The organism is Sinobaca sp. TMA16-18, from assembly GCF_059510535.1.
In genome coordinates, this window is sequence record NZ_JCAKFM010000003.1 from 343,096 (window position 1) to 400,766 (window position 57,671).

Sequence of the window (57,671 nt, forward strand, 5' to 3'; positions counted from 1 at the left end):
GCCTGCATTACATACCAGCTGCCAGCGGCTGCCGCCAGAATTAAAATCAGAAGAACAGATAAAAATACAATGGATCTTTTTTTCTTTAAAAACGGTCTTTTTCTTTTGGGGTGATTAGTTTCTTCCACGGGACTCCCCTTTCTTCATACTGAATATTCCGTCATACCTAAAAAAAGTACAAAGAAAAGCGCTCATGCCCTGTAAAAACAGGGGCAGCGCTTTTCTGTACTGCAGACCCGCCTGCTGCTATTCTTCCATATCCGCAAGCGTATTAATCATTTCTTCAACCATGTCCCACTCTTCATCTGTTTCTATTTCTTCTAGTGCGATATCGTCCTCATTGTCGCCTTCCTGATAGCGGAATGCCAGAATTTCAATCTCTTCATCTTCACTTTCCTGGTTTCCGGAAGCAGTGACCACTATATAAGAATGGCCCAGTTCTTCAATAGGAAAAGTAAAAAGAACGTCAAACAAATGTTCATTTCCTTCTTCGTCGGGTATTACAATGCGTTCTGTTTCTTCTTCAGACAAAAATAACGCCTCCATTTATTGTAAAGAATTTTGATTCCTGTCAAGGTATCCCTGTAATATTAACACAGCAGCCATTTTATCAACTACCTGTTTTCTCTTTTTCCGGCTGACATCAGCCTGAATAAGTGTTTTTTGGGCAGCCTGGGTTGTGAGTCTTTCATCATAGAGAACAACAGGAATATTAATATACGTTTCCAGTGCCGCTGCGAACTCCTGGCACTGTTCCCCTCTGGGTCCAATAGTGCCATTCATGTTTTTAGGCAGTCCTACTACGACAACAGCCACTTCATTTTCATCTACCATCTTTTTAATCGCCGGAAACGCTTCTTCTGTGGCGCTGCTTTTTAAGTGAATTGTGTCGTGCCCCTGGGCAGTCCAGCCCATCAGATCAGAAAGCGCAACGCCGATTCTTTTTAATCCAACATCAAGTCCGAGTATTCTATCCATTTCCGCCGCCTTTTTGTACGTATGACCGTACTAATTCTTCCAGCAGTTCATCTCTTTCCAGCCGCCTGATCAGTGCCCTTGCTTCGTTATGGCGGGGAATATAGGCAGGATCGCCGGAGAGAAGATAGCCTACTATTTGATTAATCGGATTGTAGCCTTTATCTTTCAACGCATCATATACTTTTAAAAGGACTTCTTCCGCTTGCAAATCGGTGGATAATTCATCCTGCACGTTAAATTTTACGGTTTTATCTTTCGGATCCACCATGCTGCCTCCTTCGATCTGCCTGTCTTTTCTAATGAAAGAAACTGTTCTGTTTGTATTTCCATAGAATATAGGCAGACATGCTATGATTATGCATTTAAAGAAATAGTTCACCTGTCTCTTCGTGTACCATTGTACAACATTTCAAAGCGTTTAGGAAATAGATTCCACCATACCCGGCACAGAATCCAGTGCTTCCTGAAGCTTGTCCGGGTTACGTCCACCGGCTTGTGCCATATCGGGACGTCCGCCGCCTCCGCCTCCGCAGATAGCTGCCGTCTGCTTCACAAGATCTCCAGCTTTGTATCCTTTTTTGATTAAATCTTCTGTAACCCCTGCTACAATCTGTACTTTACCGTTATTGACTGCTCCAAGCACCACAACACCGGATCCCAGCTGTTGTTTTAATTCATCTACTGTATTTCTCATAGCATCCATATCTTTCGCGGCGGCTGCTTCTGCAATTACAGAAACACCATTTACCTGCTTTACTTTATTCAATAGAGTGGACGCTTCTGCATTGCCGAGTTTGGACGACATGGAGTCATTTTCACGCTGCAGATCTTTTAATGACTGGTGCAGCGCATCAATTCTGCCGGGCACATCATCAATAGATTTAGCTTTTAACAGCTCGGCTGCTTGTTCAAGCGTTTCAATCTGGCTGTTCATATGTCCGTATGCGTACTGACCGGTCAGCGCTTCAATTCTTCTCACACCAGCGCCTGTCCCTGCTTCGGAGACAATCTTAAAAATACCGATTTCAGCCGTATTATTTACATGGCACCCGCCGCACAATTCAATGCTGTAGTCGGAAATCTGAACGACGCGTACATCTTCGCCGTATTTTTCCCCAAAGAGCGCCCGGGCGCCCATTGCTTTTGCTTCGTCTATCTTTTTGCTTTCAATGACTACAGGAATATCCGCCCAAATTTTTTCGTTTACTTTTCGTTCGATTTCTTTCAGCTCTTCTGCCTTTACTTGTCCAAAATGGGAAAAGTCAAAGCGCAGTCTGTTTCCAGTAACCAGTGATCCGGCCTGGTTCACATGTTCTCCCAGAACATCTTTTAATGCCTGGTGCATTAAGTGCGTAGCGGTATGGTTTTTTACAATATCTTTTCTTGTATACGAATCCACCTGAGCCTGGACCAGGTCTCCTTTTTTCAGCGTTCCTTCTTTAATCGTAACAGCATGCAGATGCTGGCCGTTCGGTGCTCTCTGCACATCCGTGACTTCCGCTTTGGCCTTCTCTGTCGTAATGACTCCAGTGTCGGCAGTCTGTCCGCCGCTTTCTGCATAAAAAGGCGTATGATCCAGCAGAATATGAGCTGTTTCTCCTGTCGAGACTTCCTCCACAGACTGTTTGTCATGAATGAGCGCACTGACCGTAGTCCGGGCTGCCAGCTGATTGTATCCTATGAATTCACTTTTTTCTTTCAAATCCGATAACAGCGAATCCTGCGTCTGCATAGAACCGGTCGATTTCCTTGCCGCCCGTGCCCGGGTGCGCTGTTCCTGCATAGCTGTTTGGAAACTGTCGCGGTTCATGGTGAATCCGGCTTCCGTCAAGTATTCTTCTGTAAGGTCTACAGGAAAACCATACGTGTCATACAGACGGAATACTTCTTCTCCCGGTATAATCGTCGTATCATTTGTTTCTGCTTTTTTCATAATATCGGACAGAATATGCAGGCCTTCACTGAGTGTTTCGTGAAACCGCTCTTCTTCATTTTTAATAACTTTTTGAACAAAAGCTTCTTTATCCTGTACTTCCGGGTAATACTCTCTCATTATACTTCCAACGACCGGCACCAGCTGAAACATAAACGGCTCATGAATGCCGATCAGCTTTGCGTAGCGAACTGCTCTTCTAAGCAGGCGTCGCAGCACATAGCCGCGTCCCTCATTGGATGGTAACGCCCCATCTCCGATAGCAAACCCAACGGTACGAATGTGATCGGCAATCACTTTATAGGATACATCCGACTCTTCTTTCTGGCCGTAGGGAACGTCGGCGAACCTTTCAATTTCCTTCATGATCGGCAGAAATAAATCCGTGTCAAAGTTGGTCCGTGCATCCTGGATAACGGAAACGATCCGCTCGAGTCCCATTCCTGTATCTATATTCTTTTTGGGCAGCGGCGTGTACGTGTCATCCGCATTATGGTTAAACTGGGAAAATACGAGATTCCATATTTCCAGGTACCTGTCGTTTTCCCCGCCGGGATAAAGCTCCGGATCTTTTTCGTTATTGCCGTATTCGGGACCGCGGTCATAAAAAATCTCCGTGTTCGGTCCGCTTGGGCCTTCGCCGATATCCCAGAAGTTTTCTTCCAGGCGGATAATTCTTTCTTCCGGCAGGCCGACTACATCTTTCCATAAATCATATGCTTCAAAGTCTTCCGGATGCACAGTAACAGATAAGCGTTCCTGTTCAAAACCGATCCACTTTTTTGACGTGAGGAATTCCCACGCGTATTCAATGGCTTCTTTTTTAAAATAGTCGCCTATTGAAAAATTTCCAAGCATTTCAAAAAACGTGTGGTGCCTGGCGGTTTTTCCGACATTTTCAATATCGTTGGTGCGGATGGACTTCTGAGCGTTTGCGATTCTTGGATTGTCCGGCACGATACGGCCGTCAAAATATTTTTTCAGCGTAGCTACGCCGCTGTTGATCCATAAAAGCGTTGGGTCTTCACTTGGAACAAGCGAAGCACTCGGTTCAATATCGTGTCCTTTTTCTTTAAAAAAATCTAAAAACATCTGTCTTACCTGTGCTGAAGTATGCTGTTGCATCTGTTGGTTCCCCCTTGGATTTAGCCAATCTAATCATAAAATTATGCAGACAAAAAAATCCCGCCCCTGGACGCAGGGACGAGATTACTCGCGGTACCACCCTGTTTACGAAGAATACACTTCGTCAACTTGAACGCTTGTAACGCAGCGAAGCGGCACGCATTACCGTGCACTCTGGACCAGCTTTCCGCCTTCCTGCGCCCTCTGTTTATCTCAGCATTCTAAACAGTCTCTGTACTGGGTGGAAAACGTACTTTTTCCTTCAACGTGTTATCTTTATTCTCTTTTCTTTTATATCGAATATTTCCCTTTCTGTCAAATATCTTTCCTATTTTTCTCTTCTTTATTCCTCTTTACATCTATGTCTTTCATGCTACGATAATGTAAACAATCCCCGTAAAAAGGAATGCATCTCTGCATACCTTTTACTCTTTTTGGCAGTATATATTTCTTTGTTCGAGATACTGCCGACACAGACCTGACTGCTTTTCCAAATGAAAGGAGAAGGCTATGCAGAAAACTTCGCGGAACTTCTTTTTGTTTTTATCAAAAAATAAAACACTAAATAAAAGTGCCAAACGCTGGGGCTTTAATCTGGGAGCGGCCAAAGTAGTTGCCGGAGAATCGATTGACAGTGCAATGAAAACAGTACAGTCCCTGAACAGCAAAGGCTTGCTTGCGACTGTTGATCACCTCGGGGAATTTGTATCCAAAGAGCAGGAGGCCAAAGAAGCTGCCGAGCATGCTCTGCGAACGCTTGAGGCAATTCACCGTTACAGAGCGGATTGCAACCTTTCACTGAAACTAACACAGATCGGTCTTGATATTGACCGGGAGCTCTGCCTTCGATTCATGAAAGACATAGTGGAAAAAGCCAGATCCCTGCAGCTTTTTGTGCGCATTGATATGGAAGATTATACTCATTATCAGCTCACCCTGGATATACTTAAAGAACTGAGGAAAGAATATGATAACGTTGGAACGGTCATTCAGGCATATTTATACCGCGCTTCAGATGACATTGCCGATTTAAAAGGCGTTCCGCTTCGGTTGGTAAAAGGCGCCTACAAGGAGAGCCCCGCAGTTGCCTGGCAGGATAAAAAACAGATTGACGCCAACTTCCTGAATATTATTAAACAGCATCTAACGAACGGCAGCTACACGGCTATTGCTACGCATGACCACCGGATTATCGAATCCGTTCAGGCCTTTACGGCCAAAGCCTGTATTCCCATCGACCAGTTTGAATTCCAAATGTTGTATGGCTTTCGTACCGATATGCAGGAGGCTCTTGCCCGGGACGGCTACAAATTCAGAACCTACGTACCGTTTGGAGATGACTGGTACGGCTACTTCATGCGCCGCCTTGCCGAAAGGCCGCAGAATGTCTCTTTTGCTTTCAAAGGAATGTTTTCCAAATAAATAAGCAGGCGCCCTCCTGGGTGTCTGCTTATTTATTGATCTTTTCATCTGTGGGTTCTTCGAGTTTTTCTTTCAGCCTCGTATAGCGTGTATCTTTATGCTCGGTCTGCACGGCAAGCTCCAACGCTTCATACTCTCCGCAGAGTATTAAGTAATCCTTCGCTCTCGTAATCGCCGTATAGACCAGGTTGCGCCTCAGCATTCTGCGGTACGCCATCAGCATAGGCACAACGACGATCGGAAACTCGCTTCCTTGAGACTTGTGAATCGATGAACAGTAGGCAAGCATAATTTGATTCAAGTCCTGACGCGAATAGGTGACTTCTTTATTATCGAACGTAATAATTACCTGCATTTGTTTGTCTGCTGTTTCTTTTGCTTCAAAAATAGCTTCAATTCTCCCGCGGTCCCCATTAAACACACCCTGTTCCGGGTTGTTAACGAGCTGAAGCACAATATCGTCTTTCTGATAGGTCACTTCTCCAAAACTCACTGTTTTTTTCTTTTGGGAAAGCGGGTTAAACAAGTGCTGAAGCTGTTTGTTTAATTCATGTACACCGGCCGGGCCCCGGTACATCGGAGCAAGCACCTGGATGTCCATTGGATCGTAGCCTTTTTTCACAGCGCCGTCGCACACTTTTACAATTAATTCAGCCGTCTGTGTTTTCGAACATGGGAAAAACCGCCTGTCCGGATATTTTCCTTTGATATCTTCCGGAAGGCCGCCGGCTTTAATTGCGTGGGCCAGGTCAATAATAGAAGACCCTTCTGCCTGCCTGTATACGACAGATAAGGAAACGACCGGCAGCTTGTTCGATTCAATCAGGTCAGTCAGCACCTGCCCCGGCCCGACAGATGGGAGCTGGTCTTCATCTCCGACGAGAATCACCTGCATATCGTCCGGCACGGCACGGAACAGCTGGTTGGCAAGCCACATGTCCACCATCGATACTTCGTCAATGATTAACAGCTTGCCGGGCAGGTATAAATCTTCCTCCCGCGCTTCAATGTCCATTCCTTCCTCGCCGTTAAAACCGAGAAGCTTATGGATAGTAGACGCGGCAAGACCTGTAGAATCCTTCATCCGTTTGGCTGCGCGCCCTGTAGGTGCAGCTAGTACGATAGGATAGGCTTCGTCTTTTTTGTACTCTTTCGGATCGAGCGGAAAGCCGTGCAGCGAAGCAAACACTTCCACAATAGCACGGATAACCGTCGTTTTTCCGGTACCCGGTCCGCCGGTCAGAATCATAATTTTAGAATGGATTGCCTGCTTTATCGCTTCCTTCTGCTGTTCAGCATATTCAATGTTGTACTTTTCCTCCGTCTCCCCAAGCGCTTCGAGAAATTCCGACTCGGGAAACGTTTCTTCAAGCTCTGCAGAATCCGCCATCCGCCGTACTTTTGCTGCAAAGCCTTTTTCTGCATAGTACAAAGAAGAGACATAGACAAATTGATCTTCCCGGCTTACTTTTTCTTCCTGTTCCAATACCTGCAGCCCTTCTGTCAACAGCTCGGCTTCCATCGGCTGCCTTTCTTTCAGAAGCTCTCCCGCTTCTTCAAGCAGGTCCAGCGCAGGCACATACACGTGGCCTTCCTGCATGGTTTTTTCATACAGTAAGTATAAAATGCCTGCTTTTACTCTTTCTAAGTCGTCATGCTTAATTCCCAGGCTTTTACCGAGACGGTCGGCTTTTACAAAACCAATGCCCTGAATGTCCCAGACAAGCTGATACGGGGAAGACTCAATAATATGGAGCGTCTGTTCTTTATAGGAATTGTAAATTTTCACGGCAAGCTCCATACCGAATCCAAGCCGGGTAAGACGGGTAATCGCTCTTTCCATCCCCTGATTTTCCAGCATCGCCTGATATACTTTGTTTCGCTTTTCTTCGTTCCAGCCGACAATTTCTTTTAAACGGTCCGGATCGTCCAGTACATGGGAAATAACGTTTTCTCCATACGCCTGAACTAATTTATCCGCCGTTTTCTCCCCAATTCCCGGAAAACGGTCACTCGATAAATAACCGATCAATGCTTCTTTTTCCGTCGGGACCAGCTTTTCATAGGATTGAACAACATACTGCCTGCCAAACCGGGGGTGTTCTTTATAGGCTCCTTCAAAACGATAGGTTTCTTCGCTGTCAATTTCCGGAAAATAACCGACAATGCTCATTTTCTTTTCATCGAGCTTTGGCTCTGACTTTTTTACTTTGATTACTAAAACAGTATATCCATTTTCTTCATTCCGGAAAATAATGTGAAGGACAGAGCCTGTAATATAAGAGGAGGCATAGGCTTCCGGATAATGATCATTCATCGCATATTCCCCCGTTACTCATTTAATAGCTTAGCTGCCTCTTTTTTTCCGTTATGGGCAAGCATATGATCCGGCTCTATCTCAATTGCCTGATCAAAATAAGGAAGCGCCTCCGCTGCCCCTTTTGTATGGAGATATCCTACTCCTAAATTAAAGTAAGCATCTGCATGCTCCGGATCCTGCTCTGTTACAATGTGAAACTCTGTGACTGCCTCTTCCACCATTCCATTCTGGGCCATACTCATCGCATAATAAAACCGGGCTTCCGTATCTTCACCATTCAGCTCTACCGCCCGTTTAAATGAGGCCATCGCATGAGGCACGCGGCCGGACTGGAAATACGCCATACCCAGCATATAATGAAGACTGCTGTCGTCCAGCCCGGCTTTATGGGCCTGCTGGTACATAGTAAGTGCTTCCGCAAACTTATCTTCATTAAACAAGACATTGCCTGCTCCGTAGTAAGCAGCGGCTGCACTGCTGTCCAGCTCTATTCCTTTTTCAAAAAAGCGCAGCGCCTTTTCTGCTTCTCCCAGTTCGGCAAGCAGGTTTCCAAAATTAATATACGCAACCGGGTTATCCGGCTCTTCTTCAATCGCCTGATTTAATAGTCTGGCTGCTTCTTCCATGTTTCCTTCTTGTAATTCCTGCAGGGCCTGTTGATTAGTATCCATGTAAAAAATCTCCTTTTGTGTTGGTTCGCATAATAGAGGGAAAAGAGGACAACGTTTTATACCTCAACGCTCTCCTCTTTTTTGACTGCATATTCAATTGTTGCTCCGCCAAGGCAGATATCACCGTCATAAAACACGACAGACTGGCCGGGAGTTACCGCGCGCTGCGGCTCATGAAACACGACCCGGGCTCCTCCGTCTGCGGATGGATAGACCGTTACTGCCTGATCCGGCTGACGGTACCTGAATTTTGCCGTACAGTCAAATGGCTCTGTGTACACCTTATTGATCCAGTTCAACCCGGATGCTTCCAGTTCGTCGCTGTAAAGACCATCATGATGATAGCCCTGTCCTACAATGAGGTTATTGCTTTCAAGATCTTTACGGATAACAAACCAAGGCTCACCGGCTCCGCCGATGCCAAGCCCCTGGCGCTGGCCGAGCGTATAATACATCAAGCCGTCGTGGGCGCCTTTCACTTCCCCGTCGACGGTAACCATTGAACCCGGCTGTGCGGGAAGAAAAGACTGAAGAAAGTCTTTGAAGTTTCTTTCGCCGATAAAGCAGATGCCTGTGCTGTCTTTCTTTTTAGCGGTAGCCAGCCCTTTTTCTTCAGCAATTTCGCGGACTTTCTGCTTGCTCATGCCTCCAAGCGGAAACATAACCTGCTCAATCTGTGACTGGCTCAGCTGATTTAAAAAATACGTCTGGTCTTTATTGTTGTCGACCCCGCGCTTCATGGTGACATTTCCGTTACTATCTGTTTCTACTTGAGCGTAATGTCCGGTAGCCAGGTAGTCAGCACCAAGCGACAGCGCGTGCTGCAAAAATGCCTGGAATTTAATTTCTTTATTGCACATTACATCAGGATTCGGCGTCCTTCCCGCCCGGTATTCATCTAAAAAATACGTAAAGACAAGGTCCCAGTATTTCTTTTCAAAATTAACCGCATAATAAGGAATGTCCAGTTGATTGCAGACTTTTACTACATCATCAAAATCCTCTGTTGCGGTACAGAATCCGCTGTCGTCGGTATCATCCCAGTTTTTCATAAAAATGCCGATTACTTCATAGCCCTCCTCTTTTAGAAGGGCGGCGGTGACTGAAGAATCAACGCCCCCGGACATACCCACGACTACTCTCGTATCTGCCCGGTCTTTTTGTGTTACTGCCATTTTTTTCTCCCTTCCGCTTCTATAAGCGCTTTGTTATTTTCCTAATGACCGCTGTTGTTTTATCGATATCTTCCATTGTATTGCTCGTTCCAAAGCTGAATCGTATCGAGGAATAGGCTCTTTCTTCCCCTGGATACATAGCTTCTATTACATGGGAGGGCTGCATCGAACCTGCCGTGCAGGCTGAGCCGCTGGAAGCGTATATGCCTTCCATATCCAGCTGCACTAAAAAGGATTCCATCTGCACGCCTGGAAGAAAAATATTCAGTATATGCGGCTGGGACCCGGTTACGTCCCCATTAACGGCAAAAGAAACCGCTTCTTCTTCAAGACGGCTTAAAAAGTGTTTTTTTAAAGCTGACAGGTCTGCGGCTGTTTGTTCACGACACGTCGCTTTCTCTTCTGCTGCTTTGGCAAATCCTGCAGCGGCCGGCACGTTTTCTGTTCCCGCTCGTTTTTTCCGTTCCTGTTCCCCGCCTGAATGGATCGGCTCCAGCTGGATGCCGCGTCGGACATATAAAAATCCTGTGCCTTTGGGTCCATTAATCTTATGCGCGGAAACTGAAAGCATATCCACACCCAGCGTTTCTACATCCAGATTGGACAGCCCAAATGACTGTACCGCATCAGTATGCATTGCCGCCTGCGTATTTTGCACTACTGCTGCTATCTCTTCAACAGGCTGTAATACACCCGTTTCATTATTACTGTGCATAATGCTCACTAAAATGGTGTCTTCCCGAAACGCTGCTTTAAACTGCTCCAAAGATACTGCACCTGTATGATCCACAGGTAGAAACGTAACCTCAAACCCTTCTTCCTGAAGCTTTTCAAGAGGATGCAGTATCGCATGGTGTTCAACAGCACTCGTAATAATATGCTGTCCTTTTCCCTTATTCGCACGGGCATATCCGGTAAGCGCCAGGTTGTTTGCTTCGGTTCCGCCGCTCGTGAAAATGATGCTTGCAGCGTCGGCATGAATCGTTTCCGCCAGTCTGCTTCTCGCATCATCGAGCAGCTTTCTTGCGTCTCTTCCTATTCGATGAATGCTTGAGGCGTTACCGTAGGAATCGTACATACTTTTCGTGATTGTTTCAATTACTTCCGGAAGCATGGGCGTCGTCGCCGCATGATCCAAATAAATGGCTGAGGCCACTTCCGCCCCCTCCTCGCATAGTTTAAATGTAGAACATATAATCCTGCATGTCGCCTTCTTCTTTATAATTCGCTAAATACTCAAGGGTTGTGTTATCGAGAACGTCTTTTACGGCGTCTCTTATTTTTATCCATAGTGCCCGCTTTACCGGCTCTTCGTCCTCGAGAACTTCCACCGGGCTTATTGGGCCTTCCAGTACGCGGATGATATCACCTGCTGTAATTTCGGAAGGTTCCTTCGTCAGCATATAGCCGCCGTAAGCTCCACGTACACTCTTTACGAGCATTGCGTTTCGGAGCGGGGCAATAAGCTGTTCTAAATAATGCTCAGAAAGTTCATGTTCACGCGCTATGGATTTTAATGACGTCGGTCCTTCACCGTGTTTTTTTGCCAATGCCATCATTATGGTAAGGCCGTAGCGTCCTTTTGTTGAAATTTTCATGTCTGCCACCTCTTTCAATCAAATAATGCACAAGCTTCGACGTTTGAGGCATAGCAAATCCTACTACCTGCCCGATGCCGAGGCAAAAAAGAATCGTGCCGACAAAAACAGGCCCGCCTAAAGCCCAGCCTGCGGCCAGCACTACTGTTTCCATCATAATTCTCACTCTCGAGATTTTCCATCCTGTTCGTTCATGCAATGCAATCATCAAACTGTCCCGGGGACCTGCGCCGACTTCCGGCGCGATATACAGGCCTATTCCATAGCCGATAATAATAATTCCGGCCAAAAGCATTGCTATTTGAACAATCAGGAGAGACGGTGTCCCGATAAGAAGAAGAAATATATCAATAAATACTCCAATTAAGAACATATTCACAATTCCGCCTGCCTGCGGTTTTTCTTTCTGCAGAAGGGAAGTCACAATAATCACAATAATGCCGATTATAATGCTCCACGTTCCTACCGTCAGGCCAAATTGATCCCGCAGGCCAATATGAAGAACATCCCACGGAGCACTTCCCAGATCAGCACGGATCATCAGCGCAATGCCAAATGACACAATGACCAATCCTATCATAAAAATGAGCCACCGTATGAAAAGATGCTCGCGTTTTGTATACAGTTTTACCATCAAAGACCTTCTTTCAACCGATTCACACTGAAGTCTACGCTATTATAGCATGAAAGCCCCCTTATTTGCATAAGAGTGCTCTATGTCCGTTTATTTACTTCTGCCCTTTGCCTCTCTATAATAAAGGCTGTATATATGATGCAGCATAAGGCGCCTTTTCAGGCATGCTGCAAGATGGAGGATTTTATGAAAAACAAACAGCAGCCGCTGGCTTACCGAATGAGGCCGAGAACAATAGAAGAAATTGCAGGGCAGCAGCACTTGCTCGAAGAAGGCAAACTGCTAAAACGGATGATAACCGCTAAAAGACTAACTTCCTTGATACTATACGGCCCTCCCGGCACTGGAAAAACGTCTATCGCTTCGGCTATTGCGGGAAGCACCGACACCCCGTTTAAAATGCTGAATGCGGTTGTCCACAATAAGAAAGATATGGAAATAGCCGTCGCAGAAGCAAAAATATCCAATCACTTGATCGTGATTATGGATGAAGTCCATCGTCTAGATAAAACAAAACAGGATTTTCTGCTTCCCCACCTCGAAAAAGGACTGATTACAATGATTGGTGCCACGACCGCCAATCCGTATCATTCCATTAACCCTGCCATTCGGAGCAGATGCCAGATTTTTGAACTGCACCGCCTGGAACACGAAGATATAAAAAAGCTTTTGTTTGCCGCCATGGACGATGAAGAAAGAGGGCTTGGTTCCTTTTCCGCCGTTCTGTCTGATGAAGCGGCGGAACATCTTGCTTACGCCTGCGGAGGTGATGCCCGTGCTGCTTTAAATGCACTTGAAATTGCCGTGTTGTCGAGTCCTTCTTCAGATCAGCCTGCGGTCATTACTAAAGAAACAGCAGAAGAATGTATACAGCATAATCGCTTTCAGCATGATAAAGACGGAGACGCCCATTATGACGTGCTTTCTGCTTTTCAAAAATCGATCCGGGGAAGCGATCCCGATGCCGCTCTTCATTATCTGGCGAGGCTTATTGAAGCAGGGGATTTAATAAGCATCAGCAGAAGACTTATCGTCACAGCCTACGAAGACATTGGGCTTGCCAACCCTCAGGCCGGTGTCCGAGCGGTCGCTGCGGTGGAAGCTGCAGAAAGACTGGGCTTTCCGGAAGCACGCATTCCCCTGGCAAACGTTGTCGTGGAGCTCTGCCTCTCTCCTAAATCCAACAGCGCCTATAAAGCGATCGATAAAGCCCGGGAGTCTCTTCTAAAACACGGGACCCCCGACATACCGAAGCACTTAAAAGACTCTCATTATAAGGGAGCTGCCAGTTTAAACAGAGGCGTGGCATACAAATACCCGCACAATGAACCCGGCGGCTGGCTGGCTCAGCAGTATCTTCCCGATGCTGTGAAAAAAGACGTATACTACGAAGCAAAAAAACATAATAAATTCGAACATGCTTTAGCTGAAGGACATAAAAAAATGACAAAACGTTGATGGTCCTGCAAATGCTGCTTCAATAAAACAGGTAAAAAAATGTATAGGCGGCGCTTTCCGCAGGCCATACCTCAGCTGCAGAGGAAAAGATCAACCTCTTTAGATTCACCCCTGGCTGTTCTGCTGGAGTTACCGCCTGATTCATTCTTTGTATTTCTAAGCAGCCTTTCTTAAAGAAACGGCGCTTTTTTAGATAAGCTAAATGAAGCTGCTTCTCGACAAGCTAAAAAAACCGGAAGGCTGGCCCTTCCGGTTTTTTGTGTTTTTTTATTCTATTGGAAATGATAGTTGAAACAGCGTGCCTTTACCTTCTGCAGAAAACACTTTAATATTTCCGTCCATTTCACTTACGATCTGGTAGCAGATCATCAGCCCAAGACCTGTTCCTTCCTCTTTTGTAGTAAAAAATGGCGTGCCTAATTTCGACAGGGTGCGGGAATCCATCCCCACTCCTGTATCTTCGATCTCCACCCCGATACATGGATGGTTGGATTTATTAAGAAACTCATATGTTCTTATACTGACTCTGCCGTTCTCTTTAACTGCTTCTATTGCATTTTGAAGTAAATTTAAATAAAGCTGTTTTAATTTTTTCTCATTGGCATTCATATCAGGGATATCTTGAAAAGCTGTGTGAATTTCTATGTTTTTTGACTGAGCCTGGTCTTTATGAAGGTACAAAATATCCTGCAGAATAGTGTTCATATTGATCTGCATGGTCCGTTCGTCATATTCCGGACTTGCAATCCCCAGCAGGTCACGGACAATTCCATTCACCCGGTCAATTTCGCTTAGGATAATCTGGTAATGCTGAACTTCCTCATCATTTTGTTCTGATTTTTCTTTAAACAACTGAATAAATCCTTTTATCGTCGTAAGCGGATTGCGGATTTCATGAGCAAATCCCGATGCAAGCTTCCCTACTGCCTGAAGCTTTTCGCTGCGGACCAGCTCTTTTTCAAGCACTCTGTTATCGGTCACATCATTAAAAACAATTAAAATATCTTCTACCTGTTCTGCATTTTCAAGCCTGGGCAGAAGCGTTACGCTCGTAATAAAATAATAAGTCTTACCATCAAAGGTGAGCTCTATTTCTTTTGTATGCTCTTCTTCAAGTTCCATGTTTATTTGATCAATAAACGCCCGGAACAGCCCGCTTTGCTTTTTTAATTCCTCGAGTGAGGAAGCAAGCACATTGTTTTTATTCAATTGAAAAAGCGAGCTTGCCGCATGGTTAAATGTAGTAACCGATCGGGCGCTTTTATTGATCGAAATAACACCATTATCGGTCGTCTCAAGAATTAAGGTTGATTTTTTATGGCTTTTTTCCCGTTCTTCCAGCCTTGCCGTCATAACATTAAACGTCTGAGTCAGCTCATTTACTTCTGAATAGGAAGCCGGCGGCAGTGGGAGCACAGGTTTGCCAATGGCAAAATCCCGTGTGGCTGTTACAAGAGATTCCAACGGCCGTACGATATACCTCGAAAGCGCGATAGCAGCTAAAACGGTAATAACGAGCACAGCGCTGAATAATATTACATATGTAAACAGTAATCTTCTTAATGGAGCATACAGAGCACTTTCTGGTACTGAAATCCCTACATACCACTGGTTATTAAAACCTTCCATCTGATCAATCGGAACGATTGTACTGACTGTTTCTGCTTCCCTGCTTGTCGTTAAAGAAGGAGAAGTTCCCAGCTGTTCAAATTCTTCAAAAGTCAGCTCTGCATCGCGGACAAAATTACGATCCAGAATATAACTGCTGTCCGGATGGGCGATATAGTACCCTTCTTCATTTAAAATAAAGGCCTCTCCATTCATTCCCAGCTGTTCCTGCTCATCTGTAAACCGGTTCATTCTGTCCCAGATAAACGTTTCAAGCGAAACGAGGTCATATGCCGGTGATATCACACCGATATCATTACCGTCCTCATCTTTTACTCCCGCGGACATTGCTAATATCGGCCGCTCTAGTATTCTCGACATAAACAGGTCAGAGAAATAAAGTTCTCCATTTTTAGCTTCTTCATACCAGGCCACATCATTTACATCCCGGCCGACCGCATTGTCTTCAGTGGAATGAGCGATTATGCCTTCATTGTTCGTAAACACCATGCCGTGATACATTTCCTGAGATTCTACAAAGCGGGTAAACTCGGCCTGCAGCTCGGCTTCAGAAGCATCCGGATTTCGTATAACAGGACTGGTCGCCAATTGATCAAGATCAGACAGGCGCTCCCGTATCATTCCTTCTACAGAGACAGACAAATTGGAGGAAAATGAAATGAGTGTCTGCTCGATACGGTCGGATAAATCTGCTTCCTGGGTTTCATGCGAAACAAAACCAATCACCAGCAGTGGGATGCTGGTAATGGCTACAAAGAAAACCAATAATTTTGACCGCAGTGTACGCATGTGTTTCACCCACTATCTATTAAGTAATAAGCTTTCCATATAAAAAACTCCGAAGTAACAGCCTTCGGAGTAAGCATTTGTAGTAGTTAGTTAAGGAAGAGTCCCGTAGTGCCGTTAAACTAACTTTGTTTTGAAGCCTGCTCTCGCAGGTGGGTGCCCTGCTTCACCGTCCGTGCTTCCACTTCGCAGAGGCATGCACTTTCGATGAAAACATCAGGCTCCCGATGTATAGGTGTTGGCTCAAAACGTACAGTGTTCTACGTACACCTCAGGACTCTTCGATTTGTGATTTTATCATAGCATGCCGGTCCCGAATGGTCAAGATACTTACCCGGCATATTGAGAAGAGATTCGTTATTACTAAACTTCCCGGTTTCTTTATGTTAACCTTTATAAAAGACTTACGATAAAGAAGGGAGCAGATCATATTGACCAATTCCTCCGTTCGGGAAAACGATACACCGCAGCCGTTGGCAGAACAGGATACTATTTTTATCGAACAAAAAATTGAATGGCTTGAAAAAAAACGGGTAAAACATGTATCTTCTCTTTGTTTGTATGAAGACAGAATAGAAAGCGAGCATCATGCCTACTACCTCGAAGATATCTTTGATCTCTCCTACCGTTGGTCTGAGGAACAGATTGGGTTTTTATACATTCACACGGTGTTTGGTATTCGTACCTTCCATATCCATTCCTCACCGGAAGAATTTATCACTGAGTTTCATAAGCTGGAGCATCTTTAGAAAACTTCTCATTTACTAAACAATGGCTTCTTTATACAACAAAGGTTCCGATTATCGAGTAATGATAATCGGAACCTTTCTATAATAGGGAACTTATTTTGTCTTTTCTTCTTTTTTAGCAATCGCAAGCTTGAGATGCAGTTCTTTTAACTGCTGGTCGCTTACAGCACCTGGTGCACCCGTCAATGGATCACTTGCACTGGCTGTTTTTGGAAATGCAATTGTATCACGCAGATTGTCACGGCCTGCAAGAATCATGACGAACCGGTCCAGTCCAAGAGCAATTCCTCCGTGCGGCGGCGTGCCGAATTCAAATGCATCCAGCAGGAAGCCAAACTGCTCCTGCGCTTCTTCTTCACTGAAGCCAAGTGCCTTGAACATACTCTGCTGCATATCTTTTTTATAAATACGCTGGGATCCCCCACCGATCTCATATCCGTTCAGGACGATATCATATGCTTCTGCCCTTACGTCTTCCGGTGCGGACTCAAGCTTATGGGCATCCTCCTTTAGAGGACTTGTAAACGGGTGATGCATTGCAGTGTAACGATTTGAGTTATCATCGTATTCAACGAGTGGAAATTCTGTGACCCACAGGAAGTTATATTTAGACTCATCGATCAACTGAAAATCTTTACCGAATTTCAGCCGCAGCGCGCCCATCGTTGCGTACACAACCTCTTTTTTGTCTGCACCAAAGAAGAGAAGATCTCCCGGCTCCGCGTCCATTGCCGTTTTAATTTGTTCGATTTCCTCTTCCGTAAAGAATTTCGCGATCGGTCCGCGCAGTTGATCTTCTTCTACCCGCAGCCATGCCAGTCCTTTTGCACCGTAAATGGCTGCAAAGTCTGCCAGCTCGTCAATTTCCTTGCGGGACATCTTTGGAGCGGCCCCTTTTACGTTCAGGCCTTTTACGATGCCGCCGTTCTTCACAGCCTGGGCGAAAACTTTAAAATCGCTGTTTCCTACAATATGAGACAGCTCTGTAAGCTCCAGGCCAAATCTCGTATCCGGTTTATCAGAACCGTAGCGGTTCATGGCATCCTCATATGTCATTCTTGGAAAAGGTGTCTGTACCTCTTTGCCAAGCACTTCTTTTACAGTTTTCTGCATCAGCTCTTCAATCATTGGAAGAAATTCTTCTGTTTCCAGGAAAGAGGCTTCAATATCAAGCTGGGTGAATTCCGGCTGGCGGTCTGCCCGCAGGTCTTCATCTCTAAAACAGCGTACAATTTGATAATATCTTTCAAAGCCGGACACCATCAATAGCTGTTTAAACAATTGCGGAGACTGGGGCAGGGCATAAAATTCTCCTTTATGAACACGGCTTGGTACCAAATAGTCCCGCGCGCCTTCCGGTGTGCTTTTTGTAAGCATTGGTGTTTCAATATCGATAAATTCATTATCATTCATATAATCACGGATGATGTTTGTCACCCGGTTGCGCAGCTTAATCGTTTCGCGCATTTCTTCTCTTCTTAGATCGAGATAACGATACTTCAGGCGGACATCTTCCGAAATTTCCTGATTGCTGTCAATTTGAAAAGGAAGCGGCTTGGAGGTATTTAAAATATCGATCTGTTCCACCCGGATTTCCACCGTACCGGTAGGAATCTTCTCGTTGTATGTTTCCTTGTCTCTTTGCACGACTGTCCCGTAGATTTCCAGGACGTATTCACTGCGCACGCTGTCTGCTGTTTCCAGTGCATCCGCGGAAATTTCCGGATTTGCGACAATCTGTACGATACCACTGCGGTCGCGCAGGTCAATAAAAATAACCTGTCCGAGATCTCTTCTCGTCTGGGCCCAGCCTTTCAGGCGTACTTTTTCTCCAATAAGCGGTTCTGTAATATCTCCTGCATAATGCGTTCTTTTTCCCATGTTATTCTCTCCCCATTTTATCAGTTAAATAGTCAGCCAGATCGGCGATGGCTGTTTTTTCCTGGCTGCCATCGCTCATTTTTTTAATACTGACTTCTCCGCTCTGCAGTTCATCGTCACCGATGACGACAGTATATGCAGCATTCATTCGATCCGCTGCTTTAAACTGTGCTTTCACTTTTTTCTTCATGTAATCTTTTTCCACACGAAGTCCTTTTCTGCGAAGCGACCACAAAATCGATACTGCTTCCGTTTCTGCTTTTTCTCCCATCGTGACGACGTAGCAGTCCAGTCCTTTTTCGACCGGCAGGTCTACGTTCTGGGCGGAAAGAGCCATCAGCAGCCTTTCAATACTCAGCGCAAAGCCAATGCCCGGCGCTTCAGGTCCCCCCAGCTCTTCGGTTAAACCATTGTAACGGCCGCCTCCTGTCAGAGTCGTGATTGCGCCGAACCCTTCGCCTTCGATCATGATCTCAAAAGCGGTGTTATTATAATAATCGAGCCCTCTGACCAGTCCCGGATCAATTTCGTACGAAATATCCAGCTGGCTGAGAAAAGCCTGTACTTTTTCAAAATAGCGGCGGCTGTCTTCATTAAGATAATCCAGAATAGATGGTGCGGTTTCCATTAAAGGATGGTTTTTATCTTTTTTGCAGTCCAGAATACGTAGTGGATTTTTCTCCAGACGCTGCTGGCAGTCACTGCAGAACTCCTCAATACTCGGTTTAAAGTGGCCGATAAGTGCCTGCTTATGGTTCTCACGGCTTTCTGTATCTCCGAGGCTGTTTATAACCAGCTTCAATCCTTTTAATCCAAGGGATGAATACAGCTCCATCGCAAGCGCAATCACTTCTGCATCAATCGATGGATCATCACTGCCAATCGCCTCGACGCCAAACTGGACAAACTGGCGCATCCGTCCTGACTGCGGACGTTCGTAGCGGAACATTGGACCGATATAATACAGTTTATCCGGCTGATCCGGAAGTCCGAAGCGTTTGTTTTCTACATAAGAACGGGCAACCGAGGCTGTACCTTCCGGACGAAGGGTCATGCTGCGTCCGCCTTTATCTTCAAAGGTATACATTTCCTTCTGGACAATATCTGTTGTGTCGCCTACACTCCGCTGAAATAGTTCTGTCTGTTCAAAAATAGGAGTGCGGATTTCCGAGTAATTAAAAGCCCGGCATAAATCGTGCATTCTTTTTTCTACGTACTGCCACTTTTCTGACGTTCCCGGAAGTATATCCTGGGTTCCTCTAGGTATTTGAACTGCCATTTCCCCACTCCCTTTAAAAATAGTTGTTTTGCAGGCTTATAAAAAAACACAAAAAACCCGCCCCTCAAAAATATGAGGGACGGGATTTATTCCCGTGGTACCACCCTGGTTAGAGCCTTACAGCTCCCGCTTTGACAGTTAACGCCTGTGTACGGCTGCTTTTACTTCTCCACGTTTCAAAGCAGCACCTAAAGAGTGTCTTTCTGTAAATAACGAGCGGAAATGCTTCCAGCCTTGGCATCTCTTCTCTGGCCTCGTTTACCTTTACATACTTTTCTCCATCATTGGTTTTCTATCGAATTCCATCATACGAATAATTGTCTTTTGTGTCAATACGAACCTGCGCTTTATTCCTTTGGTTCAGGGGATTCCAACGTAAGGGTTACCGGGCCGTTGTTCGTAAGCGATACCTGCATATCCGCACCGAACCTTCCCTCTGCCACTGTTACGTTTTTGCTGCGGAGTTCCTCATTGAACAAATGATAAAGCGGCTTGGCATCTTCAGGTCGGGCGGCTTCGGTAAAGCTTGGCCGTCTTCCTTTTTGAGCATCACCGTATAACGTAAACTGCGAGATCGAGAGCACTTCGCCCGAAATATCGAGCAGGGATTTATCGAATTTCCCCTCTGCATTTTCAAAAATGCGGAGGTTGACTATTTTTTCAGCCATCCATTCTACTTCCCGGCTTGTATCACCGTGGGTGAAGCCTGCTAATACAACCAGTCCTTCTGTTATAGAGCCGGATACCTCTCCTTCGACGGAACAGGCTCCTTCTGATACACGCTGAATAATAACTTTCATCGCTGGAATGGACCCTTTCTGTAAACCGGTATTAATGCATAACGCGCTGCACCGTATATATATCCGGTAGTTTTTTTATTTTATCTACCACTTTCTGCAGATGACCGGTGTTGTGAATGGATATGCTCATATCGATGAACGCCATTTTGTTTTTATCACTGCGGCCGCTGACAGCATTAATGTTTGTTTTTGCTTCCGTTACGCAGTGCAGTACTTCATTCAAAAGTCCGCGTCTGTCATAGCCGATAATTTCTATATCCACATTGTAGTTTTTGTTCGTTTCGACCGAGCCTTCCCACTCTACTTCAAGCAGGCGTGGACGTGCTTCGTCATTATCTACGTTTGCACAGTCCCTGCGGTGAATCGATACGCCGCGGCCCTTCGTAATAAAACCTACAATGTCGTCACCTGGTACAGGACTGCAGCATTTGGATAACCGGATGAGCAGGTTATCTACTCCTTTTACACGTACTCCTGCGTTTGTTTTTTTCACAGGATGATTCGTATTAATAGTTTTCACCGCTTCAGCTACCGACTGTTTTTCGTCCTGTTCATTTTGGTGGCGGATTTTATCTGTCAGTCTCGTGACGATCTGTTTTGGGCTTACTCCATTGTAGCCGACAGCCGCAAACATATCTTCTTCTCCGCTAAAGCTGAATTTATCGGCCGCTTCATTTTTGTTCTCTTCCGTGAGAATCTGCTTTGGATCATAATCCTGAGACTTTAATTCTTTTTCAACAAGCTCTTTTCCTTTTTGAACGTTTTCTTCCCGACGTTCTTTTTTATAGAACTGCTTGATTTTATTTTTGGCGTGGGAACTCTGTGTTAGTTTCAGCCAGTCCTGACTTGGGCCGTAGGAATGCTTGGATGTAAGCATCTCTACGATATCTCCGGTATCAAGCTGATAATCCAGCGGCACCATCTTTCCATTTACCTTCGCCCCGATAGTCCGGTTTCCAATTTCCGTATGGATCCGGTAGGCAAAGTCAATAGGCACCGATCCTCTCGGCAGTTCGATAACGTCCCCTTTCGGGCTGAATACAAACACCATATCCGAGAACAGATCCATTTTTAAGGATTCCATAAAGTCCTGGGCATCATCGGCATCATTCTGCCATTCAATAATTTCCCGGAACCACGTTAATTTATCCTCGAACGTCTGCTTTCCGGAAACACTTTTGCCTTCTTTGTATGCCCAGTGGGCTGCCACACCAAATTCAGCTACACGGTGCATATCCGTGGAACGTATCTGCACTTCAAGCGGCTCTCCTTTTGGACCAATAACGGTCGTATGAAGAGACTGGTACATGTTTGCTTTCGGCATCGCAATATAGTCTTTAAACCGTCCCGGCATCGGTTTCCAGCAGGTATGAATAATACCAAGCACGGCGTAACAGTCCCGTATGCTTTTCACAATAATCCGCACGGCGAGAAGGTCATATATTTCGTTAAACTGTTTTTTCTGTTTAACCATCTTTCGGTAAATGCTGTAAATATGTTTCGGACGTCCGTACATCTCTGCTTTAATGTTTAAGTCATCAAGGTTGTGATTAATGTCCCCGATTACTTCTTCGATATACTGCTCGCGCTCGGCGCGCTTCTGCTTCATCAGATTAACAATCCGGTAATACTGCTGTGGATCCAAATAACGCAGAGCGGTGTCCTCAAGCTCCCACTTGATCTTTGAAATACCAAGGCGGTGGGCAAGCGGCGCAAATATTTCCAGGGTTTCATTGGAAATCCGGCGCTGTTTATCAGGCGGCAGGTGCTTTAACGTTCTCATGTTGTGCAGACGGTCTGCCAGCTTAATCAGGATAACCCGGATATCCTTTGCCATCGCAACGACCATTTTCCGGTGATTCTCCGCCTGCTGTTCCTCTTTTGATTTGTATTTGATTTTCTTTAATTTGGTGACGCCGTCTACAAGCATCGCTACTTCTTCGTTAAATGCCTCTGAAATGTCTTCCACTGTTACTTCTGTATCTTCGACCACATCATGCAAAAAAGCACCCGCAACTGTATTGGGGTCCATTTCAAGGTCTACTAATATTCCTGCTACTTGAATGGGATGGAGAATATATGGCTCTCCAGATTTTCTGTATTGATCTTTGTGAGCTTCTTCTGCATATTTATACGCCTTTTCTAAAAAAGAGACATGGTTTTCGGATAAATAATGTCGAGCTTTTTCCAACACTTCATCGATGGTCATGGAATCACCCTGCACACCTTTCTACATAACGTGTTTTTTTCTATTTTCTATATTATGTGTAAGAATTGCGTTTCTGTAAAGTTTTTAGACTTATTCTAATTGGCTCAAAAAGTCTGTCCTTTTCTAAAAAGACACTCCATGCAAATTTGGGTCTAATCTGTTAAGTATAACTCTACCATGCCCTTGTTTGCACTACTTTATTCAAGAAATAAAAAAAGCACTCCATATTAGGAGTGCTTTTTGTAAAATATTAGTATTTTCTGCTAAAAAGTTACTAAGGAAAAAATATCATACTCTCCCAGCTCAGCCAGCTTGTCCCGGCCATCCAGGTAGTCCAGTTCAATTAAGAAGGCAAGGCCGGCTACAATGCCGCCCAGCTCTTCTACCAGTTTTACAGTGGCATGAATGGTGCCGCCGGTAGCCAGCAGGTCGTCTGTAATTAGCACACGTTGTCCCGGCTTGATGGAATCCTGATGGATGGAAAGCTGGTCTTCCCCGTATTCCAGCCCGTAATCCATATCCACGGTTTCGCGGGGCAGTTTGCCTTTTTTCCGAACCGGTACAAAGCCGATTTCCATTGCGTAGGCGATCGGGCAGCCAACGACAAATCCTCTTGCTTCAGGTCCTACAATCACATCAATACTTTTGTCTTTCGCGAATTCTTTCATTTCGTTAATCGCCTGTTTGTATGCCGGGCCGTCCTGCATAAGAGTCGTAATGTCTTTAAAGCGAATGCCGTCTTTCGGGTAATCCTCAACGACTGTAATATATTTCTTATAATCCATGATTAACCTTCTCTCTTAATTCATTGTCTTGTTTTTCCAAAAGCAGTTCACCAAGCAGCCGTTCCTTCAACTGCTTATACGTAGAAAAAAGCAGGTCCTGCTCCATTTGCTTCAGCTGTTCCCGGCGATTGTATGCAGTCGATTCGGTTAACGGCTTTTTTCCGCTGGACCCTAAAAACTCAACCTTGCTGCCTTCCAGCCTGATAAACCCAAGTTCAGTGAAGACATTTGTCATAAAATCAATATCTGCCGCCTTCCAGCCTTTCTGCTGAATTAACTTTTGTTTGAGCGTTTCCAGATTAAATGACTGGTATTTATTTAAAAATGAGTAAAACCACTTGAAATGTTCTCTTGTTCCTCCGTGTTGGAAATAGGTTTCTTCTTCTGTGTAAAAACAGGCATACATATGCTCTGTCCGGCGGCAGAGATGAAGCGCCTGGTTTAATTCTTCAAGAGACGTTGGAATATCGATAAAAGCCGTATATTTCTCTTCGACAGGATTCTCCAGCTCACGGGCCATATATAGTGCAGAACCATCCGGCAGGTCATCTGCTATTAACGCTTTGGTTTTGTCCTGAAAAACGACAGCCGCCGTGCCGGCAGGAAGGGCTTGTATCATCTGCTTTAATCCTTTTTGCTGGCGCTTGTCATGAACCTGGCATGTAGTGATCGCCATATCATGCATCATCAGCTGCGGTTTGCGGAAATTGTTCCATTCATTAATCGTCAGTTGCCCTATGAAAGAAGCATTGGCCGTTACCGTCATCTGATCGGCTAAATGCCCCTTTTGAAAAGCAATTCCATCGAGCCGGCTCCCCGCCTGTTCAAGTGAAAGTTTCAAATGGGTTTTATCGCTGCCGATTTTTTTAAAGGCCGTAATTTCCACGTCTTCAAGCAGAAATACAGGCTTTGGGTTTGCCATCCCGAATGGCGCGAGTGTGCTTAAATCTTCCAGCGCTGCCACTGTAATATCGGATAACGGTACCTGCAGGTCAATGGAAGCCGCAGGCACATAGGCAGAAGGATCAAGGACAGAGGCTGCCTGCCGGCACAGTTCGGTACGCAGCTCTTCGATGTTCTCCACCTTCATCGAAAGACCGGCTGCCATTTCGTGGCCTCCGAATTTCTCAAGAAGCGGACGCTGTTTGGATAACTGCTCAAACATATTAAAGCCTTCAATACTCCGCGCCGATCCTTTAGCGGTTTTCGTTTCGCCGTTAATGGATAATACAATGACCGGGTGGTGGTAGGTCTCGACAAGGCGGGAAGCCACAATCCCTATAACGCCTTCATTCCAGCCTTCTCCTCCTGTGATAATCACTTCGTTCTCATGATATCCTTTGTCTTCCACCTGCTTGACGGCCGTGTCTGTTAACTCTTTCACTATATTTTTTCTCGATTGATTCAATGTATCGATGCGCCCGGCCCATTCAGCTGCCTCCTCTTCGTTTTCAGAGAGGAGCAGATGAACCGCCGGGTCAGCAGAATCCATGCGGCCGGCTGCATTTAAACGCGGTCCCATCGTAAATCCGATATGGTCTTCCTGCATTGTATCCGCGTCAATGCCGCACACTTTCTTTAATGCGGCAATTCCAGGCCTTGTGGAAGAAGTAAGCGAACGAAGCCCTTTTTTAACCATGCTTCTATTTTCATCCACAAGCGGCACCAGGTCGCTTATCGTACCGAGCGTCACCAGGTCCAAATAATGTTCCGGCAGCTCTCCGAGAAGGGCATGGGCTACTTTAAAAGCCACTCCAACCCCGGCCAGTTCTTTAAACGGATAAGAGCAGCCTGGTTTTTTAGGGTTTATAATAGCAAAGGCTTCCGGCAGCTCCGGGGGCGGCTCGTGGTGATCGGTAATAATAACATCCATGCCAAGGGCATTGGCTGCGGCAACTTCCTCTTTAGCACTGATTCCGGTATCTACCGTAATCATCAGAGAAGCCCCGTCTGCTGCAGCCTGTTCCACTGCCGGTATATTAGGGCCGTAGCCTTCTGTAAAACGATTAGGAATATACCAGCCGAATACGGCTCCCGCTTCTTTAAGCAGAAGTACCATCAGCGTCGTGCTCGATACCCCATCGGCATCATAATCACCAAAAATCAAAATCTTTTCTTTATCCTCTATTGCCTGTTTTATTCGGGAGACCGCCCGCTCCATGCCATCCAATAAATATGGGTCATGCAGCCTGGACATGCTCGTGTCCAGAAAAGAGGCGGCCTCTTCTACAGAGGAAAATCCTCTGGCAGATAATACTTTTGCTGCGAGAGGAGACAGGTTCATTTTTTTTTCGAGTACTTTCCATTCCTCATTGACAGAGGAAGCTGTTTTCCAATTCATTTTGGATTTTAACATTAAAACACCCCTCAACCCGTTTATTATACTAAAGGGTTGAAAGGGTGACAATCTTATATTTACAGCTTACGGCCTGTTTTTTCCGGTAGTTTGTTTGTCTTTTCTGCGGCCGAACCCTTTGCTTCCTGAAGCGGCAGAGTCCGAGGCCGGTGTCCGATTTTTATATTTTTTTAATTCTGTCCGAAGTCCGTAAATTTTAACAGCGTTGATGGAACCTGCGATGAAGGCTCCTATTAACACCGAACCAAGTATGATAAGAATGAGCGGCCATTCTGCCGTACCGAACAAGTAGTTCACTTCTACACTATTAACGTTAATTACTGCAAAAACAGCAATAACAATGGCTAAAATCAAACTGACAATAAACATCGTTTGTGTTTTCATCACGCATTCTCCTATTCTGGTTTCTTTTCCTCAAATGGATTCACATGCACGAATACATCCTGCACTTCCACCATTGTCATTAATGATTCCTTTACCTGTTTTCCGATCGCATGCCCCTCCTCTACGCTGATATACGGATCTACACCAATCTTTATATCAATTATAACGTAATGCCCATGCTCCCGTGCAAAAAATTCATCCACATGCAGCACGCCCTCCACCTGCTCCGCATTCTTTATCATCTCTACGGTATCTTCCGAATGAAGCACATGGTCAAGCACATTATGAATAGAATCTTTCCCCAGCTTCCAGGCCATTCTCATAATCAATATGGAGACAAATAAACCCGCTAAAAGGTCTCCGTATGTCAGAAAGTTAATGTTGTAGGCACCCCCTGCAATGGAAGCTCCTATCCCAATTAAAGCGGCACTAGAGGAAAAGACGTCAGAGCGGTGATGCCAGGCGTCTGTTATAATCGCTTCGCTTTTGTATTTCACACCCAACTTATATTTATAGCGGAACATGCCTTCTTTTACTATTATCGAAAAAACGACCGCATATAAGGCTAGACTGCCTGGAACGACCACAGGCTCTGATATGTCTCTCACCGCATTTAATCCTATTTCAAACCCGACCACAAATAGCAGAACAGCGACAATAATCGCCGTCAGCGTTTCTGCTTTGCCGTGTCCGTATGGGTGATCAGCATCAGGAGGCAGCTTGGCTGCACGGATCCCGACCAGCACCGCTACTGATCCGACCACATCCGACGCAGAATGAGCGGCATCGGCCACAAGGGCACGGCTGTCGGCCATAACACCTACGATAAATTTAATAATGGCTAAAATAATATTTCCAAAGATGCCAACCATAGCTCCAAAACGCACCATTTTATACCGATGTTCCTGAAAGTCGTTCATCGCTATCATTCCTTTATCTTTGTTACCTATTTTCCGTTTTAAAAGATAGAAAAAACCATGGCACAAACCATGGCCTTTTCGTTATAACGTTGGTTCTGCTTCTTTCTGTGCTTCTTTTTTCTGCTGCTTCTGAATGCTTTTCCATTTCCACGATACCCATAACTGGGCGGCAAGGAATAAAGAGGAATACGTTCCCGCAATAAGCCCGATAATCAAGGCAAAGGAGAACGAGCGTATCGCCTCGCCGCCGAATACATAAAGGGATACTGCTGCAAATACGACGGTAAGAACCGTGCTGATGGAACGGCCCAGCGTCTGATTTAAACTTTTATCAACCACAGCAGAGAGCTGCTCAAAGGTTGAAACTTCTTCTTCTTTCGCCATATTCTCCCGGATCCGGTCGAATGTAACGATCGTATCGTTGATGGAATAACCGACGATCGTCAGAACGGCTGCAATGAACGGTACGTTCACTTCGAGCTGCAGCGCACTAAATACGACGATAATGAAGAAAGCATCATGAAACAGGGCGACGATAGCCGCAAGTGCATATAAGAATTGAAAACGGATGGTCACATAAATAATGATTCCGACCGCTGCGATGAGTACCGAAATCAGGGCATTCATGGCAAGTTCTTCTCCTACCTGAGGAGACACGGTACTGATATTCGGTTCCTGTCCATAGTTATCAATAAAATACGTCTGTACCTCGCTGATTTCCCCTTGATCGAGAGCTCCTATAAAGCGGGCATGAGCGATTTCCCCATTATCTCCGGCAAGGGTAATATCATCGGGTTCGTATCCTTCGCCAATAGCAGCAAAATCTTCCTGCACCTGCTCTGCGGTCAGCGGATCTCCTGAAGATACTTCCACCCGGGATCCGCTCTCAAAGTCGATGCCGAGATTTAAACGGATCGTGACCAGCAGGGCAATTCCTATAGCTGCCATTACAAGTGATATGATAAAAAACTTTTTTCTGTGTTTGACGAATGGAATTTCTTTTCTACGTTTACTGCCGAGCATCAATGTCACGCTCCTTTATTCCAAACACTCTTGGCTTTTTGTTGAAGATCCGGCTTTTCACCCATAAACCGAGTAAAAATCTCGTTAAAAGAACGGCGGTTAAAAAGCTCGTCAAAATACTGACAATAAGCACGACAGCAAACCCCTGAACGGAGCTCGTACCATAGTAAAACAGTACCCCTGCAGCAATAATCGTCGTGATGTTGGCATCTACGATAGTGGAAAAAGAACGGCTCGTTCCTAGTTTAAAGGCGCTGATAACCGATCTGCCTTCACGCAGTTCTTCTTTAATCCGCTCGTAGGTGATAATATTCGCATCTACGGCCATACCCACACCAAGAACGAGGGCTGCAAGACCAGGCAGGGTCAGAACACCCTGCATCCAGTTAAAAACAACCAGCACGACATAAATATAACTTGTCAGGGAAATAATCGATATAACTCCCATGAATCTGTAATAGAAAAGCATAAATGCGAAAATCAGGCCGATGCCGATAAATCCGGCAAATATTGTCTGTTCCATCGCTTCTTCTCCAAGAGAGGCACCAACAGCATTGGAGTAGATCTCTTCGAGTTCAACCGGCAGTGACCCGGAATTAAGAATCTCTGCCAGAAATTCTGCTTCTTCGAGTTCAAAGTTTCCTTCTATCTGTACGGTATCGGTATAAAGAGGTTCGTTAACGGATGGAGCAGATAAAAACTTAGGATCTTCTTTTTGGGATTCCTCCATAAAAGAATCCCCTTCTTCATAATCCAGCCAAATAACCATCAAGTTCTCCGGTGGAGGATATTCTTCAATAACCTGTTCGGTTACCCGGCCGAACTCATCTCCGTCCCGGAGCCCAACGGAAACAACAGGCTGATTGCCCTGGTCAAAATTGACGCTGGCTCCACTTTCCTGAAGATCGTCACCAGAGAGCAGTACATTATCATCTATGTCACGAAAGCTCAGGTCTGCTTCGGTAGCGAGAAGCTCCCGGGCCTGCTGCTGGTCGTCTATCCCTGCCAGCTGCACCCTGATACGGTTATCTCCTTCAATCGAAATGTTGGGTTCTGATACCCCCAGAACGTTCACACGTTGATCGAGGGCACTAACCGTCGACTGCATCGTCTCCTCTGTTACTTCCCCCTCGCCGCCGGGATTATTGACTTCATATAATATCTCAAAGCCTCCCTGCAGATCGAGTCCAAGATTAATGCTTTTGGCGGTATTGAGCGCCGTTTGGGACATCAGTCCCCCAATAGCAAGGACGATGAGAAAAAAGATAACAATTCTCGATTTTTTTATCATGCTTCGGTACATCCTCTCTATACACTGTCTCAAGCTGGCTTTTTTCATGAAAAAACTTGGCAGTGCTGCCAAGTTTGCTGTTACAGGCCTTTTTTTTCACAGAACATGCTAATTATACGGACGCATCTAAATTAATGTCAAATCACTTTTTTCTATACTATACGTTTTGCACTTAAGAACGGGCACTGCGGGTATTTTCAATATCTTCCAATATAGATGCCAGCTGATTGCCGCTGCGGCTCTTCTCTTCAAGGTCAATATAGGAATTAATCGTAAGGCGGTTCATATAGTCGCTCATTTTAAGATGCAGAATATCTTGTATTACTTTATGTAAATNAATATAGATGCCAGCTGATTGCCGCTGCGGCTCTTCTCTTCAAGGTCAATATAGGAATTAATCGTAAGGCGGTTCATATAGTCGCTCATTTTAAGATGCAGAATATCTTGTATTACTTTATGTAAATGCACTCTTTTTTTCCATGTCCGCTCGTTCTCAAGTAGATACTGCCAAATGGTTTCTTCTGTTACATTAATGTACCCAAGCATATGAAACTCTTCTTTTTTACTCTGCAGTGCCGGCTGCACCACATCTTTCCAATTGCTGACTGAATATAACATGCTTTAGCTCCTTTACCTGTTTTGCGCTTATGTCTGAATAACCTGATAGATCTCTTCTTTTATTTTAGCAGGGGAGAGCGCAAAGAAAAAGCTGTCTCCCCAAAATTAATAAAATGGAGAAACAGCTGTTTTTACAATGGAAGTACTTTAATCTTCATTTACTACCTCTTTAACCGCACTGCGGTCAAAAGTCAGCCTGTTGCTTCCATCTACAACAATAACAAGTTTGTTTTCGTCTATCGCATCAATTGTACCGTGAAGGCCTCCAATTGTGACGATGCGATCTCCTTTTTGGAGATTGGAGTGCATCTGTGTGATCTGCTTTTGTTTTTTCTGCTGTGGACGAATAAGCAGAAAATAAAAAATAGCAAACATAAGCACGAGCATAATAATTGCTTCCATGATTTGTCCCTCCCTTCACTGGTTAAAAAAACTAAAAGTTTTTGGCATTTTCTTTATTAAAGCCGTATGCCTCAAAATACTCTTCCCTGAAATCAAGAAGCCTGTCGTCACGTATAGCCTGGCGGACCTGCTCCATCAAGTTTAACAGGAAATAAAGATTGTGATAAGAAGTGAGCCTAAAACCAAATGATTCATTGCATTTCACCAAATGACGTATGTAAGCTCTGGAATAATTTTTGCAAACATGGCAGTCACATTTCTCATCAATTGGTCTGAAGTCCCGGGCAAACTTTGCATTTCTAACGACAAGACGGCCGGAACTTGTCATGCACGTCCCGTTCCTTGCAATTCGAGTTGGAAGCACACAGTCAAACATATCGATGCCGCGGATCGCTCCATCTATAAGAGAATCAGCAGACCCAACACCCATCAGATACCTTGGCTTGTTGTCCGGAAGAAGCGGAGTCGTAAATTCCAGCACACGATTCATGATTTCTTTCGGCTCTCCAACTGATAGACCGCCTATAGCATAACCCGGAAAGTCGAGAGAAATCAATTCTTTCGCTGATTGTTTACGAAAATGTTCATATTCTCCTCCCTGGACAATGCCGAACAATCCCTGCGTATCCGGATTAGCGTGTTCGGCCAGACAGCGCTCAGCCCACCTGGAAGTTCTTTCTACACTGGCTTTCATGTATTCTTCACTTGCCGGATGAGGGGGGCATTCATCAAACGCCATCATAATATCAGGTCCCAGGTCATTTTGAATCTGCATTGCTTTTTCAGGAGATAAAAACAATTTTTCCCCGCTGATATGATTTCTAAAGTGGACGCCCTCTTCTTTAATATCTCTAAGCTTGCTTAAGCTGAACACTTGAAATCCACCGGAATCGGTTAGAATCGGCTTGTTCCAGTTCATGAATTTATGCAGACCGCCCGCTTCTTTAATGATATCTTCCCCGGGTCTGATCCATAAATGATACGTATTGCTTAAAATAATCTGGGCGTGCATTTCTTCCAGTTCATCCGGACTGATGGTTTTAACAGTAGCCATCGTTCCAACCGGCATGAATATCGGCGTTTCAATCACTCCATGCGGAGTATGAAGCTTTCCGAGCCTGGCCCCGGATTGTTTGCACGTTTTTATTAGTTCGTAACGGATCGCGCTCATGTGACGCCCCCTCCCTTTTTAATAAACATAGCATCTCCAAAGCTGAAAAATCTATACTTGTTTTTCACCGCTTCTTTGTATGCCTCCAATATTGTATCTTTTCCTGCTAATGCGCTGACAAGCATAACCAGCGTTGATTTTGGAAGGTGGAAATTAGTAAGCAGGGCGTCAATTCCTGAAAAAGAATAGCCCGGATAAATGAAAATATTCGTCCATCCTGATCCTGCAGCAAATAAACCATCGTTCTGTCCCGCAATCGTTTCCAAAGTACGGGCGGACGTCGTTCCTACCGCTGTAATAGTACCCCCGGAACGCCTTACTTCATTCAGCGTCTCCGCAGCCTGCTGCTTTAATTCATAAAATTCAGAGTGCATGTCATGGTCCTCTATGGAATCGACCGAAACAGGCCGGAACGTCCCGAGACCGACATGAAGCGTAAGCGGAACAATATGAACCCCCTGCTCCTGAAGCTCATGCAGCAAATCTTCGGTAAAATGAAGGCCTGCCGTCGGCGCCGCTGCGGAACCATTGTTTTCTGCATATACCGTCTGATAGCGCTCCTGGTCTTCCAGCTTTTCTTTTATATAGGGAGGAAGCGGCATTTCACCAAGTGACTCCAGAATTTCCAGAAACACCCCATCGTATGAAAATTGAAGAATACGACCGCCGTGTTCCTGCAGCTCTATGCATTCGGCGGTAAGCTTTCCTCCACCGAACGTTATAACCGTCCCTGCTTTAATTTTTTTGGCGGGCTTTACGAGCGTCTCCCACTTGTCCTGTTCCAGCTGTTTTAACAAGAGTATTTCAATGGCAGCCCCTGTGTCTTTCTCACCAATCAGCCGGGCGGGCAGCACGCGCGTGTCATTAATAACCAGCGCATCTCCCTTTTGAAGAAACTGCTTTACCGCCGTAAATTGACGGTGTTCGACCCCGCCTGACAGCGGATCGACCACCATCATCCGGGAACGGTCTCTATTTAACAAAGGAGTCTGGGCGATCAGCTCCTCCGGAAGTTCAAAGTCAAAATCCTGTACGTTCATGTCCAGTATTCCTTTCTATGCATGCCGTTTTAACGAAAACGGCCTATCACAAATAAGATCAAAGATAACACGATACTTATAATGATGGAAGTAGCGAGCGGAAAATAAAAAGAAGTATTTTCTCCTTTAAAGAAAAAATCCCCCGGCAGGCGCCCTAATGAAATATAACGGCCCCCCACCTGCCAGATTACACCAAATAATATAAGCGCAGCACCCAGACCGATCAACAGCTTTGGGATATCATTCACTGTCCCGGCACCTCCAGTTGAAAATGCTCATACACTTTGGCACTGACCATCCGGCCTCTCGGGCTTCGTATTAAAAAACCAATCTGGAGCAGATACGGCTCGTATACATCTTCCAATGTATGGGATTCTTCCCCAATTGACGCTGCTACCGCTTCAACTCCCACCGGTCCTCCGGCAAATGTTTCAATAATGCTTTTCAGGAGCTTATGGTCGATGTGATCCAGTCCAAGCTTATCGACCTGAAGCTTTTCCAGCGCATTTCTTGCTATGTTTTCTGTAACCAGTCCATCTCCCTGCACCATTGCAAAATCGCGAACGCGGCGCAGCAGCCTGTTGGCAATGCGGGGGGTTCCCCTTGAACGTCTGGCCATTTCATAAGATGCTTCCTCGGTAATATCGAGCTGAAACAAATCGGCACTACGGGCTACAATTTTAGCAAGCTCCTCCGGCTGATAATATTCCAGACGGGCATGAACACCGAACCTGTCCCGGAGAGGGGCTGTCAGCATCCCCGCTCTCGTTGTTGCTCCAATCAGGGTAAAGGGCGGAAGATCAAGCCGTACCGAACGCGCTGTTGCCTCTTTCCCTATCATTATATCAATGCAGAAGTCTTCCATTGCCGGATACAGTACCTCTTCAATCGTACGTGGAAGACGATGTATTTCGTCAATAAACAAAACATCTCCCGGCTCCAGAGCAGTAAGAACTGCTGCCAGATCGCCGGGTTTTTCAATAGCAGGACCGGATGTTGTTTTGATGTTTACTCCCATTTCGTTGGCAATAATCATCGCAAGCGTCGTCTTACCAAGACCGGGCGGACCATATAATAGAACATGGTCCAGGCATTCTTCTCTCATCTTGGCGGCCTCAATAAATATACTTAAATTATCTTTTACTTTATGCTGTCCAATGTATTCTGAAAACTGCAGAGGACGAAGACCGCTTTCCATCGATTGATCATCGTTGGTTGCTTCCTGGGATACGATACGGTCATCCATTACTGCTCACCACCATTTATTCATTCGTCTCTCCATTATGAGAGCATCCACTGCAGGGCTTTTCTAACGTACTCATCTGCGCTCAGCTGTTCTTTTGCAAGCTTTGGTTTCACTTTTTGGATCTCTTTTTCTCCATACCCTAATGCCCGCAGTGCTTCCAGTGCTTCCTCAAGCGGCTGGTCGAACAGCGGTCCGGACGCACTTGGCGCTGCCAGAAAACCTTCTTCTCCGATGATGTCCTGCAGTTTGCCTTTTAAATCCAAAATCATCTGGCGGGCTGTTTTTTTTCCGACACCGGGAAATTTCACTAAAAATGCTTCATTTTCATTTTCAACAGCTTCCACGACCTGAAGCGGTGCGCCGGCTGCCAGAATGGCCAGGGCCCCTTTCGGACCGATGCCAGACACCTGCAGGAGCCGCTCAAACAACTCGCGTTCTTTTCTGGATTTAAAGCCATAAAGCCGTAGTATATCTTCTCTTACATACTGATAGGTATATACCGTATTTTCTTCATTCAGCTGAAAAACAAAAGGGTTGGCACAGTAAATTAAATACCCAATGCCCCCGACTTCCACTGTAATGGTATCTCCTTCTGCACGTACCACTCTGCCTGCTACATATTCTATCAATCAAGACACCCTTCCCCATCCTGCGAACATACTTTCCCTAATCCTATCAAAAAAGCAGACGTTTGGGTATTACTGATTTATTTGTTCCTGCGTTTCATTCCAGTCAAAATTGTGATGAACGTCCTGGACATCATCATTTTCTTCCAGCACGTCAATCAGCTTTATCATTGCTTCCGCGTGTTCCGCACTGAGCTCTACTGTTGTTTCAGGTTCCATCAGTACTTCCGCTTTCACTACTTTATATCCCTTTTCTTCAAGCTCGGCTCTTACTTTTTCAATCTCTTTGACCGGTACGGTAACCGTGAACACTTCTTCCTCCCGTTCCACGTCATCGGCTCCGGCTTCAATTGCATCAAGCATAGCGGTTTCTTCTTCTACTTCTTCCCCGGAAAGAAAGATATAGCCGTTTTTGTGAAACATAAAAGCGACACATCCGCTTTCTCCCATATTGCCGCCGTTTTTGTTGAAAGCATGGCGGATCTCGGCCACCGAGCGGTTCTTATTATCTGTGAGCACTTCGACCATGACAGCCGCGCCTCCCGGACCGTAGCCTTCGTACGTAATTTCTTCGTATTGGATGCCGCTTGTATCACCGGATGCTTTCTTAATCGTCCGGTCCACATTGTCTCCGGGAATATTTTCAGCTTTTGCTTTTGCAATGGCAGAACGCAGTCTCAGGTTTGTGGACGGGTCATCTCCCGCTTCCCGGACTGCAGCAAAAATTTCCTTGGAAAGCTTGGTAAAAATCTTTGCCCGCTTTGCGTCCTGTCTTTCTTTTCTATGCTTAATATTATTCCATTTTGAATGCCCTGCCATAACGGATCTCTCCTCTATTTTATCTTGATAAATAGCTGTTTTTCCTTTAAAGTCAATTAGACCAGGTACCGTAAATAAGCACACTAGGAGCCTATACTATGAATAATCCGGATAAAATGCTCGGCGAAGCACGCCGTAACCAAATATTAAAGTGGCTCGAAGAAGCTTCTTCCCCCTTAACAGGAAGTGAATTAGCGAAACGAACAAAAGTCAGCCGGCAGGTTATTGTTCAGGACGTCTCCCTATTAAAAGCAAAGGGACACCCTATCCTGGCAACAGCCCAGGGCTATATTCTTGTTTCTGCTCAGACACCAACTACCGTTCAACGAAAAATAGCCTGCTATCATCTCTCTGATTTAGAAACGACCCAGAAAGAGCTGCAGATTGTAGTCGATTATGGAGCCGTAGTTGTCGATGTCTCGGTAGATCATCCAATTTACGGTGATCTTACAGCATCTTTATTAATAAAAAATCGTTACGATATCGGTCAGTTTATTCAGAAGATCTCCAATACAAATGCTGCACTTCTCTCCGAACTGACCGGCGGCACGCACATGCATACGATCGAAGCTGCTTCCGACCAAATTTTGGACAATGTCTGTGATGCATTGGAAAAAGAAGGATTTCTTCTTTCATAATGGACACCCAGATGGTGGTCTTGTTGAAGAAAAGCCGATTCCTTATTTAGGAATTGGCTTTTTTTGTGTACTTTCTATTTCTTCAACGGAGAATAGACAGGGATAACTCCCTAATATACGAACTCCGCAGCCAAGCGCTTCCAGTTCTGCTACCGCTCCGGGAAGCAGAACATCATCCATCAGCTGGTCTACGTCAATCACAAAAAAATAGTTGCCGATTCCTGTTTTCATCGGCCTGGACTCGATTTTTGTCAAGTTCAGCTTTCTCCAGGCAAATGCTGACAGCACCTGATGAAGCGCCCCGGAAAAATCCGAAGGCAGGGTGACCATTAACGTGGTTTTATCCCCCGTCCGGTTGGACACCGGCTGTAATTCCATGGAAGCTTCTCTGGCAAGTACGACAAACCTCGTATGATTATTTTCATAATCATGAATGTTTTCATTCACAATGGTCAATCCGTATTGTTCTGCTGCCAGTACGTTGGCTACGGCAGCTGCATTCATTGCCGGGTCATCATGAAGCTTCTCGGCAGCCGCTGAAGTCGAGTTTGTATAATGCAGGCCCGCACCGGGAAGAATATCTGTTAAGAAGTCGTGGCACTGGGCAATGGCGTGCGGATGGGAATATACATCCTCTACGTCTCTCCACCGGGAAGCACGGGAAGGATGCACCATTAGATGCTGTTCAATAGGCACCGTTACTTCTCCAATAATAGGAAGGTTATGTTTGTGAATTAAATAGTCCAGCGTCATGTTTACTGATCCCTCAATCGTGTTTTCCAGAGGAATAACCGCCCGGTCAATATCTTCGGCTGCAAGGGCGTCCATACATGCCGGAATCGTCTCAAATGGAACCAGCTCTTCCTCTGTAAAAATGGAAACTGCCGCCATTTCAGTAAATGTCCCCTTCGGGCCGAGATATCCTATCTTATTCATACCCATCGTTCCTTCCTTGTTTCGATAAATTTACAATGATCCTGATCCAACTACTTCTGCTTTTTCAACAGAAGGCATAGCCTGTATCCTGCGTACAAGCTCTCTGATTTCCATATTTAAAGCAGACGTGTCTACTGTAAGTGTTACGTTAGCTCTTCCTTGAAGAGGAATACTCTGATTGATTGTTAATACATTGGCATTGGCCCGGGCCATCAGTGCAAGCAGTTCTGATAACGATCCGGACTTATCCACAAGCTGGATAGATAACGTAATAATCTGTTCTTGTATCATTTGGTGAAAAGGGAACACTGCGTCTTTGTATTTATAAAAAGCGCTTCGGCTTAAGTTGACTTCCGCTGCTGCATCGGCCACTCTTGCCACCTTTCCGCTTTCCAAAATAGCCTTTGCAGCCAATGTTTTCTGCATAGCTTCTGTCAGCAGATCCTGACGCACTAAATAAAATTGGTCCATTTTCTCTGCCAATACATTTCACCGCCATTAACCATGGTCGATACCATCATTTTCATACTAATTATACATTATAAAGACTTGCCCGCTGTTTTACAACAAGCGGGCAAGTCTGAGGTCTTCTAGCCTTCCATAAATTCGAATTCAAAGTCAAGCAGTTTGACGATATCGCCGTGCTTGGCTCCTTTTTCCCGGAGGGCGCTGTCTATTCCCATGTGTCTCATTTGGCGGGAGAACTTTTTAATTGATTCATCGCGCATCATATCTGTCATTTTAAAGCGGCGCTCAATTTCTTTTCCTGAAATGATGAAGGTGCCGTCTTCATCAATGGTAATTTCAAAAGCCTGCTTTTCTTTATCAAACGAATAGAGTACCCTCTGTTCTTTATCTACGTGATCTTCATAAAGAGGAAACTCCGGCGTCGTATCGATCAAGTCTGCAACCGTGCGGAGCAGATTCGTTAGTCCGCTTTTCGTTAAAGCGGAAACAGGGAATACCTGAAGATCTTTTGGTGCTTTTTCCAGAAAAGCATCGAGTCTTTCCTGAGCTTCCGGCATATCCATCTTGTTTGCCACGACGACCTGTGGACGTTCCAACAGACGCATGTTGTATTGTTTAAGCTCTTCGTTTATTTTTAAATAGTCGTCATAGGGATCTCTGTCCTCTATGCCGGACATATCCAGAACGTGTACAATAACACGTGTTCTTTCGATGTGACGGAGAAACTGATGGCCAAGTCCCACGCCCTCGTGGGCGCCTTCAATTAAACCGGGCAGGTCCGCCATAACAAAGCTGACGCCTTCTTTTACATTAACTACACCAAGGTTTGGTTTTAACGTAGTGAACGGGTAGTCGGCGATTTTAGGACGGGCGGAAGAAACAACGCTTAGTATCGTCGACTTTCCAACACTCGGAAATCCTACCAGGCCGACATCAGCAAGAACTTTCAGTTCAAGCGTTACGTTTCGATCACCTGCCGGCTCTCCTTTTTCACTCAGTTCCGGAGCGGGATTGGATGGAGAAGCAAATCTTGAGTTCCCCCGTCCTCCGCGTCCGCCTTTTATAATGACAGCGCGCTGCCCATGATCAACGAGGTCTGCCAGAGCCTGGCCCGTTTCATCATCGGTCACAATCGTGCCCGGTGGCACTTTAATAATTAAATCATCGGCTCCTCTGCCGTGCTGGTTCTTCGGACGGCCGTGTTCACCTGGTTTTGCTTTAAAATGTTTTTTATAGCGGAAATCCATTAACGTGCGGAGGCCTTCATCTACTTCAAATATAACGTCGGCTCCTCTTCCACCGTCGCCTCCGGCCGGTCCGCCGTCCGGTACGTATTTCTCGCGCCGGAATGCTACCATGCCGTCGCCGCCGTCGCCGGCTTTCAGGTAGACTTTTACTCTATCTACAAACACATGCTTCACTCCTTATTTTTATTTAGTACAAATACAAGTTCCTGTCCGTTCGCTACGATATTCTCTACATAGCAGCTGGATGAAACACTCCACTCGCCAAGCCAGTTCTGCATGTTTTCCATATCCTGAATGCCGCCCTGGAAATCAAATTCAATATAGGGGGATTCCTGAAGGTGAAAGCTCACAAGAAGCGTCGGATCTGTTATGCTGTGAGACTGTTCATTGAGCTTTTCAAAAAACTGGTCAAAAAAATCCAGCCAGCATTTTTCATGCCGGGCACAATCTATTGGTTTACCGATCATTTCAATATCTAAATGAAATTTCTGCCACTGCCAATTGAAGGTAATCAATTTATAAGCAAGGTCCGGCGTATTCAAGTCGGACAGCTTTGCTTCATGCTCAGCACGTCTTGTTACTTCATTAAGAATGTCATAAACACGATCTTTTCGGTCGAGCTGCAGATTCCCTTTTATGACTTGTACAATATTCATCCAGTCATGCCTGGAATGTCGAAGAATATTTAATTTGTCTTTTTCCTGCAATACTCAGCACTTCCCAGTTTGTGTCGTTAGAATATATACCAGCTCATCTAAAGGCTGAACCCTATTATGATTACTTGTGAAAGAGCCGTGCGGCCTGCTTTCTCCAGCTTCTGTTCTTCTTATCGTACCACTAATTCTCCGGTAAAAACCAGAATAGCTTATAAATCGTCCAGAATTGAATGTACATGACATTGGATGAAATAACAACTAAAACTTTCACAGAGAGCCTCTGCCGGCAAGTGAAGCACGCGGGATGCAGGATAATATTTCTTTTTATCAGCCTCATTCTCCTATACAATAAAATGATAAAGTTCTCTTTGCATTAAAGCTATATTTAGAAATGAGGGATAGGACATGCAGGATGAAAACTATATTTATGGAAATACACCTTGTTACTTAGGAAGTACCAATGTCTCCGGCGACTGGGAAACAGCTGCCGGCAAGGATGTTCTGTTTTACGGGGTTCCCTGGGAAGGGGCAGTAACGTGGGGCGATTTCACCGGCTGCGAACTGGCTCCTAAAGTGATCAGGCTCAGCTCCGCACGCTACAGCGGCTATCTGCCCGAACTTGATCATATCGATGTAAAAGAACATTTAACGATGGGGGACGCCGGCGACATTGACGTTGTTCCGTCCAATGTAGAAGAAACGATGGAACGAATCGGCGCTTTTGCCGAGAAAGCCTGGGACAGTGGTGCTTTTTCCGTTGCATTTGGAGGAGACCACGGCATCACCTACCCCATTGTTAAGGCATTGGCTTCCAAAGGAAAAAAAGTAGGCATCATTCATATGGATGCCCATTATGACAATAACAATAACTCCATGGGGGATCCGTTCGGCCGGGGCGCCCCATTTGCCCGCCTTTATGAAACCGAAGGCGTCCGGAACGAAAGCCTCGTTCACCTCGGTATTCACGGCCCGAGAAATAAGCCGGAAAATGGACGAAGCGCCAAAGAAGCCGGAGCGGTCACACTTACGATTAACGATATCCGCAAAAACGGCGGAGACCTGGAGGCATTTGCTGATGAGGTATATTCGATTGCTGCCGAACAGACAGATGCCGTTTACTTAAGCATCTGCAGTGACGTGCTCGACCACGCCTTTAACCCGGGAGGTCCTATTGACGGCAATGGCCTTTACTCTCATGAACTGTTAGCGCTCATTCATGCGTTTGCTAAAAAAGGACTGATCGGCATGGACTATGTGGAAGTTTATCCACAGCAGGATCCCAACGATTTTTCTTCCCATTTTGTAACAAATGCCGTGCTTTATGCGTTAGCCGGTCATCAGCTTTCCAAAAAATAAGTAAACCCCTCCTGAAAATGGAGGGGTTTTGTTTGATTACACACTTTACTGCTCATGCTGCAGCACAAATTGAACGGCTTTTTCTCCTTGAAGTATACAGTCAGGCAGCCCGACGCCTTCAAAGGCGGCACCGCCTGCATATACATTCGGAAATTCGTCAGCCAAACGGTTTCTTACTTTCGCCAGTGACTGCTTATGACCAATTTCATATTGCGGCATCGATTGTCTCCACCTTGTTACGAGAAAATCGGAAGGCTCTGCCTGTATCTGCATAATTTTCTCCAGGTCATGACGTACAGCTTCCAGTATTTCTATATCCGGCTTTTCGACGATTCCTTCGCCTCCAGGCTTGCCGACATAACAGCGGATCAATGCTTTGTCTGCAGGAGCGGAATGCTTCCACTTCCGGTGGGTCCACGTGCAGGCAGTAATCGTATAGTCTGCTTTTTTGGAAACGACAAATCCGGTTCCATCAAATTCTTCCGGTACTTCTCCGGCTTCAAACGTCATCGATATTGTCGCCACTGTCGTCGACCGTATGCTTCCAAGCGTCTCATCGATCACCGGATCCTGAAGCAGTTTAGATGTGACATGAGGCGGTGTGGCCAGAATGACTTTATCCACTTCTTCGGTGGACCCGTCTTTAAAATACAGCATCATGCCCCGCTCCGTTTTTGAAAGGCGTTCTACGGTTGTATTTTTATAAACAGCTTCTTCTTTTAAATGATTTTCAATAGCTTCCACTAAAGAATACAGCCCTCTTTCAAAGCTGAGAAAAGCACCCTTTTTTTTAGAAGCCTCTTCATTTTTATTAGGAGCCGGCGGTTTGAGCCCGCGCATTAAACTTTGGTGCTTCTGCTCGGCTTCGAAAAACTGGGGGTAGGTTGCATGCAGGCTCAGTTTATCTATATCTCCTGCATATACGCCTGATAACAGCGGATCAATTAAATAATCCACTGCTTCGCTGCCAAGCCGGCGGCGGAAAAACCCTCCAAGAGATTGATCCTCTTCCGGAGAGCTTTTCGGTATGACTAAATCAGCTAAAGCCCGTACTTTTCCTTTAAAGCTGAGAAGCGGCGTTTTCCAGAAAGGCATCCACTTTGTCGGAACACCCATCACCGATCCTTTAGGAATCGGATACAGATTGTCTTTTTTCAGGATATACGCCTGACCGGCAAAGTTCGAAACCATTTCTTTATCAATGCCGACTTCTTTTGCGAGCCGGGAAGCACTTTCTTTTCGGGCGAGAAAAGAATCAGGTCCTCTTTCCATGACAAAACCATGCCGGTACTCTGTCTGTATCTTCCCCCCAAGCCTGCCGCCGCTCTCAAACAGTTTAAATTCCATATCTAAATCATTCGCCATAATAGATTTCTGCAGATAGTAAGCAGCGGTAAGGCCGGTAATTCCGCCTCCAATAATAGCTGTTTTAGTCGTCATGCCAGTCACTTCTCTACGCTGGCATTCATTTTGCTTTCGATAACATTGGCCAGCGCATTTAAAAATTCAGGCTTTGCATTAGGCATCTCGGGACGATAATAAGCGGCGCCTACTTCATCTGTCGCAGCTTTACACTCTACGTCATTATCAAATAAAACTTCCAGATGATCCGTTACAAAGCCTACAGGACAGTAGACAAACGCTTCAAACCCTTTATTGCGGGCCAGATCCTTTGTTAAATCCTGTACATCGGGGCCAATCCATGGATCCGGCGTGTTGCCTTCACTCTGCCAGCCGATATCAAAATGCTTGATGCCTGCCTGGTCTGCTATCATTTCTGCGGTTTCCCGCAGCTGCTCCGGGTATGGATCTCCATTGGCCAGAATTTTTTCCGGGAGGCTGTGTGCGGAAAAAATGACGCAGGTTTTGTTTTCATCCTCCACCTCTGCCAATGTTTCTTTCACCTGATTGACCCAATAGTCAATGAAAAGCGGTTCTTTATACCAGCTTTCCACGCTGTGTATAACCGGTCCGTTGATTTTTTCAGACATTTCTTTGGCTCGGCCGTTGTATGATTTTACGCTGAATGTGGAAAAGTGGGGAGCTAAAACGATACTATAGGCTTCTTCAATACCGTCTTCTTTCATCTGCTCGACAGCTTCTTCAATAAATGGATCAATATGCTTCAGACCTAGATACATCACAAATTCCACGTCCTCATGACGGCTGTTAAGGACGGCCGTCAGCCCGTTAGCCTGGTCTTCTGTCAGGCGGGCCAGCGGAGAAATACCGCCGATCGCTTTATAACGCGACACAAGATCTTCCAGCGCTTCTTCTGAAGGTTTTCTTCCCCGGCGGATATGAGTATAGTAAGGCTCTACTTCTTCCAGGCTTCTCGGCGTTCCGTAAGCCATCACGAGGAGTCCGATTTTCTTTTTCATGTTAATTTCTCTCCTTTGCCTGTCTGGTATAGTCATGAACAAACGCAGTCAGTCGTTTTAACACCTGAGGATCCACTTCCGGGAAAACGCCGTGGCCCAGATTAAAGATGTACGCGTCATTTTTGATGCCTTCATCAAGTATAGGTTTAACCTGCTCTTCGATTTTTTCCCATGGTGCCAACAGCAGGGACGGATCGAGATTTCCCTGTAACGCTTTATTTACACCGGCCTGTCTTGCTTCTCCAATACTCGTTCTCCAGTCAAGTCCCATGACATCAATAGGGAGATCATTCCATTCCTTCATCAAATGGCCGGCGCCTACGCCGAACATAATAAATGGCACGTCTTTTCTTTGCAGCTCTGTAAATATTCTGTTCATTACAGGTTTAACAAACGTCCGGTAATCCGCCGCATTTAATGCGCCTACCCAGGAATCAAAAATCTGGATTGCTTTGGCACCGGCATCTATCTGTGCATTTATATATACGATGGTCATATCAGCCAGCTTGTTCATGAGCAGATTCCATGCTTCGGGCTTTGCGTGCATAAATGCTTTTGTGTGATGATAATTTTTCGATGGGCCTCCTTCAATCATGTAGCTGGCCAATGTAAATGGAGCACCGCTGAATCCGATCAACGGAACATTCAGCTGTTTTTCCAGCAGCGAAATCGTATCAAAGACATACGGTACGTCTGCTTTTGGATGCAATTCACCCAGCGCTTCAATATCACGCATCGAACGGATCGGGTTGGAAATAACCGGACCGATGCCGGATTTAATTTCCACATCTACTCCCATAGCTGGAAGCGGCGTCATAATATCTTTATATAAAACTGCAGCATCATTATTGTACTGATCCACCGGCAGTTTCGTTACGTATGCACATAACTCCGGCTGATGGGTAATTTCAAACAGTGAATACTTTTCTTTGATTTTACGGTATTCCGGCTGTGACCTGCCCGCCTGTCTCATATACCAAACCGGTACATGATCCGTCGCCTCGCCTCTGCAAGCTTTTAAAAACCGGTCGTTGAATGGCTTGTTCATCTCCTGCACCCCTTTTAACTGCACTGATATTATATCGGTGGCCTGTCTTATTCTGTGTGAATTCCATATCATTTTTACCATACTCTTGTCTGAATGTCATGTATAGTACTTATCGCAAAGAGTCATTAATTGTCCATACCACTTTTTCATAAAAAAATACCGGCACTAAAAAAGTGCCGGCTGTCTGCTTTAAGAAGCAGACCCCCAAATAGAACCAACTTTCACTTCTACTGTGTTGGAAGGCTCGCCTTCCTGGTTGGTCTGGGAATTAAATGGAACAACTTTATAATCTTTTAGGGAAAAGACATTTACTCCTTCTACGGTGTACGAGCCTTCCCCTTGAACTTCAGCGATTTCTGTTTCTTCATCTCCATCTATTTCATAAAGCTTATACTTCACCCGGTCATCCTCTGACGGTGTCCAGGCGAGCTGTACATTAATCAGTCCGGATCCTTTAAAACTTAATGAGGAAACCAGATCATTTACTTCTCCCATATCAATCGGGTCTGCCAGATCCTGGACACCTTCCGGTTTTTCAAATTCCTGCTGCGGGGCAGTCTGCTCTTCCGGAAGCCTGTTCATAATTTCTTTAAACAAAGTAACCGCGTATGCACTGCCGCCTTCCAGATAGTTCTCCTCTGTCGTCTGGTCATACCCCATCCACAAAGAGCCTGTCCACTCCGGTGTGTAACCGGCAAACCATGCATCTCTTGCTGCATCATCAACAGCTTCAAATGAGGTTGTTCCGGTCTTGCCGGCCAGAGCGTAGGAAGTATCCCCGCCCGCCGTTCCGGTTCCTTTCAATACAGCCTGTTCCAGCATTCTTGTCATGTACCAAGCGTTCTGCGGGGTAGTTACTTCCGTTTCGTCTATCTCGCGCTCAGCAATTGTTTCTCCGCTGCGGTCTTCAATCTTTTCTATAAAATAAGGTTCCACCTTCATCCCATTATTGGAAAACGCCGTATACGCTCTGGCGATTTCAAGCGGGGACGTTCCTTCTGACATGCCGCCAAGAGCCACTCCGAGTCCCTCGTCTTCCACCTGCAGACCGGCTTTTTCCATCCAGCTGCTGCTGTAGCTTTCGCCAATTTGGTCGTAGAGCCAAACCGCAGACGTATTCGTCGACTCAATGACCGCCTCTGACATGGAAACTTCTCCTTTGTATTCATCATTAATATTAGACGGCTCGTATCCGTCGTAGTCTGTTTTTTCATCTACAAGCATCGAATATGGCTGGTAGTCGCCGGTATCAAGTGCCGGCCCGTAAACAGCCAGCGGCTTCATCGCAGAACCCGGCTGCCGTTTCAAGGTTGTCCGGTTGAGACCCTGACGGACGTACTCCCTTCCACCCTGTACCGCCGTTACCCCTCCGGTATCGCTGTCCATCATGAAAAAGGAAGCTTCGCTTCTGGCTTCGGATGATTCCGGGAAATAGCTGCTGTCCTGGAACAAGTCATAGGACGTCTGCTGCATTTCATTGTTCATCGGTACCGTTATCGTGTAGCCGCCCCGGTATACTTCTTCTGCACTTATGTGATACGTGTTCTCTGCTTCGGACAACACCATATCAATGTACGTATAGTAGGCCGGGTTGTTTTCCGTACGATGAAGCTCTGCAGGAACGGTCCTGCCCTGCGCCGCAACAGCTTCTTCTGCGCTGATAAAGCCATGCCGTTCCATTACGGAAAGAACCACATCACGCCGGTCTTTTGACCCTTCCGGGTTATCTATCGGCGAATAGGTGGTCGGGGCTTTCGGCATTCCGGCAAGCAGCGCCGCCTCATCAATAGTCAGTTCGGAAGCATCTTTGTTAAAGTACATCTCGGAGGCCGATTGAATACCGTAGGCCCCGTGGCCGAAGTATATTTGATTTAAATAGTAGCCGAGAATTTCATCCTTGCTGAATTTCCGCTCCAGCCCCATGGCAATAAGTACTTCTTTTGTTTTTCTCATTAACGATTTGTCATTTGTTAAAAAGGCATTCTTGGCCAGCTGCTGGGTAAGCGTGCTTCCGCCTTCGACCGCGGCTCCTGCTTGTATGTCACGGTAAAGCGCCCGCCCGATGGCTCGTGGATCTATCCCCTGGTGCTGGTAGAAACGCACATCTTCAATAGCTACAAATGCTTCTTTCACATGGTCGGGAAGCTCATCAATATCGACTAAATCCCTGTTTTCTTCCTGCAGCTCCGCAATAAGCTCTCCCTCTTCATCTTCAAGGACAGACGTTTCGTTCATTACGAGTTCTTTCTCATCAATAGCTGCAGCGCCAATGACTACAGAAGAAAGATAAATTCCAAAGCTCAGTATAATAAATGCTGTACCAAGTGCCAGTACAACGAACCATTTCTTTTTTAACATGTTCGTATTCCTTTCTTAACAGCCTTCCATATTTCTTTCTGGATTAAAAACCTTTACAATTGAGTAAAGCGGTTTATTTCACCAGCAGAAAACGAAAGCCTGTATCCGCTTTTCATGCTTCTTACACCAGTCGTTACTTAAGGAGGAAAAGTTACATGAGCTATGCCTGTTTCGGCAAAAAGCCGTCTGACACTCTTATTACGAAACCATCCGTACAAATGATTCAATTGTCTGCTGAAACAGAAAAAAATGCTGCAGCGGATATATGGTATGCAGAAGACCTGATGGGCTCTCTTGAACCTGAAGCGACGCACACTATTATCAACAAAACCGGAACGCTTCCGGCCCATTCTTTTGTTGTCTGCAACAACGTTCCTGTGCTTGAAGAAAAACAGCCTCAATTTGAGGAGCGGTTTCTGCAGCGGGCCGGGAAAGTAGAAAAAGAACCCGGTTTTGAAGCTATACGTATTTTAAAGCCAATCCATTCAGATGTAAATGTCATCATTACTTTTTGGCAGGAGGCTTCTTTTTTTACAGACTGGCAGAACTCTTCCGCTTATAAAGAAGCACATAAGCACAGAAACACGACACAGGGATTATCAAAAAGTATTTTCTCCCGTCCTTCTTATGTAGGATACTACAACGGTATTTTTCATTCGGTCGGAAAGAGCAATGATTAAATGAGGTGACCGCATTGAGTGAAATAAGTATTTGGCTTGCTTTTGGGGCGGGCGTTATATCTTTTTTATCCCCCTGTATTTTTCCTTTGATACCGGCTTATCTAGCCCAGCTTACCGGTACCGTCATTACAGACAGCAAAGTAACCGCTTCACGCAGCATGATTCTTTCAAGAAGCTTTGGGTTTATTATGGGATTCACCATTATTTTTCTCTTATTAGGAGCTTCCTCTACTTTTCTCGGGCAGCAGTTTTCCCGATGGGGGAACATGATTGAACAGCTTGGGGCGGTAGTCATTGTTTTATTTGGTCTGCAGATGGCAGGTATTATTTCCATCCGCGCCCTGCTTTCTGAAAAACGCATACATAAAAAACCAACTCATTCGTCGAGTTTTCTGGGCTCGATTTCGCTGGGGTTGATTTTTGCGGCAGGATGGTCACCTTGTATCGGCCTTGTTCTCGGCTCTATCCTTGCTATGGCCAGCCAGTCGGATACGCTCTATTCAGGAATGGCCATGCTGTTGTTTTATTCAGCCGGACTCGGTGTTCCTTTTCTTATCGTAGCCCTGCTGTATTCCAGATCGCTGAATAAACTAAAACGCTGGAACAAATGGCTCCCCCGCCTTCAGCGTACGGGCGGCTATATTATGATCGCTTTAGGCATTATGCTTTTCACCGGCCATTTCCAAATGATATCGAGCTACCTCGCCCGGTTTGTGCCATTTGGCATTTAAATAAAATAATATTATCTGATGGCCCTGCCATACATGGAAAGGAAGAATACAATGACTACGGAAACATCTTTGTACGACTTACTTGACGGCCGCTATGAGGAAATGATCGAAATAAGAAGATACCTTCACCAGCATCCCGAACTTTCTTTTCAAGAAGAAAACACCCCGGCTTATATTGCAGACTACCATGAAAAACTTGGTCTTGAAGTACAGACTAAGGTCGGCGGACGCGGTGTCGTATCAACGTTAAAAGGAGGCCGTCCCGGACCGGTAGTAGCTCTGCGCGCTGATTTTGATGCTCTGCCTATCCAGGAGCAGACCGGTCTTCCCTTCTCTTCTAAAGTAGACGGAGTGATGCATGCCTGCGGACACGACGGCCATACCGCTACGCTTCTTGTTCTGGCTAAATGCCTGAACGAAATCAAAGAAGACATTGAAGGCACCGTTGTTTTTATTCATCAGCACGCTGAAGAATTCGCTCCCGGCGGCGCAATAGAGATGATTAAGGATGGATGCCTTGAAGGAGTGGATGTTATCTTCGGCACGCACCTTTGGGCCACTACTCCCTACGGCACCGTGCAGCACTGCACCGGGCCAATGATGGCGGCGGCAGATCGCTTTGAAATTGAAATACTCGGCCAGGGCGGCCACGGGGCAATGCCTCATTTAACAAAAGACGCCGTTCTTATCGGCTCTCAGCTTGTTACCCAGATCCAGCAGATTGTCAGCCGCTACGTGGACCCTCAGAAGCCGGCGGTTGTATCGATCGGTTCCTTTGAAGCTTCTAATGCGTTCAACGTTATCGCAGACCGTGCCAAATTGACCGGCACGGTGCGGACGTTCGATGCCGATGTTAGAGACCTGATTGAAAAAGAGCTGGAAATCATCACTAACGGAATGGTCTCCAGCTGGGGGGCGGAAGCTGATTTTCACTACTACCGCGGATATCCGCCTGTGGTCAATCATGAGACCGAAACAGCTTATCTGGCTGACTGCGCCACCAATGTTCCCGGAGTGGAAAAAACGGAAGAAATGAAACCTGAAATGGGCGGCGAAGACTTCTCCTACTATCTGGAAAATGTGAAAGGCAGCTTTTTTTTCACAGGAGCAGAAAACCCGGAATGGACAAAAACTTATCCCCACCATCACCCAAAATTTGATATCGATGAAAGAGCAATGCTTACGGCTGCTAAAGTGATGGCCAAAGCTGTTCTTGATTACCCAGACCAAACTCAAACAATGGATAAAGAAACACTGTCTCACAACACTTATTGAAAATTCCCTTTTCTATTTTCAGAATAAGGAAAAAAAGAACCCCGTATCCTTTTAAAAAAAGGCAAGCGGGGTTCTTTTTAATGATGAAATTTTTAAACCAGCTTCTTCTATTATTTATTCGGCTGTCACATAAAAGTCCATGCCGTACATAAAATAAGGCAGTGCCAGTCTGATGTATTCCTCCGGTGCAATAGAGCTGTTCTGCTTCCAGTCCACTGAAGCCCCGTAGATCCCCCAGCTCAGCATAAACGCGGCTATTCTTAACGATTCATCGCTGTCTGTCTGATGCTGCTTAAGCAGCGCCTGGTAAAATATAGCTTCCAGCTTCTTTTTAATAATCGCTTCAATTGTAACGGAAAAAGCTTGAAAACTTCTTCTGCACTGAGAAGATAACGACAAATGAAAAGTCGTAATAGATAAAAAGATACTTACAATCGTATCTTCTGTAAGCTTTTCGTGCTGGGCGATTTCATTGCTGACATTCATCATGAGATCTTCAGTTAATGACTTTTCCAGCAGGTCATATTTGTCCGTAAAATGAGAATAAAATGTGGCACGGTTTACCGTTGCTTCTGCTGTAATATCCTTAATCGTAATATCTTTGACGTCTTTTTTCATAGCCAGCTCAATAAAGGAATCCATAATTAATTTCCTTGTCCGCTTAATGCGCGGATCTATTTTTGTCTCTGACATAGTCATACACGTACACATCCTCTCCACTTATTAGACATTTTCATCCATATGTTGTTTAAACAATAAAAAGCAGGAACTATTGGTTGAATAACAAAACAAAAGTCTATATAGTGTGATTATACAACAAGTGTTGGATAAACGAACCTTGTTTTTAAAATTTTACAATAAACGGAGGAAATTATTTCATGAATGTATTAGTAGTTAAAGCAAATAACCGCCCTGATGGAGTTTCTACAAAGATGTACGAAACGTTTCTAGAGAACGTTCAGGAAAAAGAAAATTTAAATGTAAGCACATTTGATGTGTTTGAAGAAGATATGCCTTACTTTGGCCAGGATCTGTTTAATGCTTTTGGAAAGATCCAAAACGACGGAGAGCTTTCCGATGTAGAGCAGCGCATCGTTAATGCCAAGCAGAAAGCTAAAGACGCGCTTGCAGCAGCAGACGTTCTTGTCTTTGCTTTTCCACTTTGGAACCTTACTATTCCAGCAAAGCTTCAGACATTTATTGACTATATTGCTGAAGCTGGATTCACATTCAAATATGACCAAAACGGAAATCTTGTACAGTTAATGTCCGAGAAAAAAGTTATCCTGCTTAACGCCCGCGGTGGTGTATATTCCCTTCCGGAAGCAGCTCCAATGGATATGTGTGTCACTTACATGCGCAACCTGTTCGGCGGCCTGTACGGCATGGATATTCTTAATGAAGTCATCATTGAAGGCCACAATGCCATGCCTGAAAAGTCCGAAGAGATCATTCAGGACGGTCTGGAAGCTGTAAAAGAAGCAGCAGAAAACCTTTCTTACCAAAACGCATAAGTTTTCTTTATACTAAAAAACCATTTTCAGGCCGGGCAGCTGCCCGCTTGAAAATGGTTTTTTTACGTTAGGAAAGCTCCAGTCTGTTTTTCGGCTTCTGCCGGGCCAGGTAATAACTAAGCAGCAGCCCCGCTCCCAAAATAAACAAGGAAAACAGCATCTGCGTCCCAAGAAGAAGATAAGCCGCTGCAAAAAGAACAGACTGCAGCATTAAAAGACGCAGCACTAAAAACTGAAACGAATATTCTTTTTCCGACAGCGCCAACGGATAAAGATCAGGCCAGATGTTCGTGTCAAAATGATACCATAAGGTTCTGAGCTGAACGCCTGTTAAGTATATAAACAGAACGCTTACCAGCACCCGCAGCCATTCAAACGGAAATGCGTACATGACGAGACACCCGACGAGCAGGAGTCTGGCATACATCCCTAAATACTCGCCTGAGCGTACAAACGCTTTAATATACATATACCTGTAGGCTTTGTCTTTTTGAAAAGGCATCCGCTCGGCCAGTCCGGCCAGCCACCTCCTCCGTTTCACCGGTGATTTGATAAACGGTACATCCGCAAACGATTGAATAAAACGGTAAAAAGCAGACAGGCGGCGCTGTTCCATTATAAAGACCGCTTCCCACTTCAGCGCGTATTTTGCTGCCAGCCTTCCATGCCAGGCAACGTACACACCAGCCATGACAGCAAGCAGAATAGCTGCCAGAAACCATGACACATCAGCGAATACGATGTACAAAAGAGATGCGGTAAGCAGAATTCTTCCTATAAGAAGTCCCAGTCTCACCCGATGATCCTGCAGCCTCCACTCTGCCCAGGCTGAAGCAATATTCCAGCCTTTCACCGCCAGAATAACAGCAAGCACAAGCAGAAAGGAATTGGATTCTTCAAACAGCCGGTTTTGATAAAGCGGACCGAGAATAAAATACAGCAGTACAATAAATAAAGATTGAAGCGTATATGAATACACCACGCTTTTTCTAAAGTACGAACGCAGCTGATTTTCCATCGGCAGCAAAAAGACCATGTCTGCTTCTTTCAAAAAGGTCCGGATAGGGTTTCTGGTCAGGAAATATGTGAATATCAATGTAAACAGCTCGAGTACCGGCACATAGGCAGGCAGCCACTCCAGAAAAGCAGGGTACATAAATCCGCCTACCAGAAACAGGGCATAGATGCTGAACATAAAGCCGCTGTTGGCGACAAGCCTTAAATAGCGGATAGCCGTACCGGCAAATTCGCCGGCACGCTCTTCCCACAGCCGATCCAACGTCCCCATGTTAGATCGCCCCTTTGGCGACTTCAATGTATAGATCATCCAGCAGGGCTCCAGGCATGCCCGCCTGCTCCTGAAGCTCCTCCATCGTCCCCTGGAGCTTGATGCGTCCTTCATGCAGGACGATAAAACGGTCACAGTACCGCTCTGCGGTCGCCAGGATGTGGGTGGACATCAGTATACCGGCGCCATCCTCTTTCATTTTCACCATCATATCGAGCAGCGCTTTAATTGCCAGAGGATCCAGCCCGATAAACGGCTCATCTACCACATAGAGCTCGGGTTCGATAAGGAAAGCACACATGATCATTACTTTCTGGCGCATCCCTTTGGAAAAATGGCTCGGAAACCAATTTTTCATTTTCGTCATCCGGTATTCCTCCATGAGACGCTCCGCCCGTTCCTCAAATACCTTTTCTTCTATGCCGTAGGCCATCGCTGTTAATCGCATATGCTCCCACAGCGTCAGCTCATCGTATAAAATCGGCGTCTCGGGAATATACGTAAAGTGCCTGCGGTATTCCTCCGGTCCGTCCATCAGCCGCTTTCCATGAATTGTTACGGTCCCTTCTATCGCTTCCATTAGCCCAAGAACATGTTTAATCGTGGTACTTTTACCGGCTCCATTCAAGCCGATTAAGCCGACGATTTCGTTTTGTTTTACGGTGAAATTTAATCCGTGAAGGACTGGTTTATGAACGTTATATCCTCCGCTCATATTTTGAACATTCAGCAACTCCGTCATTATAAAAGCTCCTTTTATGTAAAAATTGAATGATTGTGATTAAGACTGCTTGAAAATTATATCATAATTCCATATTTTTCTGACGGCGGCCTTATTCCTTTCTATGATCAAAATAGTTAAAATGCACTAGAAGAAGTGTTAATAGAAATGATACACCCCCTTCGCAGAAAAACAAAAGGAACCGCTCTTTAAGAAGAGACAGGTTCCTTCATTTTTCTTTTATATTTTTTCTGACGGCCAGCTGCGAAATCCGCTCACTGTTTTGTTTTTATGAAACTCTTTAAAATGCTTTACCATTTCTTCGTAGGAAATACCGCTGTTAACAAATACTTTACCATAATCGTAAGAATGTTCCGGCGGCAGAGCTTCCAAACGATACCCTGTCTCTATGTCAACTGCCTGAATCATTTCAATTTCCAGATCGGAATGAATATAGCCTAAAGACACAAATTCCAGTTCTTTATGAGTAATGGCAGCGAGCGTTTCATTCACTTGTTCCCAGGTTGGGTCGATTACTTCCCCTTCTGCTGTTGTAAGGGTCCAGTATTTCTCCTTTGGAGCTTCCTGGCGGCTTTCCGGCTCTTTTTTCAAGAAATCAAATAGTCCCATAGGCCACATCCTTTTTTTAATAGGCTGATGAACTGAAAAGTATACTGCTAGTTTACCAGTTTATCAGAATCATTCCAGAGCTGTTTGCGGATCTGGACTTTTTGTATTTTTCCGGAAGCGGTTTTAGGAAGTTCTTTTACAAAGTTAATGCTTTTCGGCGCTTTAAAATGAGCCATTTTTTCTCGTGCGAAATCGATAATGTCTTCTTCTGTGAGGCTGCTGCCCTCCCGCTTAACAACCACAGCATGGGGAATCTCCCCCCACTTTTCATGAGGAAGAGCGACAACGGCTGTTTCAACAATATCAGGATGTTGATATAAATAGCCTTCCACCTCAATGGAGGAAATGTTTTCGCCGCCGCTTATAATAACGTCTTTTTTCCGGTCTACGATTTCAATATAGCCGTTTTCAAAGACGACCGCCATATCTCCGGTATGGAGCCAGCCATGCTGAATCGTTTCGGCTGTCGCTTCGGGATTTTTAAAGTATCCTTCCATTACATTATTGCTGCGCACAACAATCTCACCTACAGCCTTGCCATCTTTTTCTACATCCTCATACACTTCGTTTACTACTCTTACTTCCGAACCGATCAGCGGGTAGCCGGTTTTGGCTTTTAAGCGCTGCTGTTCTTCTTTGGATAGATGCTCATCCTGGGTCGTAATCTGTGAAGTCGTCACGAGCGGGGAAATTTCAGTCATGCCGTATACATGAATAAATTCCCAGCCCAGCTCATTTTCCGCCATTTCAATAAATGCCGGCGGCGGGGCAGATCCGGCGACCACAATACGGACAGAGTGCTCCGTGCGGCATTCTTCTTTGTGCAGGTGATAGTATTCCAGCAGCATATTTAATACAGTAGGGGCCATATGAAGAATACTTATTTGGTGTTTTTTAATATTATCAAAAATAGATTTGGGATCTATTTTGCGCTGCATCACCTGGGTCACACCGTTGGCGGTATAGTAAAAAGGAGAGCCCCAGCCGTTTACGTGAAACATCGGAAGAACGTGCAGCATCTTATCGTGTTCCCTGATTCTTAAATGATGCATGGTAGACATCGCGTGCAGGTAATTGCTTCGGTGCGTCAACAGTACCCCTTTTGGGTTTCCGGTTGTACCGCTCGTATAAAGCAGACTTGCTATATCATGTTCATCCACTTCAGCCCGGTCGAAGAAGGTTCCATCGAATCCGTTGAGCCACTTTTCATAGCCCTTGGCTGTTTTTGTATCTTCTTCTTCTCCGTGCAGAATGATAGTTTCGATTGATGTTAAATTGTCGAGAACCGGCTCCAGCTGTTTAAACAGTGTTTTATCAGCAAACAGCACCCTGCTTCCGCTGTGATTCAAAATAAATTCATAGTCTTCTGCAGTAAGCCTTGTGTTCAGCGGGGTCATCACAGCGCCCAGTTGATACACGCCATAAAACCCTTCGAGCATTTCCAAAGCATTCGGACTCAAATAGGCAACCTTATCCCCTTTTTTAATATTAAGCGCTTTCAATCCGTTTGACAGCTGATTGACCCTGTACTGCAGTTCTCCATACGTTACTGTTCTTTCTCCATCAACCGCCGCTGTTTTGCCGGCATACAGCTCGGCAGCTCTGTCTAAAAAGCCAGTTAATACGAGAGGGACGTACATAAGCATCCTCCTAGATATTGAATTAATGAAATATTTATTTTATTGTACCACAACACCTATATCCTGTTTTATACAAGTTTCACCTGGTATAAAGAGATTCCCTGCCGGGGATATCCGAAGGTCTCCGCCATTCCTTCTTTTCATTTCCGGAAATTCTACGTATGATAGAAAGTAAATCGAGCAAAAAGAGGAGAGAATATACATGCCACTAGAACACGATTGTATTTTCTGTAAAATTATTCAGGGGGATATTCCAGCTTCTATTGTATATGAAGATGATGATATGCTGGCTTTTACTGATCTCGGCCAGGTAACAAAAGGACATACGCTCCTTATCCCGAAAGACCACCAGAAAAACATTTACGAACTCCAGCCCGATACCGCAGCCAAATTGTTCAGTAAAGCCCCTGCTATTGCCAATGCAATTAAAGAAGCATTTCAGCCGGCGGGAATGAACCTGCTTAATAACAATGAGGCCCCTGCTTCCCAATCCGTGTTTCACTATCATCTGCACTTTATTCCGCGCTACGACGATACAGATGGATTTCAGCCTTCGTTTGTCGACCATTCCGATGCCTACTCCGCAGAAGATCTGCAGAAAATAGCAGAACAGATTGGCGAAGCTCTGAAAAAACAATAATCCTTACCGCGTCTGTTCTGGCTGTTTTGAGATTTGTTTGTTAAACTATTCACATGAACGCAAATATCTCTATCGGAGTAAAGGAGTCGACCTATTCAATGACTAGAGCACACAATTTTAATGCAGGGCCGGCCGCTCTTCCAACGGAAGTGCTGGAAAAAGCTCAAAAGGAATTGACTAATTTTAATAATACCGGCATGTCCGTGATGGAACTCAGCCACCGCAGTGCAGATTACGAAGAGGTTCACAATAATGCTGCTGCTTTAATGAAAGAACTTATGAATATTCCCGATGATTATGAAGTCTTGTTTCTCCAGGGTGGAGCAAGCCTCCAGTTTTCCATGCTTCCTATGAACTTTCTTCCTGAGAAAGCGCCGGGTAATTATGTGCTGACAGGATCCTGGTCGGAGAAGGCTTTAAAAGAAGCCGAAGCTATGGGACAGACAAAAGTTGGAGGAAGCGCAAAAGACACAAATTACACTTATATTCCTGCGTTTGAATCCCTTGATATGGATAATGATGATGCGTATGTGCATATTACATCAAACAATACGATATTCGGCACACAGTGGCAGGATTTCGACTACGACTGGAAATCTCCCCTGTTTGCGGACATGTCGAGTGATATTTTAAGCAGACCTATCCCGGTGGAACGATTTTCTGTTATTTATGCAGGAGCCCAGAAGAATCTTGGACCTTCCGGTGTCACTACCGTAATCATTAAAAAAAGCCTTATCGAAAATGAAAACAGCAGCGTACCGACTATACTCAAGTACAGCACGCATTCCAAAGCGAATTCTCTTTATCATACCCCACCCACTTTTTCCATATACATGCTCAATAACGTGCTCGAGTGGATTAAAGCAAACGGTGGAGCCGAAGGAATGGAAAAAAGAAATAAACAAAAATCCGATACCATCTATACAGCTATTGATAAAAGCAGCGGTTTCTACACCGGACATGCCGAGAAAGACAGCCGGTCGCGTATGAATATAACGTTTACTCTTCCGTCCGAAGACTTGACGAAAGCCTTTCTAACAGAAGCAAAAGACAATGGATTTGTCGGTTTGAACGGTCATCGTTCAGTAGGCGGCTGCCGTGCTTCAATTTACAACGCCGTAACGCAGGAATCCTGCGATGCCCTTGCTTCATTTATGAATAAATTCCACGATTCCCACCGTTGATCATTATTGTAAAAAAATGAGCTTTCTCTTTCGTTTTTCACAGTATAAATACGTAAATGAAGAAGAATCCGGACTCCCGGGTTCTTCTTTTTTTATTTCTACAGATGGATTACGGAATTGTGTGAATAATTTCACCCGGGATGCTTTCTTTTTCTCTCGATTTTTCTTATACTGTTATTAAAGAATAGTATTTTAAAAAAACCGTTTCTTATTCTGAAAGGAAGTGAGTTCTAGTGAATACGAAATCATTAGTATTAGGAATTTCTGTAGGAACGATTGCTGGAAGCATCATTACGCTGCTTACCTCTCCCTCATCCGGCCGAAAAAACCGGGACGCCCTGATCCGCGGCGACTGGGCATACTGGCGCGATTCCAGCGCTTCAAAAAAAGGTAAAAGGCTGATGCAGGACTGGCAGGACATGGCTGCCGAGGGTTTTGAAGCAGTAGACGGCTTTTCTAAAGAAATGAGTAAAACATATACCCGCTATAAAGAAGAAGTAGAACCGGAAGTAGAAACGATCCAATCACAGATTAAAGAAATCTCCGAAGCAGTGTCCCAATTAAATAAAAAGATTCGTAAAGAACTTAAATAAGCATTCTTTTTTTATTCCTTTTCTGAAAAATGAATGTATTCCCACTTTTTTTTACAATACTTTTTTTGGAAGGAGGACCTACCTTGGAATCAATGCCCGCTGGATCAAAACAGTCTCTCATGTTCAGTTATAAAATGGCCCAGCTCACAAAAGCTTTATGGAAGTCTGTAGAGAAAGATTGGCAGATGTGGGTAAAGCCATTCGACCTGAATATTAACGAGCATCAAATATTATTGATTTCCTATCAGCTGGAGGGTGCCTCTATATCAGATATTGCTAAATTCGGTGTCATGCATGTCTCTACTGCATTTAACTTTTCAAAGAAGCTGGAAGAACGCGGCCTTCTCCGATTTTCCAAA

Annotated in this window: 57 protein-coding genes, 1 other RNA gene and 1 other annotated feature (2 of these 59 only partly in view); of the genes, 13 read left to right on the plus strand and 45 right to left on the minus strand. The window is 45.2% G+C overall.

Annotation, left to right across the window (positions count from 1 at the left end):
• The 5 genes from mltG to alaS all read right to left on the minus strand — a co-directional run.
• On the minus strand, positions 1–128 hold the start of the coding sequence (mltG, locus tag AC5W14_RS08015; RefSeq protein WP_496194079.1) for an endolytic transglycosylase MltG. It extends 994 nt beyond the left edge of the window; the window shows 128 of its 1,122 coding nt (coding positions 1–128); the start codon lies at positions 126–128; the stop codon falls past the left edge of the window.
• Between the two features lie 118 nt (positions 129–246).
• Positions 247–531 (minus strand): DUF1292 domain-containing protein, encoded by a 285-nt coding sequence (locus AC5W14_RS08020; protein WP_496058807.1) that lies wholly within the window; start codon positions 529–531, stop codon positions 247–249.
• A gap of 15 nt (positions 532–546) precedes the next feature.
• On the minus strand, positions 547–978 hold the full coding sequence (gene ruvX, locus AC5W14_RS08025) for a Holliday junction resolvase RuvX (RefSeq protein WP_496194080.1): 432 nt from the start codon (positions 976–978) through the stop codon (positions 547–549).
• The gene (locus AC5W14_RS08030) at positions 971–1,243 is read right to left on the minus strand and encodes an IreB family regulatory phosphoprotein (protein ID WP_120193588.1); all 273 of its coding nucleotides are present in this window, start codon (positions 1,241–1,243) and stop codon (positions 971–973) included. The genes ruvX and AC5W14_RS08030 overlap by 8 nt, the downstream gene beginning before the upstream one ends.
• 153 nt (positions 1,244–1,396) lie before the next feature.
• Complete coding sequence (gene alaS, locus AC5W14_RS08035; protein ID WP_496194081.1) at positions 1,397–4,036, minus strand: alanine--tRNA ligase; 2,640 nt, start codon at positions 4,034–4,036, stop codon at positions 1,397–1,399.
• Positions 4,037–4,546: 510 nt separating this feature from the next.
• Here alaS and AC5W14_RS08040 point away from each other — a divergent pair.
• Entirely contained in the window at positions 4,547–5,458 is a 912-nt protein-coding gene (locus tag AC5W14_RS08040; RefSeq protein WP_496194082.1) for a proline dehydrogenase family protein, read from the plus strand.
• Positions 5,459–5,486: 28 nt separating this feature from the next.
• Here the strand turns inward: AC5W14_RS08040 and recD2 are convergent, their stop codons facing one another.
• From recD2 to AC5W14_RS08070, 6 genes are read right to left on the minus strand one after another with little or no spacing between them, the layout of a single operon-like run.
• Positions 5,487–7,775, minus strand: coding sequence for an SF1B family DNA helicase RecD2 (recD2, locus tag AC5W14_RS08045; RefSeq protein WP_496058811.1), 2,289 nt, complete (start codon positions 7,773–7,775; stop codon positions 5,487–5,489).
• A 14-nt stretch (positions 7,776–7,789) separates the two neighbouring features.
• Positions 7,790–8,449: a tetratricopeptide repeat protein gene (locus tag AC5W14_RS08050; protein WP_496194083.1), complete on the minus strand. Its 660-nt coding sequence runs from the start codon at positions 8,447–8,449 to the stop codon at positions 7,790–7,792.
• A gap of 56 nt (positions 8,450–8,505) precedes the next feature.
• Positions 8,506–9,624: a tRNA 2-thiouridine(34) synthase MnmA gene (gene mnmA / locus AC5W14_RS08055; RefSeq protein WP_496194084.1), complete on the minus strand. Its 1,119-nt coding sequence runs from the start codon at positions 9,622–9,624 to the stop codon at positions 8,506–8,508.
• Positions 9,625–9,643: 19 nt separating this feature from the next.
• A complete protein-coding gene (locus AC5W14_RS08060; RefSeq protein WP_496194085.1) occupies positions 9,644–10,780 on the minus strand; it encodes a cysteine desulfurase family protein in 1,137 nt (378 codons plus the stop codon).
• A gap of 22 nt (positions 10,781–10,802) precedes the next feature.
• On the minus strand, positions 10,803–11,222 hold the full coding sequence (gene cymR, locus AC5W14_RS08065) for a cysteine metabolism transcriptional regulator CymR (RefSeq protein ID WP_120193466.1): 420 nt from the start codon (positions 11,220–11,222) through the stop codon (positions 10,803–10,805).
• Positions 11,155–11,856, minus strand: a complete 702-nt coding sequence (locus AC5W14_RS08070; protein WP_496194086.1) for a YczE/YyaS/YitT family protein — start codon at positions 11,854–11,856, stop codon at positions 11,155–11,157. The genes cymR and AC5W14_RS08070 overlap by 68 nt, the downstream gene beginning before the upstream one ends.
• 186 nt (positions 11,857–12,042) lie before the next feature.
• Between AC5W14_RS08070 and AC5W14_RS08075 the strand changes: the two genes are divergently transcribed.
• Complete coding sequence (locus AC5W14_RS08075) at positions 12,043–13,314, plus strand: replication-associated recombination protein A (protein WP_496194087.1); 1,272 nt, start codon at positions 12,043–12,045, stop codon at positions 13,312–13,314.
• Between the two features lie 267 nt (positions 13,315–13,581).
• Here AC5W14_RS08075 and AC5W14_RS08080 read toward each other — a convergent pair whose 3' ends face one another.
• Positions 13,582–15,732, minus strand: a complete 2,151-nt coding sequence (locus AC5W14_RS08080; protein WP_496194088.1) for a cache domain-containing protein — start codon at positions 15,730–15,732, stop codon at positions 13,582–13,584.
• 96 nt (positions 15,733–15,828) lie between these two features.
• Positions 15,829–16,010: non-coding RNA, 6S RNA (gene ssrS / locus AC5W14_RS08085), on the minus strand.
• Between the two features lie 150 nt (positions 16,011–16,160).
• On the opposite strand from ssrS, the gene AC5W14_RS08090 reads away from it, so the two are divergent.
• Positions 16,161–16,478, plus strand: coding sequence for a hypothetical protein (locus tag AC5W14_RS08090; RefSeq protein ID WP_496058818.1), 318 nt, complete (start codon positions 16,161–16,163; stop codon positions 16,476–16,478).
• 93 nt (positions 16,479–16,571) lie between these two features.
• Here AC5W14_RS08090 and aspS read toward each other — a convergent pair whose 3' ends face one another.
• The 19 genes from aspS to AC5W14_RS08185 form a co-directional block, all read right to left on the minus strand.
• Complete coding sequence (gene aspS, locus AC5W14_RS08095; protein WP_496194089.1) at positions 16,572–18,359, minus strand: aspartate--tRNA ligase; 1,788 nt, start codon at positions 18,357–18,359, stop codon at positions 16,572–16,574.
• A gap of 1 nt (position 18,360) precedes the next feature.
• Complete coding sequence (hisS, locus tag AC5W14_RS08100; protein ID WP_496194090.1) at positions 18,361–19,638, minus strand: histidine--tRNA ligase; 1,278 nt, start codon at positions 19,636–19,638, stop codon at positions 18,361–18,363.
• A 72-nt stretch (positions 19,639–19,710) separates the two neighbouring features.
• Positions 19,711–19,932 (minus strand) — a binding site (T-box leader).
• Positions 19,933–19,985: 53 nt separating this feature from the next.
• Complete coding sequence (dtd, locus tag AC5W14_RS08105; RefSeq protein WP_496058821.1) at positions 19,986–20,438, minus strand: D-aminoacyl-tRNA deacylase; 453 nt, start codon at positions 20,436–20,438, stop codon at positions 19,986–19,988.
• Positions 20,439–20,469: 31 nt separating this feature from the next.
• Positions 20,470–22,647, minus strand: a complete 2,178-nt coding sequence (locus AC5W14_RS08110; RefSeq protein ID WP_496058951.1) for a RelA/SpoT family protein — start codon at positions 22,645–22,647, stop codon at positions 20,470–20,472.
• A gap of 263 nt (positions 22,648–22,910) precedes the next feature.
• Entirely contained in the window at positions 22,911–23,432 is a 522-nt protein-coding gene (locus AC5W14_RS08115; protein ID WP_496058822.1) for an adenine phosphoribosyltransferase, read from the minus strand.
• On the minus strand, positions 23,422–25,788 hold the full coding sequence (recJ, locus tag AC5W14_RS08120; RefSeq protein ID WP_496194091.1) for a single-stranded-DNA-specific exonuclease RecJ: 2,367 nt from the start codon (positions 25,786–25,788) through the stop codon (positions 23,422–23,424). The genes AC5W14_RS08115 and recJ overlap by 11 nt, the downstream gene beginning before the upstream one ends.
• 66 nt (positions 25,789–25,854) lie before the next feature.
• Positions 25,855–26,172 (minus strand): LapA family protein, encoded by a 318-nt coding sequence (locus AC5W14_RS08125; RefSeq protein WP_496058824.1) that lies wholly within the window; start codon positions 26,170–26,172, stop codon positions 25,855–25,857.
• A gap of 11 nt (positions 26,173–26,183) precedes the next feature.
• Positions 26,184–27,101 (minus strand): cation diffusion facilitator family transporter, encoded by a 918-nt coding sequence (locus tag AC5W14_RS08130; RefSeq protein WP_496194092.1) that lies wholly within the window; start codon positions 27,099–27,101, stop codon positions 26,184–26,186.
• Between the two features lie 72 nt (positions 27,102–27,173).
• Positions 27,174–28,040 carry a protein translocase subunit SecF gene (gene secF, locus AC5W14_RS08135; RefSeq protein WP_496058826.1) on the minus strand — a complete coding sequence of 289 codons (867 nt, stop codon included), beginning with the start codon at positions 28,038–28,040 and terminating at the stop codon, positions 27,174–27,176.
• A gap of 61 nt (positions 28,041–28,101) precedes the next feature.
• Entirely contained in the window at positions 28,102–29,406 is a 1,305-nt protein-coding gene (gene secD / locus AC5W14_RS08140) for a protein translocase subunit SecD (protein ID WP_496058827.1), read from the minus strand.
• 172 nt (positions 29,407–29,578) lie between these two features.
• Positions 29,579–29,704, minus strand: a complete 126-nt coding sequence (locus AC5W14_RS08145) for a hypothetical protein (protein ID WP_496194093.1) — start codon at positions 29,702–29,704, stop codon at positions 29,579–29,581.
• A gap of 23 nt (positions 29,705–29,727) precedes the next feature.
• Positions 29,728–30,024 carry a post-transcriptional regulator gene (locus tag AC5W14_RS08150; protein WP_496194094.1) on the minus strand — a complete coding sequence of 99 codons (297 nt, stop codon included), beginning with the start codon at positions 30,022–30,024 and terminating at the stop codon, positions 29,728–29,730.
• A 147-nt stretch (positions 30,025–30,171) separates the two neighbouring features.
• Complete coding sequence (yajC, locus tag AC5W14_RS08155; RefSeq protein ID WP_496058829.1) at positions 30,172–30,426, minus strand: preprotein translocase subunit YajC; 255 nt, start codon at positions 30,424–30,426, stop codon at positions 30,172–30,174.
• 31 nt (positions 30,427–30,457) lie between these two features.
• A complete protein-coding gene (gene tgt, locus AC5W14_RS08160) occupies positions 30,458–31,597 on the minus strand; it encodes a tRNA guanosine(34) transglycosylase Tgt (RefSeq protein ID WP_496058830.1) in 1,140 nt (379 codons plus the stop codon).
• Positions 31,594–32,637 (minus strand): tRNA preQ1(34) S-adenosylmethionine ribosyltransferase-isomerase QueA, encoded by a 1,044-nt coding sequence (gene queA / locus AC5W14_RS08165; RefSeq protein ID WP_496194095.1) that lies wholly within the window; start codon positions 32,635–32,637, stop codon positions 31,594–31,596. The genes tgt and queA overlap by 4 nt, the downstream gene beginning before the upstream one ends.
• Positions 32,638–32,666: 29 nt before the next feature.
• Entirely contained in the window at positions 32,667–32,885 is a 219-nt protein-coding gene (locus AC5W14_RS08170) for a DUF2905 domain-containing protein (RefSeq protein WP_496058832.1), read from the minus strand.
• Complete coding sequence (ruvB, locus tag AC5W14_RS08175) at positions 32,882–33,883, minus strand: Holliday junction branch migration DNA helicase RuvB (RefSeq protein WP_496194096.1); 1,002 nt, start codon at positions 33,881–33,883, stop codon at positions 32,882–32,884. Before ruvB ends, AC5W14_RS08170 begins: the two co-directional genes overlap by 4 nt.
• Before the next feature lie 35 nt (positions 33,884–33,918).
• On the minus strand, positions 33,919–34,512 hold the full coding sequence (ruvA, locus tag AC5W14_RS08180; RefSeq protein ID WP_496058834.1) for a Holliday junction branch migration protein RuvA: 594 nt from the start codon (positions 34,510–34,512) through the stop codon (positions 33,919–33,921).
• A 69-nt stretch (positions 34,513–34,581) separates the two neighbouring features.
• Positions 34,582–35,328, minus strand: coding sequence for a YebC/PmpR family DNA-binding transcriptional regulator (locus tag AC5W14_RS08185; protein WP_496194097.1), 747 nt, complete (start codon positions 35,326–35,328; stop codon positions 34,582–34,584).
• 98 nt (positions 35,329–35,426) lie between these two features.
• On the opposite strand from AC5W14_RS08185, the gene AC5W14_RS08190 reads away from it, so the two are divergent.
• The gene (locus tag AC5W14_RS08190; protein ID WP_496194098.1) at positions 35,427–35,966 is read left to right on the plus strand and encodes a transcription repressor NadR; all 540 of its coding nucleotides are present in this window, start codon (positions 35,427–35,429) and stop codon (positions 35,964–35,966) included.
• Between the two features lie 42 nt (positions 35,967–36,008).
• Here the strand turns inward: AC5W14_RS08190 and pheA are convergent, their stop codons facing one another.
• From pheA to AC5W14_RS08210, 4 genes are all read right to left on the minus strand, one after another.
• Positions 36,009–36,902 carry a prephenate dehydratase gene (gene pheA / locus AC5W14_RS08195; protein ID WP_496058837.1) on the minus strand — a complete coding sequence of 298 codons (894 nt, stop codon included), beginning with the start codon at positions 36,900–36,902 and terminating at the stop codon, positions 36,009–36,011.
• A 30-nt stretch (positions 36,903–36,932) separates the two neighbouring features.
• Positions 36,933–37,373, minus strand: a complete 441-nt coding sequence (locus AC5W14_RS08200; RefSeq protein ID WP_496058952.1) for an ACT domain-containing protein — start codon at positions 37,371–37,373, stop codon at positions 36,933–36,935.
• A gap of 119 nt (positions 37,374–37,492) precedes the next feature.
• Positions 37,493–38,782: a GTPase ObgE gene (gene obgE / locus AC5W14_RS08205; protein WP_496058838.1), complete on the minus strand. Its 1,290-nt coding sequence runs from the start codon at positions 38,780–38,782 to the stop codon at positions 37,493–37,495.
• A gap of 5 nt (positions 38,783–38,787) precedes the next feature.
• Positions 38,788–39,324: a Spo0B C-terminal domain-containing protein gene (locus tag AC5W14_RS08210; RefSeq protein ID WP_496058839.1), complete on the minus strand. Its 537-nt coding sequence runs from the start codon at positions 39,322–39,324 to the stop codon at positions 38,788–38,790.
• Between the two features lie 354 nt (positions 39,325–39,678).
• Here AC5W14_RS08210 and AC5W14_RS08215 point away from each other — a divergent pair, with 354 nt between their 5' ends.
• Positions 39,679–40,629 carry an agmatinase family protein gene (locus AC5W14_RS08215; RefSeq protein WP_496058840.1) on the plus strand — a complete coding sequence of 317 codons (951 nt, stop codon included), beginning with the start codon at positions 39,679–39,681 and terminating at the stop codon, positions 40,627–40,629.
• 45 nt (positions 40,630–40,674) lie between these two features.
• On the opposite strand, the gene hemY is transcribed toward AC5W14_RS08215, so the two are convergent.
• The 4 genes from hemY to AC5W14_RS08235 all read right to left on the minus strand — a co-directional run bounded on the left by hemY (position 40,675) and on the right by AC5W14_RS08235 (position 46,416).
• Positions 40,675–42,069 carry a protoporphyrinogen oxidase gene (hemY, locus tag AC5W14_RS08220; protein ID WP_496058841.1) on the minus strand — a complete coding sequence of 465 codons (1,395 nt, stop codon included), beginning with the start codon at positions 42,067–42,069 and terminating at the stop codon, positions 40,675–40,677.
• A gap of 5 nt (positions 42,070–42,074) precedes the next feature.
• Positions 42,075–43,010, minus strand: coding sequence for a ferrochelatase (gene hemH, locus AC5W14_RS08225; protein ID WP_496058842.1), 936 nt, complete (start codon positions 43,008–43,010; stop codon positions 42,075–42,077).
• Between the two features lies 1 nt (position 43,011).
• Positions 43,012–44,058, minus strand: a complete 1,047-nt coding sequence (hemE, locus tag AC5W14_RS08230) for a uroporphyrinogen decarboxylase (protein WP_496194099.1) — start codon at positions 44,056–44,058, stop codon at positions 43,012–43,014.
• Positions 44,059–44,247: 189 nt separating this feature from the next.
• Positions 44,248–46,416 carry a transglycosylase domain-containing protein gene (locus tag AC5W14_RS08235; RefSeq protein ID WP_496194100.1) on the minus strand — a complete coding sequence of 723 codons (2,169 nt, stop codon included), beginning with the start codon at positions 46,414–46,416 and terminating at the stop codon, positions 44,248–44,250.
• A 155-nt stretch (positions 46,417–46,571) separates the two neighbouring features.
• Here AC5W14_RS08235 and AC5W14_RS08240 point away from each other — a divergent pair, with 155 nt between their 5' ends.
• The 3 genes from AC5W14_RS08240 to AC5W14_RS08250 are packed head-to-tail and all read left to right on the plus strand — an operon-like array spanning position 46,572 to position 49,102.
• On the plus strand, positions 46,572–47,096 hold the full coding sequence (locus AC5W14_RS08240) for an antibiotic biosynthesis monooxygenase family protein (RefSeq protein ID WP_496058845.1): 525 nt from the start codon (positions 46,572–46,574) through the stop codon (positions 47,094–47,096).
• A gap of 5 nt (positions 47,097–47,101) precedes the next feature.
• Complete coding sequence (locus AC5W14_RS08245; RefSeq protein WP_496058846.1) at positions 47,102–47,827, plus strand: cytochrome c biogenesis CcdA family protein; 726 nt, start codon at positions 47,102–47,104, stop codon at positions 47,825–47,827.
• A 51-nt stretch (positions 47,828–47,878) separates the two neighbouring features.
• On the plus strand, positions 47,879–49,102 hold the full coding sequence (locus AC5W14_RS08250; RefSeq protein ID WP_496194101.1) for a M20 family metallopeptidase: 1,224 nt from the start codon (positions 47,879–47,881) through the stop codon (positions 49,100–49,102).
• Positions 49,103–49,216: 114 nt separating this feature from the next.
• Here AC5W14_RS08250 and AC5W14_RS08255 read toward each other — a convergent pair whose 3' ends face one another.
• Positions 49,217–49,801 (minus strand): TetR/AcrR family transcriptional regulator, encoded by a 585-nt coding sequence (locus AC5W14_RS08255; protein ID WP_496194102.1) that lies wholly within the window; start codon positions 49,799–49,801, stop codon positions 49,217–49,219.
• A gap of 179 nt (positions 49,802–49,980) precedes the next feature.
• Here AC5W14_RS08255 and AC5W14_RS08260 point away from each other — a divergent pair, with 179 nt between their 5' ends.
• Positions 49,981–50,616, plus strand: coding sequence for an FMN-dependent NADH-azoreductase (locus AC5W14_RS08260; RefSeq protein ID WP_496058849.1), 636 nt, complete (start codon positions 49,981–49,983; stop codon positions 50,614–50,616).
• 67 nt (positions 50,617–50,683) lie between these two features.
• Here the strand turns inward: AC5W14_RS08260 and AC5W14_RS08265 are convergent, their stop codons facing one another.
• The 4 genes from AC5W14_RS08265 to AC5W14_RS08280 all read right to left on the minus strand — a co-directional run bounded on the left by AC5W14_RS08265 (position 50,684) and on the right by AC5W14_RS08280 (position 54,895).
• Complete coding sequence (locus AC5W14_RS08265; RefSeq protein ID WP_496194103.1) at positions 50,684–51,904, minus strand: ABC transporter permease; 1,221 nt, start codon at positions 51,902–51,904, stop codon at positions 50,684–50,686.
• A gap of 1 nt (position 51,905) precedes the next feature.
• A complete protein-coding gene (locus AC5W14_RS08270; RefSeq protein ID WP_496194104.1) occupies positions 51,906–52,646 on the minus strand; it encodes an ABC transporter ATP-binding protein in 741 nt (246 codons plus the stop codon).
• Between the two features lie 219 nt (positions 52,647–52,865).
• Complete coding sequence (locus AC5W14_RS08275) at positions 52,866–53,255, minus strand: hypothetical protein (RefSeq protein WP_496194105.1); 390 nt, start codon at positions 53,253–53,255, stop codon at positions 52,866–52,868.
• Between the two features lie 47 nt (positions 53,256–53,302).
• Positions 53,303–54,895 carry a long-chain-fatty-acid--CoA ligase gene (locus AC5W14_RS08280; RefSeq protein ID WP_496058853.1) on the minus strand — a complete coding sequence of 531 codons (1,593 nt, stop codon included), beginning with the start codon at positions 54,893–54,895 and terminating at the stop codon, positions 53,303–53,305.
• Between the two features lie 202 nt (positions 54,896–55,097).
• On the opposite strand from AC5W14_RS08280, the gene AC5W14_RS08285 reads away from it, so the two are divergent.
• The 4 genes from AC5W14_RS08285 to AC5W14_RS08300 form a co-directional block, all read left to right on the plus strand.
• Positions 55,098–55,535, plus strand: a complete 438-nt coding sequence (locus AC5W14_RS08285; RefSeq protein WP_496058854.1) for an HIT family protein — start codon at positions 55,098–55,100, stop codon at positions 55,533–55,535.
• Between the two features lie 98 nt (positions 55,536–55,633).
• Positions 55,634–56,719: a 3-phosphoserine/phosphohydroxythreonine transaminase gene (serC, locus tag AC5W14_RS08290; protein ID WP_496194106.1), complete on the plus strand. Its 1,086-nt coding sequence runs from the start codon at positions 55,634–55,636 to the stop codon at positions 56,717–56,719.
• 233 nt (positions 56,720–56,952) lie between these two features.
• Positions 56,953–57,312: a YtxH domain-containing protein gene (locus AC5W14_RS08295; RefSeq protein WP_496058856.1), complete on the plus strand. Its 360-nt coding sequence runs from the start codon at positions 56,953–56,955 to the stop codon at positions 57,310–57,312.
• A 92-nt stretch (positions 57,313–57,404) separates the two neighbouring features.
• Positions 57,405–57,671, plus strand: partial view of an HTH-type transcriptional regulator Hpr gene (locus AC5W14_RS08300; protein WP_496058953.1) — the beginning only. It continues 294 nt past the right edge of the window; the window shows 267 of its 561 coding nt (coding positions 1–267); the start codon lies at positions 57,405–57,407; the stop codon falls past the right edge of the window.

Coding starts and splice junctions, on each gene's coding strand:
- hisS (WP_496194090.1), bottom strand. CDS start 19,638: ATGGCAGTTCAAATACCTAGAGGAACCCAGGATATACTTCCGGGAACG.
- hemE (WP_496194099.1), bottom strand. CDS start 44,058: ATGAACAAGCCATTCAACGACCGGTTTTTAAAAGCTTGCAGAGGCGAG.
- recJ (WP_496194091.1), bottom strand. CDS start 25,788: ATGTTAAAATCCAAAATGAATTGGAAAACAGCTTCCTCTGTCAATGAG.
- AC5W14_RS08260 (WP_496058849.1), top strand. CDS start 49,981: ATGAATGTATTAGTAGTTAAAGCAAATAACCGCCCTGATGGAGTTTCT.
- AC5W14_RS08190 (WP_496194098.1), top strand. CDS start 35,427: ATGAATAATCCGGATAAAATGCTCGGCGAAGCACGCCGTAACCAAATA.
- AC5W14_RS08265 (WP_496194103.1), bottom strand. CDS start 51,904: ATGGGGACGTTGGATCGGCTGTGGGAAGAGCGTGCCGGCGAATTTGCC.
- AC5W14_RS08075 (WP_496194087.1), top strand. CDS start 12,043: ATGAAAAACAAACAGCAGCCGCTGGCTTACCGAATGAGGCCGAGAACA.
- AC5W14_RS08235 (WP_496194100.1), bottom strand. CDS start 46,416: ATGTTAAAAAAGAAATGGTTCGTTGTACTGGCACTTGGTACAGCATTT.
- AC5W14_RS08280 (WP_496058853.1), bottom strand. CDS start 54,895: ATGTACGTCCCTCTCGTATTAACTGGCTTTTTAGACAGAGCTGCCGAG.
- AC5W14_RS08115 (WP_496058822.1), bottom strand. CDS start 23,432: ATGGATTATAAGAAATATATTACAGTCGTTGAGGATTACCCGAAAGAC.
- AC5W14_RS08215 (WP_496058840.1), top strand. CDS start 39,679: ATGCAGGATGAAAACTATATTTATGGAAATACACCTTGTTACTTAGGA.
- pheA (WP_496058837.1), bottom strand. CDS start 36,902: ATGAATAAGATAGGATATCTCGGCCCGAAGGGGACATTTACTGAAATG.
- AC5W14_RS08070 (WP_496194086.1), bottom strand. CDS start 11,856: ATGGTAAAACTGTATACAAAACGCGAGCATCTTTTCATACGGTGGCTC.
- yajC (WP_496058829.1), bottom strand. CDS start 30,426: ATGGAAGCAATTATTATGCTCGTGCTTATGTTTGCTATTTTTTATTTT.
- AC5W14_RS08250 (WP_496194101.1), top strand. CDS start 47,879: ATGACTACGGAAACATCTTTGTACGACTTACTTGACGGCCGCTATGAG.
- cymR (WP_120193466.1), bottom strand. CDS start 11,222: ATGAAAATTTCAACAAAAGGACGCTACGGCCTTACCATAATGATGGCA.
- AC5W14_RS08270 (WP_496194104.1), bottom strand. CDS start 52,646: ATGACGGAGTTGCTGAATGTTCAAAATATGAGCGGAGGATATAACGTT.
- AC5W14_RS08110 (WP_496058951.1), bottom strand. CDS start 22,647: ATGACCATCGATGAAGTGTTGGAAAAAGCTCGACATTATTTATCCGAA.
- recD2 (WP_496058811.1), bottom strand. CDS start 7,775: ATGAATGATCATTATCCGGAAGCCTATGCCTCCTCTTATATTACAGGC.
- AC5W14_RS08200 (WP_496058952.1), bottom strand. CDS start 37,373: ATGGACCAATTTTATTTAGTGCGTCAGGATCTGCTGACAGAAGCTATG.
- secD (WP_496058827.1), bottom strand. CDS start 29,406: ATGATAAAAAAATCGAGAATTGTTATCTTTTTTCTCATCGTCCTTGCT.
- AC5W14_RS08040 (WP_496194082.1), top strand. CDS start 4,547: ATGCAGAAAACTTCGCGGAACTTCTTTTTGTTTTTATCAAAAAATAAA.
- AC5W14_RS08255 (WP_496194102.1), bottom strand. CDS start 49,801: ATGACTATGTCAGAGACAAAAATAGATCCGCGCATTAAGCGGACAAGG.
- aspS (WP_496194089.1), bottom strand. CDS start 18,359: ATGGGAAAAAGAACGCATTATGCAGGAGATATTACAGAACCGCTTATT.
- AC5W14_RS08145 (WP_496194093.1), bottom strand. CDS start 29,704: ATGAGCGACTATATGAACCGCCTTACGATTAATTCCTATATTGACCTT.
- mnmA (WP_496194084.1), bottom strand. CDS start 9,624: ATGGCAGTAACACAAAAAGACCGGGCAGATACGAGAGTAGTCGTGGGT.
- serC (WP_496194106.1), top strand. CDS start 55,634: ATGACTAGAGCACACAATTTTAATGCAGGGCCGGCCGCTCTTCCAACG.
- dtd (WP_496058821.1), bottom strand. CDS start 20,438: ATGAAAGTTATTATTCAGCGTGTATCAGAAGGAGCCTGTTCCGTCGAA.
- AC5W14_RS08080 (WP_496194088.1), bottom strand. CDS start 15,732: ATGCGTACACTGCGGTCAAAATTATTGGTTTTCTTTGTAGCCATTACC.
- AC5W14_RS08050 (WP_496194083.1), bottom strand. CDS start 8,449: ATGGATACTAATCAACAGGCCCTGCAGGAATTACAAGAAGGAAACATG.
- queA (WP_496194095.1), bottom strand. CDS start 32,637: ATGAACGTACAGGATTTTGACTTTGAACTTCCGGAGGAGCTGATCGCC.
- AC5W14_RS08275 (WP_496194105.1), bottom strand. CDS start 53,255: ATGGGACTATTTGATTTCTTGAAAAAAGAGCCGGAAAGCCGCCAGGAA.
- hemH (WP_496058842.1), bottom strand. CDS start 43,010: ATGAAAAAGAAAATCGGACTCCTCGTGATGGCTTACGGAACGCCGAGA.
- alaS (WP_496194081.1), bottom strand. CDS start 4,036: ATGCAACAGCATACTTCAGCACAGGTAAGACAGATGTTTTTAGATTTT.
- ruvB (WP_496194096.1), bottom strand. CDS start 33,883: ATGGATGACCGTATCGTATCCCAGGAAGCAACCAACGATGATCAATCG.
- AC5W14_RS08285 (WP_496058854.1), top strand. CDS start 55,098: ATGCCACTAGAACACGATTGTATTTTCTGTAAAATTATTCAGGGGGAT.
- hemY (WP_496058841.1), bottom strand. CDS start 42,069: ATGACGACTAAAACAGCTATTATTGGAGGCGGAATTACCGGCCTTACC.
- secF (WP_496058826.1), bottom strand. CDS start 28,040: ATGGCAGCTATAGGAATTGCCCTGCTGGTCACGATCCGTTTAAATCTC.
- tgt (WP_496058830.1), bottom strand. CDS start 31,597: ATGAGCGCGATCCGTTACGAACTAATAAAAACGTGCAAACAATCCGGG.
- ruvX (WP_496194080.1), bottom strand. CDS start 978: ATGGATAGAATACTCGGACTTGATGTTGGATTAAAAAGAATCGGCGTT.
- AC5W14_RS08240 (WP_496058845.1), top strand. CDS start 46,572: ATGAGCTATGCCTGTTTCGGCAAAAAGCCGTCTGACACTCTTATTACG.
- AC5W14_RS08185 (WP_496194097.1), bottom strand. CDS start 35,328: ATGGCAGGGCATTCAAAATGGAATAATATTAAGCATAGAAAAGAAAGA.
- AC5W14_RS08130 (WP_496194092.1), bottom strand. CDS start 27,101: ATGATAGCGATGAACGACTTTCAGGAACATCGGTATAAAATGGTGCGT.
- AC5W14_RS08125 (WP_496058824.1), bottom strand. CDS start 26,172: ATGAAAACACAAACGATGTTTATTGTCAGTTTGATTTTAGCCATTGTT.